This window comes from Pseudomonas sp. USHLN015 (assembly GCF_037153275.1).
Classification (GTDB): Bacteria; Pseudomonadota; Gammaproteobacteria; order Pseudomonadales; family Pseudomonadaceae; genus Metapseudomonas; species Metapseudomonas tohonis.
Genome location: NZ_JBBCKP010000003.1, coordinates 111,200 through 167,126, shown reverse-complemented (window position 1 = coordinate 167,126; position 55,927 = coordinate 111,200). Strand labels below are relative to the sequence as shown.

Here is a 55,927-nt window from a genome sequence, read left to right as displayed (position 1 = left end):
GAACTTCGAGCGCTTGTCGAAGAAGGCGCTGTCGTACTCGTCCGCCTCCACCACGAAAAACGGCGTGCCACCCAGGCGCGCGGAGATGCCGAAGTTCTGCGGCACCCCGCCGATAAGGAAGCCCGGGCTCATGCCCGCATGCTCCAACACCCAGGCCAGCATGCTGGTGGTGGTGGTCTTGCCGTGGGTGCCGGCCACCGCCATCACCCAGCGGCCCTGCAGCACATGGTCCGCCAGCCATTGCGGGCCGGAAACATAGGGCAACCCCTTGTTCAGCACATGCTCCACCGCCGGGTTGCCCCGCGACAGCGCGTTGCCCACCACCACCAGGTCCGGCGCCGGGTCCAGGTGCGCGGGGTCGTAGCCCTGCATCAGCTCGATGCCCTGGGCCTCCAGCTGGGTGCTCATGGGCGGGTAGACGTTGGCGTCGGAGCCGGTGACGCGATGGCCGAGTTCCTTGGCCAGCACCGCGAGCGAACCCATGAAGGTGCCGCAGATGCCGAGGATATGGATATGCATGGATGACCTCTGGAAACGGGCTGGGGGAGCCCGAAAAAAACTTGTCGCAGGTTAGCACAGCGGCCCCGCCCGGAGCCCGGCCCTGCGGCATATGTAGAGGGCCGGACGGCGGTTTCATTCCCCGGGGCGCACAGCGAATTCGAGGCGATGCCCTGCAAGCGCCCCCCTTGTTCAGGCGGGAGCCATGACCTCGTCAAGACCCAGCACCTTCAGGTAGCCGGCGACACCGTCGTCGGTCGAATAACCCCGTGCGCTGGCCGCCGCCTGCTGCCTCAGGGCGTGGAAGCGCTCGGGCTCGGCCAGCGCCGCCAGGGCCTTCTCGGCAATCCGCTCGGTAGCGAAGAAATCCACCAGAAGGCCGCTGCGCCCATCCTCGATCACCTCGCGCACAGGCGCCGTGTCCGAGCCGATGACCAGGCAGCCGCTGGCCATGGCCTCCAGCAGGGACCAGGACAGGACGAAGGGGTAGGTCAGGTAGATGTGCGCGGCGGAAACCTGCAGCACCCGCTTGTAAGTGGCATAGGGCACCTTGCCGAGGAAGTGCACCCGCTGCAGGTCGACCGGGTTCTCCGCCAGCAGCTTGCTGCGCCAGTTGGCGGCGCCCTTGGGGCGGCTGCCGTAGCTGACCTCATCGCCCCCGACCACCACCACCTGGCAGGTCGGGTGCGCCGCGAGGATGCGCGGCAAGGCCCGCATGAAGCTGTGAAAGCCCCGGTAGGGCTCGAGGTTGCGCGCCACATAAGTGAGGATCGGCTGCCCGGCCTTCAGCACCCGGCCGTCGGGCAGTTGCAGGCTCGCCTCGGGATCGGCGCCCAGCCCGGCGATATCGATGCCCTCGTGGATCACCCGCATTCCCTCGCGGTAAGCCGCAGGGTGAACGCTGCGCTGCCAGCGCGTCGGCGTTATGGCGAGGTCGCAGTTCTCCAGGTTGAGCAGATGCAGCGCATTGCGGCTGCGGATGCTCGCGGCGCCGTTGGTGTCGAGCGGAAACTCCGGGTCGAAGCCGGCATCGGCGCCGCGGGCCAGGTAGTAGTACTCGCAGAAATGGACCAGCCGCGCCGACGGGAAAGCCTCCTTCACATACAGGCTCTCTCCCCAGCCGGGATGGGCCACCACCACATCCGGCCGGTAGCCCTTGCCCTTCAGGTCCAGCAGCAGGCGCAGCACCTGCTGGCCATGCAGCACGCCATCCTCGAAGGTGCGCACATAAGGGTGCGTCTGCGCACTCGCCTTGCGGTGCGGCTTGTAGCGCAACAACCGCACACCCGGCAGGCCAGGCGCCTGCTCACGACCGATGGCCAGAACCTCGACATCGTCCCGCTTCGCCAGGTGAGCCGCGAGATGACGGAACTGGCCAGGGAAATTCTGGTGAATGAACAGCACGCGCATCCCGCCGCAACTCCTTTTGCAGGTCTTCCATGGCTGTCACTCCTCGGGTTTGCCCAGGCGAGAAGCGGCAGAAAATCACTACGCCACAAGCGAAGGATGAACCGGGAGAGGGGAGCAAGGAAAGCGGGCCGCGTGATGCGGCTCACGAATGGGGGAGCGATAGCCTGAGTAAGGAATCAGGACGTAGCCCCCTTGATCCCCACCACCTCCAAAAACGCCCCAATCACCCGCCTCGCCCCCTGCTCCTTCAAGCACACCAGCGTCTCGGTCATGCGTGGTTCGAAGTCGAGGATCGGCAGCACGTGCACGCCGCGGCTGGAGCCGAGTTCGGCGGCGGAGACGATGCCGACGCCGAGGCCGGCGACGACCATCTCGAACACCGCTTCGCGGCCTTCCACTTCGATGGCGGTGCGGGTTTCGAGGTGCAGGCGGTGCATCTCGTCTTCCAGCATCTGCCGGGTCATGGAGCCCTGTTCGCGCAGCACCAGCGGCGTCTGGTGCAGGTCAAGGAGGTGGATGGATTCGCGCTGTGCCCAGGGATGGGCGTCGGCGACGAAGGCCACCAGCGGGCCGCTGCTGAGCACATGGGCGATCAGGCGGTCGTCGTCCACCGGGCGGCCGAGCACGGCGAAGTCGGCCTGGTAGTCGAACAGCCGGCGCAGGGATTCGTCGGTGTTGCCGGTCACCAGGCTGACGCGGATGCCCGGGTAGCGCTCGCAGAAGCGCGCGATGTAGGGCAGCAGGTGCATGGGCGCGTCCACTGCCAGGGTCAGGCTGCCGCTCTGCAGGGCGCGGGAGCTGGTGAGCAGTTCCTCGGCCTCGCGCTCGGCGGCGAACAGCCGCTGGGTGATGGCCAGCAGGCGCTCGCCCAGTTCGGTGAGCTGCACCGAGCGCTTGTTGCGGTTGAAAAGCAGCACGCCGAAGCGTTCCTCCAGCTTGCGCACCTGGTCGGAAACCGCCGGCTGGCTGAGGCATAGCTGCTCCGCCGCGCGGGTGAAGTTGCCGTGCACCGCCACGGCGTGGAAGGCCTTGAGCTGCGCCTGGGAAACCGACATCGCCCCTCCGATAAATAAGCTCTGCTTGTCAGTGAAATACCATAAATCGATTTCAGTTATTAACCATGAATTGGTCTGATCGACGCCAGCCCCGCCCACCCGCATCTGCTGGAGACGATCATGAGCCACGCCGAATTCCCCGCATCGCATACGCCCCTCGCCGCGCCGGTACAGGGCGAGCCCTACCTGCTGACCCCCGGCCCGCTGACCACCTCGCGCACAACCAAGGAGGCCATGCTGCGCGACTGGGGCTCGTGGGACGCCGACTTCAACCGCGTCACCGCCGAGATCCGCCAGCAGCTGCTGGCCATGGCCGGGGTGGCCGACGACAGCTACGCTTGCGTGCCCCTGCAGGGCAGCGGAACCTTCTCGGTAGAAGCGGCCCTGGCCACCGCCATCCCCCGCGACGGCAAGGCGCTGATCCTGATGAACGGCGCCTACGGCCAGCGCGCCGCCAAGACCCTGGACTACCTGGGCCGCGCCCATGTCGCGCTGGACAAGGGCGACTACCTGCCGCCGCAGCCGGACGAGGTCGATGCGCTGCTGCGCGCCCATCCCGAGGTGACCACCGTGTTCCTGGTCCATTGCGAGACCAGCTCCGGCATCCTCAACCCCCTGCGTGAGCTGGCGGCCGTGGTGAAGGCCCATGGCAAGCGCCTGATCGTCGACGCCATGAGCTCCTTCGGCGCAGTGCCGCTGACAGTGGACGAGGTGCCGTTCGATGTCCTGGTGTCCTCGGCCAACAAATGCATCGAGGGCATCCCCGGTTTCGGCTTCGTGATCATCCGCCGCGGCCTGCTGGAGGAGTCCGCCGGCCGCGCCCACTCCCTGAGCCTCGACCTGCTGGAGCAGTGGCGCTACATGGAGCGCACCGGCCAGTGGCGCTTCACCCCACCCACCCACAGCGTGGTGGCCTTCCACGCGGCGCTGGAACAGCACGCGGCCGAGGGCGGCGTGCAGGGCCGCCTGGCGCGCTACACGCGCAACCGCGACGTGCTGGTTGCCGGTATGCGCGAGCTGGGCTTCGAGACGCTGCTGGAGGACCGCTGGCTGTCGCCCATCATCACCACCTTCTTCAGCCCCGAGCACCCGGCCTTCGAGTTCAAGCGCTTCTACGACGAGCTCAAGGCCCGCCAGTTCGTCATCTACCCCGGCAAGCTGACCCAGGCCGAGAGCTTCCGCATCGGCTGCATCGGCCAGATCGACGAGCCCATCGTCCGCCAGCTGCTGCGCGCCATCGCCGAGTCCCTCCAGGCGATGGGCGTGACCCTCGAGAAAACGGCGGCCTGACCCGCCCCCTTGGGCCGCCCGCCTACCCGAGCGGGCGGCCTCTTTTTCCGCGTCAGCCGGCCACGCCGGCGAGGAGCCCGCCCACCCGAGACGATCAGCACCATGCCTGACGCACGGCCTCTGCCCTTCTGACCAGGCCAGGCGTTTAGACAGCCAGGAAGTACCAAGAACAACAACAGCCTCCCTCACGCACTGTCGCCAACCCACAGGGGTCAGAACCATGAACAACGCTGCAGGTGTCTTCCAGCACGGGTGGAAATCCATCCACCGCTGGCGTGTACAGATCTTCCTCATCACCTGGCTGGCCTATGCCGCCTTCTACTTCACCCGCAAGGCCTTCTCGGTGGCCAAGCTGGGCATCGGCGAAGACGTCGATTTCGAGCTCGACAAGTCGGCGATGGCCAACCTCGATGCGCTCTATCTCACCGCCTACGCCATCGGCCAGTTCACCTGGGGCATCTTCGCCGACCGCTTCGGCCCCCGCGTGATCGTCTTCGGCGGCCTGCTGGTCTCCGCGCTCGCCGCGCTGGCCATGGGCACCTTCGCCACCCTGCCGATCTTCGCCACCTGCATGGTGATCCAGGGCCTGGCGCAGTCCACCGGCTGGAGCGGGCTGTGCAAGAACATCGGCTGCTTCTTCGCCACCCGCGAGCGCGGCCGGGTGCTGGGCTACTGGAGCACCTGCTACGCCTTCGGCGGCCTGGTCTCCACGCCTTTCGCCGGCTGGTGGGCGTACCAGGTGTTCGGCGACTGGCGCGCGGCCTTCGTCTCCAGCGCGGCGGTGGTGCTGGTGGTGGCGGTGCTGTTCTGGCTGCTGCAGCGCAACCGCCCCGAGGACGTCGGGCTGGAGCCGGTCGAGGTGGAAGTGAAGACCTCGCGCGAGCTGAAGATCGAGCGCGACAGCCACTGGGTCTCGCTGCGCAAGATCATGGGCAACCGCACGGTGCTGGTCCTCGGCCTCGCCTACTTCCTGCTCAAGCCGGCGCGCTACGCGATCCTGCTGTGGGGCCCGATGATGGTCTACGAGCGCATGCCCGCCGTGGGCAAGGTCGCCTCGGCCATCGTGCCCACCGCCTTCGAGGTGGCCGGGCTGGTAGGGCCGATCCTCATCGGCATCGCCTCCGACCGCTGGTTCGGCGCGCGGCGCATGCCCGCCTGCGTCATCAGCCTGGTGGCGCTGACCCTGTGCCTGGGGCTGTTCGTGCCCGCGATGCAGAGCGGCAGCCTGTACCTGGTGGTCGGCCTGCTGTTCATGATGGGCCTGACCCTCTACGGCCCCGACTCGATGATCAGCAGCTCCGCCGCCATCGACTTCGGCACCACCGAAGCGGCCGGCACCGCCGCCGGCTTCGTCAACGGCTGTGGCTCGGTCGGCGCCATCCTCGGCGGCCTGCTGCCGGGCTACTTCGACACCACCACCGTGTTCATCGGCTTCACCGTCGCGGCCCTGCTCGCCAGCCTGATGCTGGTGCCGTTCTGGAACAGCCGGCCCAAGACCCTGAAGGTCCTCGACGGGCTCATCCCCTCCCCCACCCATGGCGGCCAGCCCGTCGGCACCCGCACCTGACTTCACCCCAAGGAGACACCCATGAACTACCAGCACCCCACCCAACTGCAAGCCGCCATCCTCGACTGGGCCGGCACCGTGGTCGACTTCGGCTCCTTCGCGCCGACGCAGATCTTCGTCGAGGCCTTCGCCGAGTTCGGCGTCGCCGTCAGCCTGGAGGAAGCCCGGGGCCCGATGGGCATGGGCAAGTGGGACCACATCCGCACCCTGTGCGACATCCCCGCCATCGCCGAGCGCTACCGCGCCGCCTTCGGCCGCCTGCCCACGGACGAGGACGTCACCGCGATCTACGAGCGCTTCATGCCCCTGCAGATCGAGAAGATCGCCCTGCACTCGGCGCTGATCCCCGGCGCCCTGGAGGCCATCGCCAGCCTGTGTGGCAAGGGGCTTAGGATCGGCTCCTGCTCCGGCTACCCGGCAGCGGTGATGGCCAAGGTGGTGGAGCTGGCGGAGAAGAACGGCTACGTCGCCGACCATGTGGTGGCCACGGACGAAGTACCCAACGGCCGCCCGCACCCGGCCCAGGCGCTGGCCAACGTCATCGCCCTGGGCATCAGCGACGTGGCCGCCTGCGTGAAGGTGGACGACACCTGGCCGGGCATCCTCGAAGGCCGCAGCGCCGGCATGTGGACCGTCGCCCTGACCTGCTCCGGCAACGCCCTGGGCCTGACCTGGGAACAGTTCAAGGCGCTGCCTGCCGGCAAGCTGGACCAGGAACGCGCGCGCATCGCCCAGCAGTTCGAAGGCGCCCGTCCGCACTACCTCATCGACACCATCGCCGACCTGCCGAAGGTGATCGACGACATCAACGCGCGGCTCAAGCGTGGGGAGATGCCCCAGGGCGCATGACGAAACCCGAGGGGCACCCTGTAGGTCTGTAGGGGCGACTTCAGTCGCCAAGCAGCCCGCAGGGCTGCCCCGGCTCGGTGCCACAGACAGCGTCGCCTGGTGGATGAAAAGAGCGCCATCCACCCTGCGCCCGGTCGGATCGCGCAATGAACGAACCCGCCAATCGGCGGGTTCTTCATGTACGGCGGGCGACTGAAGTCGCCCCTACAGGCTGCGCGTCTCGATCGAGTGCTTGCGCAGCTTGCGGTACAGGGTGTTGCGGCTGATGCCGAGTTGCTCCGCCGTGCGGGTCATGTGCCAGCGCTGGCTTTCCAGGGCGGCGAGCAAGGCGCTGCGCTCGGCATCTTCCAGCGGGTGCGCCATGCATTCGGCGAGTGGGGCGGGCTCGGCGGCACGGCGCAGCTCGGCAGGCAGGTCGCCGAGGCGGATGCGGCCGTCCTCGCACAGTGCCGCCAGGGTGCGCAGCACATTGCGCAGCTGGCGCACGTTGCCCGGCCAGGCGTAGTCGAGCAGCGCCTGGCGCGCGTCCTGTTCCAGGCGGATGGCCTGGCCGCGCGCTTCCTCGTCCAGCAGGTGGTCGAGCAGCTCGGGGCGGTCGCTGCGCTCGCGCAGGGGCGGCAGGTCGATCACCAGGCCATTGAGGCGGTAATAGAGGTCTTCGCGGAAGCTGCCATCGGCCACGCGAGCCCCCAGTTCACGGTGGGTGGCGCTGATGATGCGCACGTCCACGGCCTGGGCCTCGCCGCCGATGGGCACCACCTGGCGCTCCTCCAGCACGCGCAAAAGGCGGGTCTGCAAGGCCAGGGGCATGTCGCCGATTTCATCGAGGAACAGGGTGCCGCCGTCGGCCTGCTGCAGCTTGCCGCGCATGCCTTCCTTGCGCGCGCCGGTGAAGCTGCCGCCGCGATAGCCGAAAAGCTCGCTCTCGATCAGGGATTCCGGGATGGCCGCGCAGTTGAGCGCGACGAAAGGCCGTTCGGCGCGGGAGCTGGCCAGGTGCACGGCCTTGGCAAAGGCCTCCTTGCCGGAGCCGGTCTCGCCGTTGACCAGCAACGGCACGTCGCGCTCGTACACCTTGAGTGCGCGACGGAAGTCGGCGGCCAGTAACGGGTCGCCCAGGCACAGGCCGGGCACGGCGGGTTTCGCCCGGGGCGGCACCACCTGCGGCAGCACGCGGGGCTGGCCACGCAGCACGGCATGCAGCGCGCGGCCATTGCGTGCACGCAGCGGCCAACTGGCGGCGGGCTGCGGCTGGGCACGGCCGAGCAGGTCGTCCAGGCGGCAGTCGAAGAAGGCTTCCATGCTCTGCCCCAGCAGGCGCTCGCGGGAGCTGTCGAGCAGGTTGATGGCGCTCTGGTTCACCGCACGGATGCGCCCTTCACCGTCGAAGGCCATCAACCCCTCGCTGAACAGGCCGACGTACTCGGCCTGCAAATGGAAGCGCAGCAGCCATTCACCCTCGAAGCGGCGCAGGAAGTAGCAGCTCTCGATCATCTTCGCCGAGAGGTTGACCAGCGCCATGGTGTGGAACTGGCTCTGCCGCGAGACGGCGTGGCGCGCGGACGACACGTCGAGCACCGCCAGCAGGTCGCCCTGCGGGTCGAACACCGGGCTGGCGGAACAGGTGAGGCCGGTGTGGCGGCTGCGGAAGTGCTCGTCCTGGTGGATGGTCAGCGCCTGGCGCTCGATCACGCAGGTGCCGATGCCGTTGGTGCCCTCGCGGGCCTCGCTCCAGTCGGCGCCCAGCCAGAGGCCGGCACGCTCGAAGGCCTGGCGTTCGGCAGCGGCGGTCACGCAGTTGAGGATCACGCCCCGGGCGTCGGTGAGCAGCACCGCATGGCCGGCACCGGAGAGCTGGTGGTAGAGGCTGCTCATCTCGCCACTGGCGATTTCCAGCACCTGCTGCATGCCTTCGCGGCATTCGAGCATGCGCGCATGCTCCAGCACGGTCGGCGCCATGGGCAGGGCCGGGTCGAGGTGGTAGTCCTCCAGGCAACGCAGCCAGGAGCGAGCGATGGAAGGATCGGCGGCAGGCCCGCTGGACTGGGCCTTGCCTTGCGCCACGGTCAGCACTTGCCGAGCGTGGCGGCTCAGGTGGTCGTGCATTCTTGTCGTTCTCCATTGCGGGCTTGCGGGAGGCAGCCCGTGCCCTGGTGGGCACCCGCATCGCCGCAGCATCCACCAGCGCAGGCGGCTTTGCAATCGCCGGATGACCCACCGGTCAATGGCTGTACCGGATGCGTGACAGACTGTCACCCGCCCAGTACCAGGCATGCGACAGCGCCCTTCGGCCAGCCGTTCCCCACGACACCCGGAGCCTTGTCCCACGCGGCTTCCACCGGCCTGGCCCGGCCCTTGCTCTATGCTGATCAAAGCGCTTCGGCGCCAACTCCCCAATAAGCACAAGAGCCAGGAGATAGACCATGCGTTACGCCCAACCCGGAACCCCCGGCGCCATCGTTTCCTTCAAGGCCCGCTACGGCAACTACATCGGTGGCGAGTTCGTCCCGCCGGTCAACGGCCAGTACTTCACCAACACCTCGCCGGTGAACGGCCAGCCCATCGCCGAATTCCCCCGCTCCGACGCCGCCGACATCGACAAGGCCCTCGACGCCGCCCACGCCGCCGCCGACGCCTGGGGCAAGACCTCCGTGCAGGAGCGCTCGCTGATCCTGCTGAAGATCGCCGACCGCATCGAAGCCAACCTGGAACTGCTCGCCGTCACCGAGACCTGGGACAACGGCAAGGCCGTACGCGAGACGCTGAACGCCGACATCCCCCTGGCCGCCGACCACTTCCGCTACTTCGCCGGCTGCATCCGCGCCCAGGAAGGCGGCGCCGCCGAGATCAACGAGAACACCGTCGCCTACCACATCCACGAGCCGCTGGGCGTGGTAGGCCAGATCATCCCGTGGAACTTCCCGCTGCTGATGGCCGCCTGGAAGCTCGCCCCGGCCCTGGCCGCCGGCAACTGCGTGGTGCTCAAGCCGGCGGAACAGACCCCTCTGGGCATCAGCGTGCTGCTGGAGCTGATCGGCGACCTGCTGCCGCCCGGCGTGCTCAACGTGGTGCAGGGCTTCGGCAAGGAAGCGGGCGAGGCACTGGCCACCAGCAAGCGCATCGCCAAGATCGCCTTCACCGGCTCCACCCCGGTGGGCTCGCACATCCTCAAGTGCGCCGCCGCCAACATCATCCCCTCCACCGTGGAGCTGGGCGGCAAGAGCCCGAACATCTACTTCGAAGACATCATGCAGGCCGAGCCGGCCTTCATCGAGAAGGCCGCCGAAGGCCTGGTGCTGGCCTTCTTCAACCAGGGCGAGGTGTGCACCTGCCCGTCCCGCGCCCTGGTGCAGGAATCCATCTACCCGGCGTTCATGGCCGAGGTGATGAAGAAGGTGAAGGCCATCAAGCGTGGCGACCCGCTGGACACCGACACCATGGTCGGCGCCCAGGCCTCCGAGCAGCAGTACGACAAGATCCTCAGCTACCTGGACATCGCCCAGCAGGAAGGCGCGGAAGTGCTCACCGGCGGCGGTGTCGAGAAGCTCGAAGGCAACCTGGCGACCGGCTACTACATCCAGCCGACCCTGCTGAAGGGCCACAACAAGATGCGCGTGTTCCAGGAGGAGATCTTCGGCCCGGTGGTCGGCGTCACCACCTTCAAGGACGAGGCGGAAGCCCTGGCGATCGCCAACGACACCGAGTTCGGCCTGGGCGCCGGCCTGTGGACCCGCGACATCAACCGCGCCTACCGCATGGGCCGTGGCATCAAGGCCGGCCGCGTGTGGACCAACTGCTACCACCTGTACCCGGCCCACGCCGCCTTCGGTGGCTACAAGAAATCCGGCGTCGGCCGCGAGACCCACAAGATGATGCTCGACCACTACCAGCAGACCAAGAACCTGCTGGTGAGCTACGACATCAACCCCCTGGGCTTCTTCTGAGGAAAACTCTCCTGGCCAGCTGCGCAGCTCGCATGGCCAGGAGAGGCCCCTTGTAGAACCGGGAGCGGGCGCCAGTCAGGCGGTGCCCGCTCCGCTCCACCCTTGCTCCATCCGACTACAACAACAAGAAACGGTGAACTCCATGTGCATCACGCCTCGCTGCTGCCCGCAGTCGGTGGTCCGTGCCCGCTCGGGCCATGCGCCGCCTCCCGCCGCTCCGTTCCGTCGCCCCATTTCCCTCAAGGCAACCTTCGGAGACGCGCATGACAACCACTAACCAACTCAAGCCCACCCTCGGCACCCTGCACCTCTGGGGCATCGCCGTCGGCCTGGTGATTTCCGGCGAGTATTTCGGCTGGAGCTACGGCTGGGGCGCCGCCGGCACCCTCGGCTTCCTGGTCACCACGCTGCTGGTGGCGACCATGTACACCTGCTTCATCTTCAGTTTCACCGAGCTGACCACCGCCATCCCCCACGCCGGTGGCCCCTTCGCCTACAGCAGCCGAGCCTTCGGTGAGCGCGGCGGCCTGATCGCCGGCATCGCCACGCTGATCGAATTCGTCTTCGCCCCGCCGGCCATCGCCATGGCCATCGGCGCCTACCTCAACGTGCAGTTCCCCGAACTCGATCCCAAGCACGCGGCGGTCGGTGCCTACTTCGTGTTCATGACCCTGAACATCCTCGGCGTCAGCATCGCCGCCACTTTCGAGCTGGTGGTCACCGTGCTCGCCGTGGCCGAGCTGCTGGTGTTCATGGGCGTGGTGGCACCGGGCTTCAGCTTCAGCAACTTCGTGCTCAACGGCTGGGCCGGCTCGGACACCTTCAGCAGCGCCTCGATCTCCGGCATCTTCGCCGCCATCCCCTTCGCCATCTGGTTCTTCCTCGCCATCGAGGGCGCGGCCATGGCCGCCGAGGAAGCCAAGGACCCGAAACGCACCATCCCGCGCGCCTACGTGGCCGGCATCCTCACCCTGGTGTTCCTCGCCATCGGCGTGATGATCATGGCCGGCGGCGTCGGCGACTGGCGCCAGCTGTCGGGGATCAACGACCCGCTGCCCCAGGCGATGAAAGCGGTCGTCGGCGAGAACTCCGGCTGGATGCACATGCTGGTGTGGATCGGCCTGTTCGGCCTGGTGGCCAGCTTCCACGGCATCATCCTCGGCTACTCGCGGCAGTTCTTCGCCCTCGCCCGAGCCGGCTACCTGCCGCGCGGCCTGGCCAAGCTGTCGCGCTTCCAGACCCCGCACCGCGCCATCATCGCCGGCGGCGTGATCGGCATCGCCGCCATCTACAGCGACGGCCTGATCAACCTGCAGGGCATGAGCCTGACCGCCGCGATGATCACCATGAGCGTGTTCGGCGCCATCGTCATGTACATCATCAGCATGCTCGCGCTGTTCAAGCTGCGCGCCAGCGAACCGAACCTGGAGCGCACCTTCCGCGCGCCAGGCTACCCGATAGTCCCGGCCATCGCCCTGGTGCTGGCGGTGGTGTGCCTGGTGGCCATGGCCTGGTTCAACACCCTGATCGGGCTGATCTTCCTGGCGATCATGGCGGTGGGCTTCGTCTGGTTCCAGTTCACCGCCCACCACCGCGCCAGCGCCCCCGCCGACGCGATGCTGACCCGCATCTGAGCCCCCAGGCCGGCCCCGCCGCAATGGCGGGGCCGGCACAGACAGGACGATCGACATGGCAGTTTTTTCCCATAGCGTCGGCGGCCAGACCTGGCGCTTCGACAGCCTCAAGGAGGTCATGGCCAAGGCCAGCCCGGCACGCTCCGGCGACTTCCTCGCCGGGGTCGCCGCCCGCAGCGACGGCGAGCGCGTAGCCGCCCAGATGGCCCTGGCCGACATCCCGCTCAAGCACTTCCTCGACGAAGCGCTGATCCCCTACGAAGACGACGAAGTCACCCGCCTGATCATCGACGGCCACGACCGCGCCGCCTTCGACCCGGTCAGCCACCTCACGGTCGGCGGGCTGCGCGACTGGCTGCTGGGCGATATGGCCGACGAGACCTCACTGCGCGCCCTGGCGCCCGGGCTGACGCCGGAGATGGCCGCCGCGGTGTCGAAGATCATGCGCGTGCAGGACCTGGTGCTGGTGGCGCAGAAGATCCGCGTCGTCACCCGCTTCCGCAACACCATGGGCCTGCGCGGGCGCATGTCCACGCGGCTGCAGCCCAACCACCCCACCGACGAGCCCGCCGGCATCGCCGCGAGCATCCTCGACGGCCTGCTCTACGGCAATGGCGACGCCATGCTCGGCATCAACCCGGCCACCGACAGCCTGTCGTCCATCTGCGCGATGCTGGAGATGCTCGACGCCATCATCCAGCGCTACGAAATCCCCACCCAGGCCTGCGTGCTCACCCACGTCACCACCTCGATCGAAGCCATCAACCGTGGTGTACCGCTGGACCTGGTGTTCCAGTCCATCGCCGGCACCGAGGCGGCCAACGCCAGCTTCGGCATCAGCCTGGAGATCCTCCGCGAAGGCCACGAGGCCGGGCTCTCGCTGAAACGCGGCAGCCTGGGCAACAACCTCATGTACTTCGAGACCGGCCAGGGCAGCGCGCTCTCGGCCAACGCCCACCATGGCGTCGACCAGCAGACCTGCGAGACCCGCGCCTACGCCGTGGCACGCCACTTCGACCCCTTCCTGGTCAATACCGTGGTCGGCTTCATCGGCCCCGAATACCTCTACAACGGCAAGCAGATCATCCGCGCCGGGCTGGAGGACCACTTCTGCGGCAAGCTCCTCGGCGTGCCCATGGGTTGCGACATCTGCTACACCAACCACGCCGAAGCCGACCAGGACGACATGGACATGCTGCTGACCCTGCTCGGCGTCGCCGGCATCAACTTCATCATGGGCATCCCCGGCTCCGACGACGTGATGCTCAACTACCAGACCACCTCCTTCCACGACGCCCTCTACGCCCGCCAGAGCCTGGGCCTGCGCCCGGCCCCCGAATTCGAGGCCTGGCTGGAACGCATGGGCATCGCCCACCAGCGGGACGGCCGCGTGCGCCTGGGCGAGCAACTGCCGCCCGCCTTCCGCCAGGCCCTGGCGCAGCTCGGCTGAGGAGCCCTCGATGACCGACGACAAGCGCCCCGCCCTCGACAACCCCTGGCGCGAACTGCGCCGCCTCACCCCCGCGCGCATCGCCCTCGGCCGCGCCGGCACCAGCCTGCCCACCGAGGCCCAGCTGGACTTCCAGTTCGCCCACGCCCAGGCCCGCGACGCCGTGCACCTGCCCTTCGACCGCGCCGCCCTGGCCGCCGAGCTGACCGAGCGCGGCCGCGACAGCCTGCTGCTGCAAAGCGCAGCGGCCGACCGCCACACCTACCTGCAACGCCCGGACCTGGGCCGGCGCCTGGACGACGACTCGGCCCAGCGCCTGCGCCAGCACGCCGAAGCCAACCCCGGTGGCTACGACCTGGCGCTGGTGATCGCCGACGGCCTGTCGTCCCTCGCCGTGCAACGCCATGCCCTGCCCTTCCTCCAGCGCTTCGAGGAACAGGCGGCGGAAGACGGCTGGCGCACAGCCCCCATCGCCCTGGTGGAACAGGGTCGCGTGGCGGTGGCGGACGAAGTGGCCCAACTGCTCGAGGCGAAGATGGTGGTGATCCTCATCGGCGAACGCCCCGGCCTCAGCTCCCCCGACAGCCTCGGCCTGTACTTCACCTGGGCACCCCGCGTCGGCCTCACCGACGCCAGCCGCAACTGCATCTCCAACGTGCGCCTGGAAGGCCTCTCCTACGGCCTGGCCGCCCACCGCCTCCTCTACCTGATGCGCGAGGCCAGCCGCCGCCAGCTCTCCGGGGTCAACCTCAAGGACGACTCCCAGGTGCCGCTGCTCGACGGTGCCGAGCAACCCGTGCGGGGGAATTTCCTGCTGGGCGGGTAAGGCAAACTCACAGTCCCATGGAGCGAACCGATACGCTATTCCGGCACCGCGAAAATGGCGTCCACTTCTATTCCCACTTCAGGCGAGAACAGCCCCGCCACTTGCACCAGGGTGCTCGCGGGATTGAAACCGCCATAACGACGGTGCAACACATCTCGCAGGGCGGCGATCTCGTCCATGGACGTCACGTAGACCACCACCTTGATCAGGTCCCTCATCCCGATTCCTTCGGCGCGGGTCACTCGTTCCAACTGGTCGAAGATAGCCTCGGCCTGCTCCGCCAGCGGCCGCCCCTGAGCCGAGGTGCCGAATGCGGTGAGCCCGGAAAGGTAAAGCGTACGGTCGTGTCTCACCGACACGGAATAGGGGCCCGCAGGAGGTGGCAGGGTTGCGTAGTTGGTTCTCGTCGGCATCTCGATAGGCTCTCGGTTTGGGTTGACTCGATAACCGCATCGCACGCAACGGGCGGCTCGCCCTGCCTGCGAGCACTGGAGATCGATGGGTATTGGCTCATGGCGCAGGAGCAGCGGCCCGGGGGTCGCCGCCCTGTGCACCGGATTCGGCCCCCCGCTCAGAAGCGGCTGCCGTCGTCACTGACCCTCTGCTCGGCCAGCCAGTCGTCGTGCAACCATTTTTCGGTCTTCCTCTTGCCGGGGAATGTGATCCACACGATGTCACGCTCGAAGACCATCGGTTTTTCATCACTCCCGACGATGACCCAGAACCAGCGACCGTCTGCCAGATTGCGGGCCTTCACCTTCATTCCGGTGAGCGTGATGCTTTCCTCGCGCCCCCCGCGAACGACCCTGATGGTCTCGTCGTGAGGATCGATCCAACTGATCTTCATTCTGGCAAGGAGGTCGGGAGCGGCATGCTGCAGGAAGTCGCGCGCCACCTGCTCAGAGCGCTCGCGAGAGGGCAGTGTCTTTCCAGCGAGATCCAGGGAGATATTTGCAAACCCCTTCAGCACGCCGGCCTTCGACACGACCGTGCTGAAGTGCTCGCCTCCCAACCCGGCATTGCGGCCATCGCTGCGTTGATACCGGGTCAGCACCGCCAGTTCATCGTCCAGAACGACCTCGCGGGCGAAGGCGTAGGAATGGGAAGAAGGAATGGGGGCTGAGTCTGTCTTGGGGGCCACGATATCCATCTCCTCGTGTGCATGAGCGAAAGCGGAAGAAGCGCTGGCTGCCATACAAAGGGAAAGCGCAAGGGCGCCGGGCCAGCGGGTCCATCGTTTCATGGTCGAGCTCCTTTCATTTTCTGTTCAGGTTTCCTGGAACCTGTCCCTGACGGGGACATGAAGCACAACGAACGGCCCTCCTCTGCCTGTGTGTTCGGATGTTTGAAACCCAGGGCCATAGCCGAACTGGATGGCTGCGGCTGTGCACTGCCTGCACGACTGCACGCCCGCTACCGAGCGGCGTGCCCCTTACCGGTGGCGCTGTAGGCCGCCACGGCGGCCAGGCACGCCGCCAGCACGAGAAACAAGGTCGTGTCACCCAAAGCCCCACCCAGGCGGGCAACCCAGGGCCCGAGGCTCGCCCCCAGGAAGAGGACGAAGGTATAGAGCGCGACCGCAAGCCCACGAGCAGATGCAGGGGCCCGTATCGAAGTGAAGGCGATCAGGCTGGGGACGCTGATGCCGACGCCAGCGACGAATATCACGCTGGCAGCCAGTAGCCAGAGCAATCCCTGGTCACCCGACATCGCCACCAGGAAAAGCCCCAGAGCCGCGACCGCCAACCCCGAGCTGGCGACGCGTTGCGCGCCCCATCGCTGAATGGCAGCGGCCACGGCCAGGGGCGCGAAGAGTCCGGGTAAGGCAATCGCCCGTGCGGCCAACGGATCGAGCGCCGAACCCTGGCTTTCATGGAGCCGGCTGTCCAATCCGACATAGAAGGCCACGAACGTCATGAGCAGCAGGAGAGCCGGTACATAAACGCGACGCAAGAATGGATCGGCGAGCAGTCGGAAGACAGGGCGATAGGTTGCAAGAAGTGGCATGAGCGCTCCCTCGTCCTGGGCGCCCTTGGGGGCTACCAGGATCATCGCGGCAGTGATCAGGTAGATGGCGATCAGCGGAATCATTGCCTTGCCGAACCCCCAGGCGCCTGCAACCACGCCCCCATACAACTGCCCCAGCAGCCCGGCGATGAGGAATCCCGTGCTCAGCCACGCGACGCCCCACGTCCGCTGCCGGGCGTCGCCACGTTCGGACACATAGGCGATGGCGACCGGGGGGAAGGAAGCCGCGACGAACCCCTGAAGTGAACGCATGGCAATGAACGCCTCAGGAGACGAGACGGCGCTCATGCCGATGGAAACGATCGAAAGCGCAACGAGACCAAGCGCCAGCACGAGGCGCCGTCCAAACCTGTCGGAGAGCGGCCCGAACACCAGGAAGCCGGTCGCGTAGCACAGGCTGAACGCAATCAGGGACAACTCCAGGAGTTCCGTTGGTAATCCATAGTCCTCAGCCAGGCGGGCCATGATCGGTATGGGGATGTAGAGCTGAGATACCACCGCGACGGCGCAAAGCGTCATATGGACGAGCAGCAGCGTGGCGTGGCCTGGGTGAGGATTCGAATTCATGTGCATGGCTACAGATCTCTTCGATGCAGTGATTCGGGAGGCAAGGGGACCCTGGCCGTACCTCGTCGAAGTACGGGGGATTTTCTGTAGCAAGCTACATAACTGGATGAAGGAAACGGGTCAGCCGGACCCGTTTCGATAGGCGAGTGCCGCCAACGCAGGGCCCACCTTCACCATGAGCTTGGCCAGGCTGGCACGCTCCTTCTCGGTGAACGCGCTCATCAGTCCGGCTACCCACTCGTAATGCCGGGGAAGGACCCTCGCCAAGGCGGCTTCGCCCTCGGGTGTCAGGCGAACGATCCACAAGCGGCCATCCTGGGGATCTTCGTGTTTGCTGCACATCCCATTGGCCTCCATCTTCGCGACAGCGCGGGTCATGGTCTGCGAGGCAACGGAGACACCTTCGGCGAGCGCGCCGACCGTCAGCCCTTCCGGGTTGCGCTTGAGCAGCAGCAACACGAAGAAGTTCGTCTGCGACAGGCCGTGCCTGGCCAGGTTCTCATCGAATGCCGACAGCATCTGGTTGGTGGCCGAGGCCCAGGTCAGCCAGGTGTGCAGCCCTTCGACATCCGGATTCCCATACTCGTCGGCAAATCGGGCCAGCGTGTCCCGGGATGGAAGGTCCTTGAGTTCGAACATGATTTCTGTGTCCTGCTTTGTAGCTTGCTACATACCTTGGGAGCCGACTCTCGCAACGTCAACCCACCGACAGGGGGGCCGGATCGAGTACAGCCACTGCGCGACACCTCGCCTGCCGGTGCCAGGAACACCGCCGAGACAGGCAGCCGGTTCCTGGCTGCGAAATACCTGCCCCTACCGCCGAAAGTCCCGGACTAGAAACCCGGACAGACGTTCCAGACCTCATCGGGCCCGTTGTTCTTTCGGCTCCGGGCATGGCCTGGGGGAGACCCCGGCTCGTCCCCTGCCCAGCCCGGGAACGCAGCTCTTCTCACCCGCCATCGAACCCTGGCCTACAGGGCTGGAGTCGCTTTCCAAGGGCCAGAAGCGGCGTCGAAGTTCCAATCCCGCAGGCGCTGGTCGGGCAGGCCGATCTTTTTCCCGCCGTGCGGGTCGAAAGACGGACATTGGACACGCCCCGACCGTTCGCCACTGGACAAGCGCCGCGGCCCAGCCATGCTGTCTGCTCGTCCCGCAGCCATTCGACAGGACTCTTCATGACCGACCTTTCCGCCTTCCCCATCACCCACAAGTGGCCCGCCCAGCATCCCGACCGCCTGCAGCTCTACTCGCTGCCCACGCCCAACGGGGTGAAGGTGTCGATCATGCTCGAGGAGATCGGCCTGCCCTACGAGGCGCACAAGGTCAGCTTCGATACCAATGACCAGCTGTCCCCCGAATTCCTCTCCCTAAACCCGAACAACAAGATCCCCGCGATCCTCGACCCGGACGGTCCCGGCGGCCAGCCGCTGGCGCTGTTCGAGTCCGGCGCCATCCTGCTCTACCTGGCGGAGAAGAGCGGCCGCCTGATCCCCGACGACGCCGCCGGGCGCTACGAGGCGATCCAGTGGCTGATGTTCCAGATGGGCGGGATCGGCCCGATGTTCGGCCAGCTCGGCTTCTTCAACAAATTCGCCGGCAGGGACTACGAGGACAAGCGCCCGCGCGACCGTTACGTCGCCGAGTCCAGGCGCCTGCTGGCGGTGCTCGACCGACGGCTGCAGGGGCGCGACTGGCTCCTGGACGACTACGGCATCGCCGACATCGCCACCTTCCCCTGGATACGCAACCTGGTCGGTTTCTACGAAGCGGGCGAGTTGGTCGGCTTCGATGACTTCTCCAACGTGAATCGCGCGCTGCAAGCCTTCCTCGCGCGTCCTGCGGTAGCACGCGGCCTGAAGATTCCGGGATGAGCGCCAGGCAGGAGCCGGACGGCCCATCGCAGGCTGGCCGGATGGATTTACACTGCCTAGCATCAGCAGGTTGCCAGCCCGAGCAGGTGTGCATGGACCCCGTCTCCCCCAATCCCAACGAAGACCTGAGCGCACGTGGCTACGAGCTGCTGGTCAAGGCAGTGATCGACTACGCCATCTACATGGTTTCCGTCGAGGGCCGCATCGTCAGCTGGAATGCCGGGGCGGAGAGGATCAAGGGCTACAGCGCCGAACAGGCCATCGGCCAGCACCTGTCGATGTTCTTCACCGAGGAAGACCGCGCCGCCGGCCGCCCGGCCCACCTGCTGGCCACTGCGCTGGCCACCGGTCGCGCCCAGGACGAGGGCTGGCGGGTGCGTCGTGACGGCACACGCTTCTGGGCCCTGGCGGTGATGGACGTGGTCCACGACGAGGAAGGCCGGGTCATCGGCCTGGCCAAGATCACCCGCGACATGACCGAACGCCACGACTCCGAACTGCAACTTCAGGAGCTGCGCGCCCAGTTGTTCCAGGCGCAGAAGCTCGAAGCCCTGGGCCAGCTCACCGGCGGCATGGCCCACGACTTCAACAACCTGCTCACGGTCATCATCGGCGCCTCGGCGCTGGCTGCCCGCACCCAGGACCCCAAGCGCCTCAAGGAACTCCTGGGCAGCATCCACGAGGCCGGCCTGCGCGGCAGCCACCTGACCCAGCACCTGCTCTCATTCGCTCGTCGCCGTGACCAGCAGCAACAGCTCGTGGAATTGGAAAACACCCTGCATTCGGCGCAGATGTTCTTCACCCAGGCGCTGCCCAAGGGCATGAGCCTGGAGTTGCAACTGTGCCCACCGCTGCACCCGATCATGGTGGACCCGAGCCAGCTGGAAATGGCCCTGCTCAATCTCATCTTCAATGCCCGCGACGCCATGCAGGAGAGCGGCACCATCGTACTGCGCGCCGAGAACCGCCGACTGCAGGGGGAGTGGGAGAACCTGCATGGCGACTTCGTCCTGCTCACGGTTCGTGACGACGGCGTCGGCATCGCACCCGAGGTGCTGCCGCGCATCTTCGAGCCCTTCTTCACCACCAAGGGCCTGGGCAAGGGCACCGGTCTGGGACTTAGCCAGGCCTATGGCTTCGTCCGCCAACAGGGTGGCACCATCCGGGTGGACAGCACGCCCGGACTGGGCACCAGCGTGACCCTGTACCTGCCTGCGCGCCCACGCCAATCCCGCTGAAAAGCAGGCGCAGCGCACAGGAACTAGTTCAAGGCGCACGACTCTATCGCTGACCGGAGCCCGGCAGCGTAGAATCGCCGGGATTCAGGCCGACCCCGAGATCCGGACGCAGTACGCAACGCCGGCGGAGCGGGCTCCAGATCAGGTGCAGTCGGCCCTTTCCAGCTAACTTCCAAATGAGGCAGGCCAGAACTTGGAACAGCTAAAACGCCTTCAGAGCGGCATCGAAGGGTTGGATGCCCTGTTGAAGGGTGGCTTGGTTGCCGGTGCGTCCTACATCGTCCAGGGCCGTCCCGGATCGGGAAAGACCATCCTCGCCAACCAGATCGCCTTCAACCACGTGCGCGACGGCGGGCGGGTGCTGGTCGCCACCCTGCTGGCCGAAACCCATGAACGGCTCTTCCAGTTCCTCTCTACCCTGAGCTTCTTCGACGCCTCGCAGATCGGTGCGCAGATCCAGTTCGTCAGCGCCTTCGACACCCTGGAGAACGAAGGCCTGGATGAGGTGGTAAAGCTGCTGCGCCGCGAGATCAGCCGGCAGAAGGCCACCGTGCTGATCGTCGACGGCCTGCTCAACGCCCGCTCCAAGGCGGATACGCCGCTGGACACCAAGAAGTTCATCGGTGAGCTGCAGGGCCACGCAGCGTTCGCCGGCTGCACAGTGCTTTTCCTCACCAGCGCCCGCCTCGACGACGGCAGCCCCGAGCACACCATGGTCGACGGCGTGATCGAACTGGGTGAAGAGCTGTTCGGCGCACGCTCCGTACGGCGCATCCAGTTGCGCAAGACGCGCGGCAGCGGCGCGCTCTCCGGCCTGCATGAATGCGAGATCACAGACGACGGCCTGGTCGTCTACCCGCGCCTGGAAACCCTGTACAGCCGCCCTTCGCGCGCCGACAACGCGGAACTGCACCGTGTGTCCAGCGGCATCAACGGCCTCGATGCGCTGATCGACGGCGGCCTGCCACGCTCCTCGGCCACCCTGGTGATGGGCCCAGCCGGCGTCGGCAAGACCAGCCTCGGCGTCAGCTTCCTCGCCCAGTCCACCCCCGAGGAACCGGGCCTGCACTTCGGCTTCTATGAGTCGCCCGAGCGCCTGCGCCTCAAGGCACGCTGCATTGGAGTCGACCTCAAGGCCCTGGAGGAAAGCGGCGCCTTGCACCTGATGTGGCAACCCACTACCGAAGGGCTGCTCGATGGCCTTGGCGCACGCCTGATCAAGGCGGTGACAGAAAAAAGCATCAAGCGCGTGCACATCGACAGCCTCGGCGGGATGGCGCGCGTCGCCACCAACCAGGCGCGCCTGGTGGAATTCTTCAGCGCCCTGATGAACGAGTTGCGCGCGCTGGACGTCACCGTTTTCGCCACCTGGGAAATGCGCGACCTGTATAGCGCCGACATCAACGCCCCGGCGCCGGAGCTGTCGAGCATCGTCGACAACCTGGTGCTGATGCGCTTCGTGGAAATGAACTCTGAACTGAAACGGCTGCTGTCGATTCTGAAAATGAGGGACAGTCGCTACGACCCATCGTTGCTGGAAGTCCTAATCCATGACCACGGCATCGCACTCGACAAGGCTTTCAAGAACGCGACCGCCGTCATGTCCGGGGTCGCGACCCCAAATGCCGGCATCTGAAACCCGCCCATCGGTCAGCGCTTAATGACAACGATCCTGGTAGTCGATGACGAGTATCTGATTGCGGACATCCTGGCCTTCGCCCTGGAGGACGAGGGCTACATGGTCGTCAAGGCCGGCAACGGCCGCCGTGGCCTCGAGGTTCTCGATCGCGAGCGCCCCGCCCTGGTCATCACCGATTTCATGATGCCGATCATGGATGGTCTCGAGTTCGCCAAGGCGATCCGCGCCCGCGCACAATCGTCCGACCTGCCGATCATCCTCATGAGCGGCGCCCAGGGCAGCATTGGCCGTGACCGGGGAGATCTCTTCGCCGCCGTCTTCGACAAACCCTTCGACATCAACGCCGTGATCGCGATGGTCGCGCAACTGATCGGCCCCAGCGACGGCCAGGCCGACTGACACCCATCTGTCTCATCGACCGGCGCCACATCAGCGGCCCATTGCACGCATCGCCCACCTCCCGGAAACTGCCGCTTTTCAGCCCCTGCGGAGACCGCCGTGTCCACCCAAGAACTCGCCAACGACCCCACCTGGGTCCAGATCTGCCAGGCCGCCGCGCTCGACCCGCAGCGTCGCTTCGCTTCCCGCCAGGCCGTGCTGACCAGCCCCGTCGCGCTCGAAGCCACCCTCTACCGCGGCGACGAAGATGACCCCGACGCCGAGGAAGAAGACCTGGGCGATGCCCGCGTGCTGATCACCGGCACCTTCCAGCCACCCGCCCAATGGAGCGCCGAGGAGCGTGCCGACTACTACGACGGCAGCGACCCCGAGGAATTCTTCAGCGCCCTGATCGAATGCATCGCCGCCCCCGCCAGCCGCGCCTACTTCACCGCCGAAGCCGGCGACCAGGTGGCCGTCAGCACAGCCGGAGGCGCCATCCAGATGTACTACCTCTACGAAATCTTCGAGGACGAAGACGGCCACCACGCCGTGCTGATCCGCGACACCGAAGCCTTCATCTGAGGCTTCCGGGGGCTCCCTGCGCGAATGCATGCGTGCCCACAAGGCCATGTGGGCACGACGCGCCTGATGGAGGTCGCATTACCTCCAGAAGGCGGAGCCAGGCCCCACTCGCTCTTGGCTGAAGCCGCGCATCGCCTCCAGGGCATTCGCAGCCGTTGAAGCCCGGGCGGTGCTCGCCCCACCCCTTCCCAAACGCCCGTCCCAGAGCCTTCCTGGCTCGCCTTGCAGAACTGCAAAGCCACCTTGCAGGGCTGTCCGTTCCGCTGGCGGCGGTTCACGGCAATCATGGCGTCGTGCTTTCGAACAACCCCGAACAACCGACACGACACCCATTAGAGAATCCCGAGGACACCGCCATGAAACTGCAGACCAACCTGATCGCCGCCACCCTCGCCCTGTCCATCGGCAGCGCCTTCGCCGCCGGCAGCCCCGGCGTGGAACACACCACCCAGGCCTTCCTCGAAGCCCTCGAAGCCGGCAACGGCAAGCCCCTGGAAACCCTGGCGCCGAAGGATGCCCGCGCCGTGCTGGTGGGCGCCCAGGCCGGCGTCAAGGTCGACCTCTCCGGCACCCGCATCGAGAAGAAGAGCATCGAGATCGACGGCCAGCCCCTGGAGCTGACCCTCGTCCGCCCCGAAGGCGCCAAGGGCGACCTGCCGGTGTTCATGTTCTTCCACGGCGGCGGCTGGGTGCTGGGCGACTACCCGACCCACGAACGCCTGATTCATGACCTGGTGGTGAACTCCGGCGCGGTCGCCGTCTACGTGAACTACACCCCCTCGCCGGAGGCCAAATACCCCACCGCCATCAACCAGGCCTACGCCGCCACTAAATGGGTGGCCGAGCACGGCAAGGACATCGGCGTCGACAGCTCGCGCCTGGCCGTGGCCGGCAACAGCGTCGGCGGCAACATGGCGGCGGTGGTGGCGCTGATGGCCAAGGAACAGGGCACCCCGAAACTGCGCGCCCAGGTGTTGCTGTGGCCGGTGACCGACGCCAACTTCGAGACGGCCTCCTACAACCAGTTCGCCCAGGGGCACTTCCTCACCAAGCCGATGATGCAGTGGTTCTGGGACAGCTACACCACCGACCCGAAGCAGCGCGCCGAGATCCATGCCTCGCCCCTGCGCGCCACCACCGAGCAACTGAAAGGCCTGCCGCCGACCCTGATCCAGACCGCCGAGTTCGACGTGCTGCGTGACGAAGGCGAAGCCTACGCCCGCAAGCTGGACGCCGCCGGCGTCGAGGTCACCGCCGTGCGCTACAACGGCATGATCCACGACTACGGCCTGCTCAACGTGGTCAACCAGGTCCCGGCGGTGCGCTCGGCCATGCTCCAGGCCGGCGCCGAGCTGAAGAAACACCTGCAGTGACCCCACCCGCCTGCGCCCCGGCCGCCCTGTGCTGCCGGGGCGCTCGCGCATGCAGCAGGAGACCGCCATGACCCCCGCCATCGCCCAGCCGGACGCCGCCCTGCTGGCTCCCGACAACCACCTGCTGGTGCTGCTCGACCACCAGGCGCAGCCCGCCCTGGCCACCCGCTCCATCGACGCCATCACCCTGCGCGACAACCTCGCCCTGCTGGCCAAGGCCGCCTGGCAGTTCGAGGTGCCGACGCTGCTGAGCAGCCTCGACGCGCCGGCCTTCGCCGGTGAGCTGCTGGAAGAGCTCACCGCGGTGTTCCCCGAGCAGCCGGTGCTCCGCCGCCGCACCTTCAACGCCTGGGAAGACGCCCTCTTCATCGAGCGGGTCAACGCCAGCGGCCAACGTCGCCTGGTACTGGCCGGGCTATGGACATCGGTGAGTATCACCGCCACCGCGCTCTCCGCGCTGGGACAGGGCTTCGCGGTGTATCTGGTGGTGGACGCCGGCGGCGATGTATCGCCCCAGGCACAGGAGATGGCCTTGCAGCGCCTGCTGCAACGGGGCGTGCAGCCGCTCACCAGCCTGCAGTACCTGCTGGAGTTGCAACGCGACTGGTCACGCACGGACAGCGCCTCGCGGGTGCTGGACATCGCCCGCACCCACGCCGGCCCCCTGGGGCTGTGATGACGTAGCCCGGGCTTCAGCCCGGGGAAATGGCATCGCCCCGCAAGCGCGCCGCATCCCGCTCGAAGCATTCCGTCAGCCAGCGCGACACCGCCTGGTAGCGGCCGATGCGCCCGGCATCACGATGGCTCAGCAACCACACCTCGCGATGCAACTCGGGCCCCACCCCCAGGCGACGCAAGCCATGGCGCTCGCCCAGCAGGCAGGGCAGCAGCGCCAGCCCCATGCCGGTGGCGCAGGCCTGCACCAGGGTGCTGACGCTGCTCACCCGCAGCGGGCAGCGCAACGATGGCGAAAGGTTGCCCAGCCACTTCATCTCCGGCATGCCGTCCAGCTCCTCGCCATAAGCCAGCCAGGGCTGCTCGCACCATTGCTCGCGGGTCAGGCCCACATGGCACTCGGCGCCGTACACGGCGAAGCCCAGGTCCCCGACCTTGCGCATCACCAGCGCGGCATCGTCCTGGGGGCGCGCCAGGCGCAGGGCGAAATCCGCCTCGCGGCGGGTGAAGGACAGCGACTGGTTGGCCACCAGCAGCTGCAACTGCAGCTCCGGGTAGGTGCTGGCCAGGGCCGGCATGTGCTCCACCAGCCAGTGGCTGAACAGAAAGTCGATGGAGGTCAGGCGCACTGCCCCGCCCACTTCGCTGGCCTCGCTGCGGGTGTCCAGCAGCATGCTCTGCACATCCCCCAGCACCCGCTCGGCATAGGCCAGGAACACCTGCCCCGCCTCGGTGGCGTGGTAGCGCGTGGTGTCGCGGATGAACAGCCGGGTCTGCAGGCTCTGCTCCGCCGCCGCCAGGCGCCGGCTCATGGTGGAAGGGTCGATGCCGAGGGACCGCCCGGCCGCACTCATGCTGCCGTGGCGAGCCAGCGCCAGCAGCAGGGGGATGTCGTTCCAGTCGAAGTTCACGGGGGCTCCAGAGGTGGCCGCGGATGGCCGGCCGCCCACGATAGCAAGCCTCCCCCGGCGTACCGCAAGGGGCGTGGTTGTACCGGTGTGACAAGATTTTCAACGACAGTCCGGGGAGCTCCGATCGCGAATGAATTCGCTCCCACGAGGGCGCCATGCCCGTGCACGAGCATGACCGTTGTGTAGGGTGGATGACGCTCTTTTCATCCACCAATGGGGTGTTGACTGACCCCGCCGCCAAGCACTTCGCGAGCCCGTAGCCCGGACTTCAGTCCGGGACTCCGATCGCGAATGAATTCGCGCCCGCAAGAGAGGCGGCGCTGCGCACCGCTTGGCGACTGAAGTCGCCCCTACAAAAGCCCCACACCCATGCGCGAGCATGAGCGCCGCCAGGCGCTTCGCGAGCAGAGCTCGCTCCTACAGGTTCAGCGGTTCAGCGGCCGCGCCCGGCCAGCACGGCAGTGGCGCCCTGGGCCCTGCGGCAGTACCAGATGACGCGACTGACGCCACGGGTGATGGCGACGTAGGCCAGGCGCAGGCTCTCGTCGCGCATGGCCTGGTCGTAGCTGTTGCGGAAGAAACCGCAGCGCGCATAGAGGGCATTGCGCAGCGGGTGCGCCTCGGTGGGCAGGCAGTCGTCGACGATCACCGCCACCTCCGCCTGCAGGCCCTTGGCGCGGTGGATGCTGTAGGCCTTCACCGGCAGCGCCGGGTCGAGCTGCGCCTGGATGCTGCGCAGCACCTCGTTGCGCCGGCCGAGCAGGAGCACGGCGGTACGCTCGCCGCTGCCCCGCTCCTCGACATGCCGGCACTGGGCCTGGATGTCGGCGATCAGGTCCGCCAGGCCGGCGGCCAGCTCGAAACCCTGCACCAGGCGCACGCCATCGTCCGGCTGGGCGAGCTTCACCGCACGACTGGTCTTCTCCTGCTTGAAGGCGACGCCGCCGAGCACCGCCTCGCCATCGCGCACCACCGCATCGATGGAGCGGTAGTTGGTTTCCAGCAGCAGCACCTTGCTCTTCTTCGCCTTGCCCTTGCCGGGGAAGTGTCGATCGAAGTCCATGAACAGTTCCGGGGAGCTGCCACGCCAGCCGTAGATGGACTGCCAGTCGTCGCCGATGGCCATCAGGCTCGGTGCCCGGCGCGAGCGCGCCAGCTGGCGGTGCACGGCCTGCAGCCACTGGACGATCTGCGGGGAGATGTCCTGGAACTCGTCGATCAGCAGGTGCGTCAGCGGCTCCAGCAGCGCGGCATCGACGCTGCCGGCCTCCAGGCGGCGAGTGAGTTCGGCGAAGGCGTCGTTGAAAGTCATCAGGCCACGCTCGCGCAGCAGCGCCTGGAAGCGCGCCCAGAAGGGTTGCAGGGCCTCGATGAAGAGCCGCTCCTGGGGCGGGCAGTTGAGCTTTTCCGGCTGCAGCGCCTCGAGGCGCAGGCCGATGCTTTCGATGAACCCGGCCTGGCCATGGAAGGCCTCGGGCAGCGGCAGCGCGGTCAGTTCGCCGGCCAGGCGCAGCGGGTCGCGGGGCGCCGTGCCGATGGTGCTGCCCTCCTCTTCCACGGGCTCCGGCAGCCCGAGCAGGCGATGCACCCGCTGGCGGAAGGAGGCATCGGCGGCGTAGCAGTCCTGGTAGGCCTCCTCCAGCAGGCGTTGCTGGGCCGGGCGCAGGCGGCCGGCGGCCAGGGGGTTGTCCGGTTCGGCACTGGGGTCGCGGTCGTCCAGCTGTTCGAACCAGGCGGGGTTGCCCAGGGCGGCCTTGGCCAGTACCCCCATGGCCGAGTGGAAGGTGCGCACGCATTGGCGTGCCTGGGCGGCGTCGAGGGGGAAATCCCAGAAGCCGAGCACCCGCTGCAACTGGTCGCGCAACTGCGCGCAGGAGGCGTTGGTGAAGGAGATGACGGTGAGCCTGCCAGGCTCGATGCCCAGGTGGCAGAGCATGAACACCACGCGCAGCACCAGGGTGGTGGACTTGCCGGAGCCGGCACCGGCGAAGATGCGGGTGACCGGCGCGCGGCCGAGGATCATCGCCCACTGTTCGTCCGAGGGCGCGGCAACCACGCCGGCGGCCACCGCCTCGGTGACCTTCTCGCGCATGGCCTCGGCCGCGCCGGCGCTCTGCCGCAGGATGCCGCCATAGATGCCGTTGTCGGGCGCTTGCGCGGTTGCCGCGACGGCCCCGCCCGGCTCCTTTGGCGCGGACTTCTTGCCGCTCGCACGACCCTTGGGGGTGCTGGTGGCGCCCTTGCGGCTGCGCCCGCGAGGCTTCTTCTGCGCCTGGGCGGCCATGGCCTGCGCGGCCTCGCGCTCTTCGCGCAGGTAGGCGGTGGTACGGGGGAAATAACGCGCCAGCGCTCCGGAGAGCAGCGACTTGTAGCGCTTGACGGCAGAGAACATCCGAATGGTCCGGGGAAAGCGAATAACGGGGCGCGATGATAAGGGCTTTGCCACCGCGGCGTCAGTTGCTGGCCCCTGGCCAACCGGCGGCAAGGCCTTGCCCCACGACGGCAAGGCGGCGCCGTGCCCACATCGGGACGCCGGGCTGGAAGCCCTCTGCAACGGGGCTTCTGCGTTTATGGCCCGATCCCTGCACCTAAGCCGCGCATCCTCTGCATCCAGGGAAAGGCCATGACCATCATCTCCAACAGCTCGCCGCTGGCCACCTACGTCGCCAGTGCCACCAAGCCGTCGACCGCCGGCACCAGCGGCTCCACGTCCGGCACCGAGGACAAGACACCGCAGAAGCCCGCCGACCCCATCGCCGAACTGCGCCAGTTCGCCGCCAACCTGGTGGCCCAGGGGCGCGGCGGGTTGATGAACGCCATGGCCGGCAACACCAGCAACGTGCTGAGCAACGCCAGCGCGGCGACCCGGGCCGGCCTCAACGGCGGCAACGGCGCGCAGATGCAGTTGCCGGACGTCTCGACCCTGGACCGCGACGACGCCGCCAAGATGCTGACCCAGGTGCAGAAGCTGCTCGACAAGGGCCTCGAAGGCGCCTTCTCCTTCGTCGGCGTGAATGGCGACAAGCAGACCAGCTCGCTGGAGACCTACCGCGACTGGCTGCAGGCCAAGGGCGGCATCAGCATCTACGCCTGAGCCTCAGCGCAGGGCCTCGCCCAGCAACGCCAGGTAGCGCGGGTGCAGGGAGATGTCGTTGTGGCCCGCGCCGGCCAGCACCTCCAGCCGCGCCATGCCAGGGGCGAAGGCCGCCGCCAGGCGCTCGCTGCTATCACGCGGGATCACCTGGTCGTCGCCAGCCAGCATCAGCAGCGTCGGCACCCGCAGCGCGCCGGCGACATCCGCCGAGCGGTAGCGATCCTTCAGCAGCCAGCGCACCGGTGCCCAGGGGAAGCGCCCGGCGGCGACGTTCTCGATGCTGTCGTAGGGCGTGATCAGCACCAGCCGGCTCACCGGCCGCTGGCTGGCCAGCTGCACGGCGACCCCGGAAGCCAGGCTGCGCCCCACTACCGCCACGCGCGGATGCTCGGCGTGGATATGGTCGAACAGCCGCTGCGCGTCATGCAGGATCAGCGCCTCGCCGGGCTCGCCGGAACTGCCGCCGTAACCGGGGTAGTGCATGAGGTAGAGCGCGTGGTCGGGGAAAGCCCCGGCCAGTTGCTCCAGATTCATCGACACGTCCTCGGCGTTGCCGCCGAAATACAGCAGCGCGTCGGCACCCGGGCGCGGGCGCACGGTGACCACCAGGCGCCCCTCGGCCACCGGCAGCTCCAGGGTGCTTTCCGGCGCCTGCACGGCACGGGGCTGGGGGAAGTAGAGCAACGCCCGCTGGAACACGAAGAGCGCGGCGCAAAGCGCCAGGTAGAGCAGGACGGCAACGAGGGTGGTCCAGAGCAGGGCGCGCGGCATGGCTGATTTCCCGTGGAAGGAAGGCCCCCGCGCCGGGCGCGGGGGCGCTCAGCCTATCAGAAGCTGAAGTCCACCTTGGTCCACAGGGTTCGGCCGGGCTCCTTGATCGCATCGGGCTCGGCGGGGAAGCCGAAGCCGGCGTCGCCCGCGAGGTTGAGGTGCTCGGCATAGGCCTTGTCGAAGAGGTTGTCGACCCCGGCGCTGAGCTTGATGTCGCGGCTCAGGCGGTAGGCACCGTTGAGGGAGAAGACCGCGAAGCCGCCGCTCTTGCCGAAGTCCTGCCCCACCACGTTGCCCTGGCCTTCGGCCACGCGGTTCTGCGCGGCGGCCACGCGCCACAGGGCGCCGGCACTCCAGTCATCACGCTCGTAGGTCAGGCCCAGGCGAGCCTCCAGCGGCGGCATCTGCGGCAGCGCGCGGCCGTCGGAGCTGTTCTTGCCCCAGGCGTAGGCCAGGGTGGCGTCGGTCTTCCAGTTGCCATCCAGGCGGTAGGCCGCGCCCAGTTCGCCGCCCATGATGCGCGCGTCGATGTTCTCGGCCCGCGAGGTGTCGCCCATCATCCCCGGGGTGTAGGTGAAGAGGATGTAGTCGCGCACCTGGCCGACGTAGCCGGACGCCCAGGCCTCCAGGTCGCCCTCGCTGTACTGCACGCCGAAGTCGAGCTGGGTGGTCTTCTCCGGCTTCACGCCATCGAAGGCATTGCGCGATCCGGTCGGGCCCTGGTTGGGCGAGTACAGCTCCCAGTAGTCGGGGAAGCGCTGCACGTGGCCGAGGCCGGCATAGACGGTGGTGGCGCTGTCCAGGTCGTGCTCGTAACGCGCGAAGCCGCTGGGCAGGGTGTCGGCGCGGGTCTCGCCGAAGGTCGGGTTGGCCATGCCCATCATGCCCAGGGTGCGGCGGTAGTCCTTGGCGTCGGAGCGATCGAGGCGCGCCCCGGCCACCAGGCGGTCGCCCTCTTCCACGTACCAGGTCAGCTCGCCGAAGGCGCCGTAGCTGTGCATCAGCGCGTCACGGGTACGGGGGAACTGGTCGGCGTCGGTGAAGGTGCCGGTCATCATCGAGTAGCGCGAGGCGCGCTTGCGGTGTTCGCTGCGCATGGCGTCGAGGCCGGCCACCAGTTCCACGTCGGTCCATTTGAAGGTGGCGGCCAGGCGCGCGCCGAGGGTGCGGCGGTCCACCTGCGAGGCCATCGGCATGGGCATCGAGCTGGTGGGGTCGGGGTTGCGCAGGCGGAAGTTGTCCATCACGTGGTCGGCGTAGTTGTAGTAGACCTGCGCCTCCAGCTTGTCGAGCACACCGCCCAGGTTGCTGCGCTCGAAGCGCAGGCCGAGGCTTTCCCGCAGGAACTGGCTGCCGTCCATGCCGCGCCCGGCGTAGCGGGACTCGCCGTTGCCACGGCCGGCGGAGAGCTCGATGAGGGTGTCGGCGTCCGGGGTCCAGCCGATGGCCACATCGCCGTTCCACTTGTCCCAGCGCGAGGGCACGGTGTCGCCGTTGCCGTCCTCGTAGTCGTCGGACTGGGAGTGGTTGCCGGTGGCGCGCAGGTAGCCGGTCTCGTTGCCCACGGCGCCATCCAGCACGCGGTCGAAGCGGCCATTGGAGCCGGCCAGCAGGCTGGCATGGAGGCGGCTGCCGAGTTCGCCGAAGCGCTCAGGCTCGCGCTCGAAGAGCACGGTGCCGGCGGAGGCGCCGGGGCCCCAGAGCACGGTCTGCGGGCCCTTGATCACGGTGAGCTTGTCGAAGGTCTCGGGGGAGATGTAGGAGCTCGGCGCGTCCATCCGCCCCGGGCAGGCGCCGAGCATCAGGCCGCCGTTAGTGCGCAGGTTGAGGCGCGAGCCGAACATCCCGCGCAGCACCGGGTCGCCGTTGGTGCCGCCGTTGCGGATGGCGGCGAAGCCGGGAATGGTCTTCAGGTAGTCGGTGCCGTCGCTGGCGGGCACCGGCTGGCGGGCCTGTTTCGGGTCGGTGACGATGGTCAGCGGCGAGCTCTGCTGCACGGCGGTGATGACGGTCGCGCTGACCTCGATCACGTCGGAGGCGGGCACGACGGGTGCCACGGGCGGCTCGTGCTCGTGTTCGTGGGCGACGGCGCCCGCGGCGAAGGCGAGGCCGGCGGCCAGGGCGAAGGCGTGGCGCCAGCGCAGGCGGGCGGCATCGGGCTGGAAGGCGAAACGGGTGGTGCGGTTGGCAGGCAGGTGCATCGTGTTCATTCCATGATCTGAAATCGGTGGCCACGTCGCGGTCGGCGCGACGGGCAAGTCGGGTCGGCGGCGTCACCAGGACGGCCGCAGGCTCAGGCGTGTGAATTCAGATGCAGGGAGAGGCGCGGGGGTTGGCCGAGGGCCAGCAATGGCGGGGCGGCGTGCGCGGCCGGCTTTCCCGTGCCGGGCGCGGGGCGCTGCGGCGGCGCTGGAGCCAGAACAGGCCGAGGAAGAACAGGATGCCGAGGGTGACGGCGTTGCCCATCGGGCAGTTGAAGCCGGCGCTGGAGAGCTGCGCGGGCGAGCCGGGCTGGTCACCGTCGATGGATGGACCGTCGCTGCCGGTGGCCGAGCAGAAGGCACCGCCGAGGCCGCTGAGTTCGAGGCCCATCGCCTGGCCGTGATGAATCCCGCAGGCGAGCAGGTTGAACAGGACGCAGGCGTACAGCATCCAGGCGATCAACGAGCGGTCGTGGCGGGTGGTTTTCATGGGCGGCGACTCTAGCACCGAAAATTCTCGACGAGAAAGCCGGTCCTTGTGGTGGATTGCCGCAGGCCGCAGGGCGCATCGACGTCAGACTGAACCCCGGGATGGCCTTGCGAATCACTTGGCGGCGGAGCGGGCAGTCCCGGTAGAGTCGCAGCACCGAATCGCGCCGAGAACCTTCATGTCCCGCCTCTACGATGCACGCGGCAACCGCTATGTCGTCACCACGCCCGATGCGCTGCGCCGCCTGGGCATCGCCATCCCGCAGGAAGCCGCCGACGCGGCGCAGGCCCGCGAGAAATGGAGCGCCACGGCCATCGAGGCCCTGTGCGGCTGGCCCGACGGCATGCGTCCGGAAGGCGCCAAGGGCCATCGCTCGGACGGGCTGCTGGTCGGCCCCTTCGGCAACGCCTCGCCCTGGGACCTGCTCATCGTCAACACCGACGGCAGCCTGACCGAACGCAGCGGCAACGGCATGACCCTCTTCGCCCAGGCCCTGCTCGACGACGGCCACGTCGCGCCCGGCCAGGCCTTCGTCCTGCATGTACACCACGACAAGCCCGGCGGCGGCTCGCCGGTGGTCACGCCGATCGAGCCCGCCGAGCGCGACGGGCGCCCGGGATTCTGGTTGCAGATGGGCGCACCGGGATTCGGTCCCGAGGCAGTGGGGGCCGGTGGCGAACACCTGGCCGCCGCCGATTTCCACGGCCGCCCCCTGAACCGCGTCGACGCCCTGGCGCAGGTGAACGCCGGGTGGTGCCGCAGCCAGTTCGTGCGCATCGGCAATCCCCACTGCGTGACCCTGCTGGACGAGCCCGCCGCGCTGCCGGCCATGCCCTGGCTACGCGCCGCCGACACCCACGCGGCGCTGGAGCGCATCGCCTATGCCGCGCCCCTCGGCGCAGGCGATCCCTGCCCCGCCGGGGTCAACCTGCAATGGGCGGCGCGGGCGGCGGATGGCGCCCTCGAGGCCCGGGTGTTCGAGCGCGGCGAAGGGGCGACCGAGTCTTCCGGCAGCAGCGCCTGCGCGGTGGCCTGCGCCGCCTGGAAGGCCGGGCTGGTGGCGGCCGGCGAGGTGCGCGTGCGCATGCCCGGCGGCACCGCGCCGCTGCGCCTGGAGCAGCAGGGCGACGCCCTGGTGGGCGTCTGGCTGTTCGGCGTGGGCGCGCGCCTGGAGGGTTGAGGCAGGGCTCAGTTCGGCGCCGTGGCCTTGAGCCCGGCCAGCACCAGCTTCTGGTAGAGCTGCTCGCGCAGGCCGCTGGGCGCGTGCAGGTCCATGCGCTGCAAGTGGCGGGTGTAGTCCGCAGGCTCCGGCAGGTCGAACAGGGTGGCCATGCCCAGTTCGAGGATTTCGCTGAGCTTGAGCTTGCTCTTCAACCAGCGCAGGGCCCGCAACAGGTCCTGTTCCTCAGGGGTGAAATCACAGCCCAGCGGGTATTCGGCGAACAACCTTGGATGCTCGGCCTGCAGCGCAAGCAGGCGCCAGGGCGTGTTCTGCCGGTAGCGGGGGTCGAGGACGAAATCGGCGGGCAACTTGCCGGCCTTCTGCGCCTCGGCGATCAGGCCGTCCTGAAAGCGCGAATCGGCGATGCGCAGCAGCGCTCCGATCACCTCGGCGTCGTTCTTGCCGCGCAGGTCGGCGATGCCGTACTCGGTCACCACCAGGTCGCGCAGGTGCCGGGGAATGGTGGCGTGGCCGTACTCCCAGACGATGTTGGAGCTGGCCTCGCCGCCGGACTCGCGCCAGCTGCGCAGCATCAGGATCGAGCGTGCGCCGTCCAGCTCGTGGGCCTGGGCGACGAAGTCGTACTGCCCGCCGACGCCACTGAGCACGCGGCCATCCTCCAGCTGGTCGGCAGCGCTGGCGCCCAGCAGGGTGATGGTGAAGCAACTGTTGACGAAGCGCGCATCGCGACGCTGCAGGCGCTTGAGCTCCTCGTCGCCATGCAGGCGGTTGACGTAGCTGATGGCGGTCATGGCGATGCGTGACAGCGGCCCTTCGCCCAGCTCGCGCAGGCGCTGGTAGAAGGCCTCGGGGCCGAGGAAGAAACCGCCGTGGATCAGCACACCGCCCCGCGCCTGGCCGAGCTGCTCGACCAGGGCGGCGCGGGTGGCGGCGTCGTCGAGCGTGGCGCTGAGCCGGCGACCATCGGCCAGCAGCAGGTGGTCGCCGTCCAGGCGCACGCCCTCATCGAGCAGGCCGTGGCGCTGCAGCCAGGCGAGGCCATCGGCGTCTAGCACGCGCGGCAGTTCATCGAACAACGCGTCGAGGTCGGTCGGCGTGCCCTGGGGGTCCAGTGCGCCGGCGTTGGCCAGGCGCTGCAGGCGCACATCGGGGTACACGGGGCGGCGCAGCACCCCGGCCTCCAGCAGCACCAGCAGGCCCAGCAGGAACATCTCGCTGTTGGCGTAGAGCCCCTGGGCGAACGGCGCCAGGCCGCCTTCGCGCTCCACCAGGCCGCCCCAGCGCTGCGGGACTTCGAGGGCATCGAGCACGGCGCGGTAACCGGCGTTGTCGCCCTGGCGCGCCACCAGCGCGGCGGCCAGGCCGTCGGCCATGGCGCCGATGCCCACCTGCAGCGTGCCGCCGTCGCGCACCAGGGCGCTGGCGTGCAGGCCGATGGCGTGGTCCTGCAGGCTCACCGGCAGGTTGGGGGTGGAAAACAGGGTGCTGCGCTCGGGTGCCTCCAGCACCAGGTCGAACTCGCCGGCGTCGAGCTCGGCGTCGCCCGGCATATAAGGAAGCGCCTCGTGCACCTGGGCGATGGCGAGGATGGTCTCGCCCGCCGCGCGACGACGGCGCAGGCGCGGCAGCAGGTCGAGGGTGATGTCGGGGTTGCAGCTCAGGCTGAAGCGCCCGGGGCTCTGCGGCCGCGCGGCGACCATCTGCGCCACCAGGTTCAGGCCCTTGCGGTCCAGGTCACGGGCCACCTGGCTGTAGTTGAGGCTGACGTAGCTCTGCTGGGCCTGGGGATTGTCCAGCTGGCTGGCCGGCTGCAGGTAGAACTCCTCGACGCGGATGTGCGCCGGCAGCTCGCCGCAGCGCAGGTCGCTGAGGTAGTCGAGCTCGATGTAGTCGCCATAGAGGCGACGCAGGAAGGGGCCGGAGAAACGCTGCTCCAGTTCGCTGGCCGGCTGCGGCTTGGCCAGGGACAGCGCGGTGTAGATGATCAGCTGGCGCTCCGGCAGCGTCTTGATGCGCTGGTAGAGCGCGTTGACGAAGCGGTTGGGCTTGCCCAGCCCCAGGGGGATGCCGAGGCGGATGGGCCCCTCGATCCGGCGCAGCACTTCATCCACGGCCTGTTCCAGCGAGCAGTTGGGCACCTGTCCTCTCCCTTGGGCATCGACGATGCAGGCTTGGACCGGCCCGGCCGCGCTTTTGCTCAACCCATGACGCGGTGTGATTCAAACGCTCGCTTGGATTGCGCTTTCCAGGATTTTTCAGGCAGCATCGACCGGGTACTGGCATAGCACCTGCATTCCTACCAGCCCCAACCACCAACGCCGAGGCCTACCCATGCGCATCGTCCAAGCCACCCTGGAGCACCTGGACCTGCTGAACCCGCTGTTCGTCAAATACCGCGAGTTCTACGGCGAACTGCCCTTCCCCGACTCCTCGCGCAAGTTCCTCGAGAAGCGCCTGAGCCGCAAGGAATCGATCATCTACCTGGCCCTGGCCGACGATGACGACACCAAGATCCTGGGCTTCTGCCAGCTCTACCCGAGCTTCTCCTCCCTGTCGCTGAAGCGCGTGTGGATCCTCAACGACATCTATGTCGCCGAGGACGCCCGTCGCCAGCTGGTAGCCGACCGCCTGCTGCAGACCGCGAAGAAGATGGCCAAGGAAACCAACGCCGTGCGCATGCGCGTCTCCACCAGCGCGGGCAACGAAGTGGCGAAGAAGGTCTACGAGTCCATCGGCTTCCGCGAGGACAGCGAGTTCGTCAACTACATCCTGCCGATCCACGAAGACTGATCCACCCGCCCGGGGCGCCGGTCAGGCGCCCAGGCCCAGCCACAGGCCGATGACCAGCGGCACCGCCAGCAGCCCGGCCAGGGCCAGGCGCCGGTGCCGTGGCCAGGCCCCTTCGACGGGCCGCGCACGCGCCAGCTGCAGGGGCCGCTCCAGGGCCATCTGGAACTCCGACAACGCCTCGAAACGGGCCCGCGCCTGGGGCGCCAGCGCCCGTGCCAGCACACCATCCCAGCCCGTCGGCAACTGCGCGTTGAAACTCGCCAGCGGCACGTAGCGGCTCGCCTGCCCGCCTTCGGGGCGCGCCACCTCGGGCCACTGCCCGCTGAGCAGCCAGTAGCACAGCGCGGCGAGGGCGAACTGGTCCGCCGTGCCATCCACCGCACGCCCGTGGCGCAGCTCGGGTGCCAGGGGCACGGCCTGGGCCGGCGCCGCCTGGCGCGCGACACCGGGGAGGATGGCCGCGTACTCGGGCAACAGCAGCAGGCGTCCCGCGTCGCTGACCAGGATCTGCCGCGGGCTCAGCCACAATCCTTGCATGCCCCGGCGCTGCAGGGCACGCACCGCCTCGATCAGCTGCCCCAGCAGGGCCATCAGGCTCTCTCCATCCAGGGGCCCGTGGGCCGCCATCCAGTCGGCGAGGCTGCGCATGCCGCGCGGCAACGGGGCGAACAGCAGGAAGGCGTGGCGCCGTGGGCGATGGGGCGAGATCACCTGGGGCAGGCTCGCCACCGGGCTGCGCCGCAGCACCCACTCGCGTTGCCAGAAGGCCTCGTCGGCGTCGCGCTCGGCCAGCCAGAGAAGCGCCTCCCGGCCCTCCTCGTCGAGCGCCTGGAACAGCCGCCCCGGCGGGCCGAAGGGACAGGCGGCCTGGAGCGTCCAGCCATCCACCTCGCCACCCGGCTCGGCGTGCCCGACCTTCGGCCAACTGCCCCCGGGCGCAGGGGGCGGCAGGCAATCGGCGGCGCCGGGCAGTAGCAGCGCCGCAGCCCCCGGGGCGCCTAGCAGGGGCTCCAGCAGGGCACCGAGGCCACCGGGAGCCAGGCTCATGCAGCCTTCGCGCAGGCGCTGCAGGTCGGCCACTTCCAGCAGCGGCTGGGGCGCCAGCAGCAACGGCTCGTGGGCGACCAGCGGCAGGCTGTGCTGCACCACCGCCAGCTCCGCCTGGGCACCGAGCACGCCTTCGCGCCCCACCAGGCCGTGCAGGCCGTCCCTGTGCAGGCGCAGCAGGCCGATGGCGCCGGCCTGGAGAAAGTGTGCCTGGCCATCCTGCAGCAACAACAGGCCGGCACTCAGCTCGGGGGCCGCCTCGCCCGCACTCCGGCGCTTGAACAGCTGCAGGTTGAGTGCCGCCAGCACCTGCCGCGCGGCCTGGGTCTCGCTCCAGCCGTCGGGCGTGCAGGCGTAGTCGGCGAACAGCGCATCGAGGTGATGCTCGAGCGTGCGCACCACATCGGGGCAGCGCCGTGCCCAGAGCAGGATCACCAGTAGCAGCGGCGAGCGCCCCTGACGACCGGCGACCCAGGTGGCCCGTGCGCGGGCGGCCTGCCCGGGCAGGTCCAGCCCATGGCCCTGGGCCAGGCTGATGGCGGGATGTTCCAGCAGTTGCAATGCCACGGCGCGCGCCTCCATCGGAAAACAATGGAAACAGTTGCAGCCTTTGTGCCGGAAAAGCCGACGACGGATGCTCGCCGCGCCCACCTGGCTTGCCCCTATAATGCCGCTCGCCCGGCCTCCGAGCCGCCGCCGCAGAACCGACAAGGCGCCCCATGGATTTCAATCTGATCGACCTGATCCTCCACCTCGACGAATACCTGAACCTGTTGGTCAGCAACTACGGAACCTGGATCTACGCCATCCTCTTCCTGGTCATCTTCTGTGAGACGGGCCTGGTGGTCATGCCCTTCCTGCCCGGCGACTCCCTGCTGTTCATCGCCGGCGCGGTGTGCGCCAACGGCGCCATGGACCCGGTCCTGCTGGGCGCCCTGCTGATGCTCGCGGCGATCCTCGGCGACAGCACCAACTACCTGATCGGGCGGACCACCGGCGAGCGGCTGTTCAACAAGCCGAACTCGAAGATCTTCCGCCGCGACTACCTGCAGCGCACCCACGAGTTCTACGACCGCCATGGCGGCAAGACCGTGACCCTGGCGCGCTTCCTGCCCATCGTGCGCACCTTCGCGCCCTTCGTCGCCGGCGTCGGCCGCATGCCCTACGCACGCTTCTTCGCCTTCAGTGCCTTCGGCACCGTGCTCTGGGTCGGCGGCCTGGTGACCCTCGGCTACTTCTTCGGCAACGTGCCCTTCATCAAGCAGAACCTGTCGGTGGGCGTGGTCGCCATCATCCTGCTGTCGCTGCTGCCCATGTTCATCAGCGTGCTGCACCGCCATCTGCGCCCGGCCGCCGCTCGCGACAACGCCGAGCGCCCGAGCTGAGCCCATGTGGTCCCTGCGCAACTGGCGCCGGCGCCGCACCCTGGCGCGCAACCCGGTCGACGACGCGCTCTGGGCCGAAGTCCGCCAGGCGCTGCCGATCCTCGACGGCATCACGGCCGAAGAAGACCGGCGCCTGCGCGAGCGCAGCGTGCTGTTCCTCCACGACAAGCACCTGACCCTGCTGGGCGGCGTGCAACTCGAGCCCCGCGACCGCCTCGTCCTCGCCGCCCAGGCCCAGCTGCCGCTGCTGCACCTGGCGGAGCTGGGCTGGTACCAGGGCTTCCACGAGCTGGTGATCTACCCCGACGACTTCCTCAGCCCCCAGCGCCACCGCGACAACGCCGGCGTCGTCCATGAGTGGGACGCCGAGCACAGCGGCGAGGCCTGGCATCGCGGCCCGGTGGTGCTGGCCTGGCCCGGCGTGCAGGCCAGCGGCGGCTGGGAGGGCTACAACCTGGTGATCCACGAGCTGGCCCACAAGCTGGACATGCTCAATGGCGACGCCAACGGCCTGCCGCCCCTGCACCGCGACATGCGCCAGTCGGACTGGGCCGAGGCCATGCAGGCCGCCTACGACCAGATGAACGCGGCCCTCGACGAAGACGAGGACGCCGAACTGCCCATCGACCCCTACGCGGCGGAAGACCCGGCCGAGTTCTTCGCCGTCACCAGCGAGTACTTCTTCAGCGCCCCCGACCTGCTGCAGGCCGCCTATCCCGCCGTCTACACGCAGCTCGCGGCCTTCTACCGGCAGGACCCGGGCGCGCGCCTGGCCCGCCTGATCGCCGAACACCCGGAGTATCGGGACACGACCAACGGATGAGCACGACGGCGTGGCGCCGCCCAATGAATGTGCATATAATCCGCCCACTTTTTTTGGCCCATTCCAGGGAGTCGACCATGAGCTACAGCAAGATCCCGGCTGGCAAAGACCTGCCGAACGACATCTACGTCGCGATCGAAATCCCGGCCAACCATGCGCCGATCAAATACGAAATCGACAAGGACAGCGACTGCCTGTTCGTCGACCGCTTCATGGCCACCCCGATGTTCTACCCGGCCAACTACGGCTACATCCCCAACACCCTGGCTGACGACGGCGACCCGCTGGACGTGCTGGTCGTGACCCCGTATCCCGTCGCCCCCGGCGCCGTGATCCGCGCCCGTCCGGTCGGCGTCCTGCACATGACCGACGAAGCCGGCGGCGACGCCAAGCTGATCGCCGTCCCCCATGACAAGCTGTCCCAGCTGTACGTGGACATCAAGGAATACACCGACCTGCCGGCCCTGCTGCTGGAACAGATCAAGCACTTCTTCGAGAACTACAAGGATCTCGAGAAGGGCAAGTGGGTCAAGGTCGAAGGCTGGGGCAACGCCGAAGCTGCCCGCGCCGAGATCACTAAAGCGGTTGCTGCTTACCAGAAGTGACTTGCGCAGGTTCTCTGCGGCAATGGCTGGTTACGGCCCGCGTCTTTCGAGAACCCTTCCACGGTAACTCCGTGGTAAAGACGATGTAAGAGAAAGCCCGGAGCAACTCCGGGCTTTCTCATTTCTCGCCCCTATGAATCTCTCTAAACCGTTTCCCAAGCCGCCGGGCCACAGCCCTGGCGTTGCAGGCCAGAAACCTGTGAGCCTGACATGGAACAGGCCGCCCTCCTCCTCTAGCCACGCCAAGTAGACTCGCGAGTGTCATGGACATTTACGCAGCTCACTAGGTGGCTTGATATGGACAGTGAAGAAAAGGCGATCCGGGATAACGCCATCGCCTTCGCCAAGGCGAACAAGAAGCAGATCACCCGACGCCTGACCAACCCTGAGATCTATCCCCCAGAAGACGACCCCGTTTCAGTATTCATGGCCGGTTCACCCGGAGCTGGGAAAACGGAAGCCTCGATAGCACTGGTCAACCTATTCGCCGACACCCCCATCCTTCGCATCGACCCCGATGAACTTCGAAGTGAATTCCAGGACTATGTCGGAGGCAATGCATGGTTGTTTCAGGCAGCTGTCTCGATCCTGGTCGATAGGATTCTGGATGCCGCACTGGAGCAGAAGCAGTCGATGCTGCTCGACGGAACGCTGGCGAATGAGGAGCTAGCGATCAAGAACATCAGCCGGGCGCTGAAGAGAAATCGCTTCGTTCAGATTCTCTACGTTTACCAAGACCCCATGCTTGCCTGGCAGTTCGTCCAGGCCAGGGAAGCAACGGAGGGGCGAAGAATACGGCCAGAGCACTTCATCAGTCAGTTTTTCGCAGCGCGTGACGTGGTAAACGCCGTTAAGCTAAAGTTCGGCAAGGAAATACGCGTCGATTTGCTAATGAAAAATAACGATAACTCAAGCCGGCTATACAAGGCTGGGGTAGAAAAAATCGACTACCACATCCCGCAACGACATACGAAGGCGATGCTCGAAGAGATGCTGGGGATCAACCATGGAGCACATGATGGGCGAGACTAAAACCGCAGCGGACAAAGCCAAGAAATCAACGAATGCATTCTCGGAATTCATCCGAAATGCCAAGTCAGACGAAAAGAAACGCGTCTATGCGACGGTGCTTTCAGAAGCGTCCAAGCAGCAGAATGAAGTGATTGCAGCTGCAAAGGCCAAGGCTCTTTGAGTGCCACGCAATGCCAGCAGCCCCGCCCTGTGCGGGGCTTTTGCATCATGACTGATCGGTTCTCCACGGGCCGAAACGCTGCCATCCCCTCTTGAAAGGCGTGACCAGGCGGCAAGTTTAGTCAACCAACCCCACGTCGAATCATTTGCTCCAGGGCAAGCAGGGAACTGGCGGCAGTAGTGCAGACTTGCTAAGATTCGCCCTCGCTCAAGTGCTAACCCCTTGATGCCTAAACGTTTCTAAAGGTGGTTGGGATTTACCAGAAGTAAACCCTGACACCCCCCTGAAAGCCGGCCACAAGCCGGCTTTTTTATTGCCTGGAAGAATCCCCGGACGCGCTTTCCTATAGCCAAACATTGAACCGTCGCTCCTCGAACACCAAGGGCTCACCGTGTTCGATCAACAACCGGATGCTCGGCCCGAGCAGGTCCTGCCGCCCATCCAGCGGGGTGGCGGGCAGATGCCCGAAGCGCTTCTGGTTGGCGCTGACCTGTTCGAGGATCTGCCGGTCCTGGCGCAGGATCACGCCGAACAGGCGGCGCAGCACCAGGCGCTTGAGCGCGGCGGGCAGCCAGCCGCGCGCCGTGGCGATGCGGGCGAACAGGCGCAGCCGACCATTGCCGACAGGCACGAGCCAGGCGCTGACCAAGAGGTTGAGCCCCCCCTTGCGGTCGCGGTATTCGATCTCCGCCAGACCCGGCAGGCGGAAGCGCCCCATGCTGATGCCGCGCTCGCCTTCGAACAGCCGCGAGATCAGCCCGGATTGCTTGCCCTCTTCGCTGTAGAGGGCCTCGACGCCATCGGCCAGCGCGCGGACCCGTGCCTTGATGCGCTGCCGTTGCCGGTCATGGCGGATCCAGCCGGCATGGACGAAGTGGGTGTGGAAGCCATCGAGGAAGTTCTCCGCCGCCTCCAGCAGCGAACACTCCACCTCGTCGGTGATCCAGAAGGTGTCGAGCGCCTGCCGCTGCTCGGCCGGCCCTGCGGGTGGAATGGCAGGCGCACCGCCCGGAGGGGAGACCCAGACCAGCCCGTGGGCTTCGCAACTGGGCAGGCGATCGATCAGCGGTCTATCGCAACGCTCGAGCTCGGTGCCGGGCACCCGGGTGCAGCGCCCGTCGGCGGCGAAGCGCCAGCCGTGGTAGGGGCATTCGATCTGGCCGTCACGGACCCTGCCGGCGCTCAGCGGGGCGAAGCGGTGCGGGCAGCGATCCGGCAGGGCGGCCGGCGTACCGTCCTCCGCGCGGAACAGCACCAGTGGCAGGTCGTGCAGCTGGCCGGCCAGGGGCCGTTCACCGAGGTCGCGGCTGAGCGCCACCGGCCACCATCGAACGGGTGTATTCATAGCTTCAGCTTCTTCATCAGGGGCACGGCGATGCCATGCAGCAGCCGGCTGAGCAGCGTCCACACCAGGCGCCGGGGCCAGCTCAGGTGGGCGACATGGATCAGGCTGTATTCGATCTCCGGCTGCCCGCCCCGCAGCCGCTTGAAGAGCGCGGCACCCGAGCTGAAGTTCAAGACCACCCTGCGCTCGACGGCCTCCTGCAGGCACAGGCGCGTCAGTTGCCGATAGAGCCCGGCGCGCTGGGGCAATGCGGTGTCGTAGCCGACGATCGGGGCGCTGATCAGCGTCGCGTTGGCGAACCAGCCCAGCGCACCGTCGATACGCCCCTCGGGGTTGCGCAGGGCTCGCAGTTCAAGCCATCCCTCGTCGCGCCCGCGCTTCAGCCACTGGGCGCTGTAGTGCGGGTTGAGCCGGCAGTACTTGTCCAGGTAGAGCAAGTTGTAGAGGTGCTCGATCCGCTGGAGATCGCCGTCGTCCAGCTGGCTGCCCGGCACCACTTCGTAGGGGCTGCGCCGCAGCAGCGTGGCATCCATCCGGGTGTTGTGGTGCCTGAGGAACGGCGCCTGCGCTCCTGCACGCCCGTCGAACAGATAGACCTGCCGGCTGGGGATGCTGAGGTAGCCGAGGGACTCCAGGCACAGGCGCATTTCCCGGTTGCTGAAGTCATTGAGCGAGCGGAAGCCGAACCCGCTGTCGGGGAAGGTTTCCCTGAGCAGGGCGGTGATCGCGGGCAGCTCGGCCGTCCCCCACTCGGCCGGGTAGAGATTCGTCGACAGCAGCCAGTTGTTGACCTGCACCAGCCTGTCGACCCTGGCCACGCGCAGCAGCAGGTCGACGCCCAGGGTCAGCAGTTGCAGCGGCCAGGTCAGCCAGGGCTTGCCGAGGCGCCTGATCTCCTCGCGGGCATAGCCGCTGTAGGCGGTGCGCGGGGACACCACATAGCAATTGCCATCCGGCTCGCCGCCGTCGGTGATGCTGACGGGGAACTGCTGGGTGCCCGTGTCGAGCAAGGCCAGCTCCGCACTGACATTGCCGATCAGGGTCATGCCGGCGCAGGCCTTCACGTACTTCCTGGCAAGGCTCTCGCCGGCAGCGGACTCGCCCGCTAGCTGTGCGGCGCTCAGCAACCTCATCGCGGCGCCTCGCCCAGCGGCTGGCCGTTCCATTCGATGTCCGCCGTGGAGGCGGCCAGCAGGCCGCAGCGCCGGGTCAGGGCGCGGACGATGATTTCCGACAGCCCCAGCAACTGCGTGACCAGCGGCCCGTAGTCGCCCTGCTGGACCACCACATCGCGAGCGGCGCCGTAGTCACGCCAGAACGGTGCACTGAACGCCCGCTGCGGCGCCGCCAGCAGCAGCACCGCCAGGGCCACCATGCGCGGCGCGGGGGTGGCTTGCAGCAGGTGCTCGGGCGCAGCCTCCAGGCTGGCCACCAGCTGCCGCCGCTGGTCGTCGAACAGGTGCACGCCGCTGGTTGCCCGGGGGTTGCACTCCAGCACATGGAAGCGCCCGGCCCGGTCCTCGATGAAGTCGAAGCCCACCTGGCCGGAGTACCCGGTTTCACGGCCGAAGCGTTCGAGGAACTCACGGATCGGTGGCGGCAGCTCGGGCTGGAAGTAGATCCCCGAGCCCCGGCCCACCCGGTAGCGCGGGTGATAGCAGCCGTGGGCACGCAGCTCGCCGTCCACCAGCAGGCTGAAGCTGCAGAGCTCGCGCCCCTCGATGAAGCGCTGCGCCACCCAGGGCGCCGACGCACTGGGCTGGACCTTGCCCAGTCGCTCGGCGCTGGGGCGGATCAGGGTCTGCGAGGCGAAGCGCGAATAGGCCGGCTTGAACACCCAGCGCGCCGCATCGGCGCTGAACGCCTGGAGTGCCTGGCCATCGGCCAACAGGTGGGTTTCGGGCGCACTCACCGACCAGCCCTGGGTCATGGCCGCGAAGCGCCCCTTGTGATGCAGGCGATGCAACAGGGCGAAGTCGCTGGTCAGCACCCGGCACAACGGCGCCAGCCGCTCCAGGCCATGGGACAGGTAGAACACCTCCTCGCAGGTCGGCAGCAGCAGGTCGATGCGTTGCGCCTGGATCACCTCCGCAAGCGCCTCGACCCAGGCCGCCGGGTCCTGCCGGGGCTCCGGCAGGCGCACGAAATGCCGCGCCGAACGGCTGAAGCGGCTGAGCGGCAGGCCCAGCGAGTCGGCCACGCTGACGGTCCAGCCGGCCTCGTCGAAGGCACGCGCCCATTCCAGGCAGGCCGGCGCGCGGGCGCCGAGAATCAGTACGTGCATGGCAGGCCCTCGGGCATCTCCAGGAGTTTCAGTCGGCGGCGCTTGGCCTCGGGTGGCGCCGGTTGCCAGTGCCCGAAACTCAGTGCCGGTGGTCGCACGCCCTGCTCGGCACACAGCGCATGAAGGCTGTCGCCGAGCGCCACGCAGGCGCCGTCGTGGTCGCCGGCGGCGCGCAGGTTGACCTGCCACGCCAGCCCACGCTGATGGATTTCGTACTCCTGCAGCGTCGCCCCGTGCATCAGCAGGGCGCGGCGCAGCACATCGGGGTAGAGCGCGAGCAGCTGGCGGCCTGCCAGGTCGGGCAGCCAGAGGATGTCGTCGGCGCGGCCTTCGATGGCGGCGATGGCCCGCTCGACGCGCCCGCACGCACAAGGCGCCGCTGCAACCCGCAGCACATCGTTGAGGCGGTAGCGCACGATCAACTGCGTGCGCCGGGAGAAGTCGGTGATGATCGGCTGGAACCGCGTGCGCCCGGCGTCCAGCCACTCCGGCTCGATGTGCAGGTGGCACTCGTTCAGGTGCAGGGTGCCGCGCTCGCAGGTGAAACCGAGAAAGCCTTCGCTGGCCTGGTAGATCTGCTGCGGCGCCACGCCGAACGTCGCACGCACGGCGTCGGCGTCCTCCGCTTCGAGCACCTCGGCAACCGAGAGGATATGGCTCGGGCGAATGCCCAGGCGGCCGGCCCGGGCCGCCTCGGCGAGCCCGCGCAGCACGGTGGCGGGGGCCACCAGCACATCGGGGGCGTGGGCATCGAGGCGTGCCAGCGATGCATCCAGCCCCAGGGTCAGGTCATAGAAGCCGAAGTCGATCCGGCGGCTGGAAAGCGTGGTGTACAGGCGGCTGTTGGCGCGCAGGAAGAAGGCGATCCGCAGGGGCGGCTGCCAGGGCTTGAGCAGGCGCGGCAGCAGGTGCCGGGGCAGGGTCTGCGCCAGCAGGATGCCGGCCCAGCGCTGGCGCTCCTCGCTGCTGACCAGGAACACCCCCTGGTTGCCCGAGGTGCCGCTCGACAGGCCGACGGTGATATCGCCCAGGGTCGGGCTGAAGTCCCGCGAGGCCTCGGCCTGCCGGGCGACCGGCAGCACCTGCTCCAGGGTCAGGCCCCGGGTATTGAAGCCGGCGAAATCCCCCATCAGCGTCGCCTTGTCCATCAGCGGCAGGCTGGCAAGGTCGGTGACCGCCTGCCCCTTGAAGCGCCCGGCCCGGGGCAGCACGTGCCGCAGGAAGTGCTTCAGTTGCCGGGCCTGCCAGGCCTCGAGGCGCTCGCGCCGGGTGAAGCGCAGGCGGTAGCGGCTGTGGATGAAACTCGCGACGCTGCGCAAGGCGCCGATGATGCGCTCAGCGCTCATCCTCGAACGCCTCCCAGGCCTGGGTGCAATGGGACGGCAGCACGGCGACGGCGGGCTCGTTGCGGATCAGCGCGCCCAGGCCTGCGTAGGTCTGGCAGTATTGCCGGGCGTCATGCCCGGCGAACCACAGGGCCGGTGGCGCCGGCAGCCGCCCGGCGCGGCAGGCGGGCACCGACCAGCAGGCGTCCGCCACCAGGAACACCGGGCGGCCCTGGGCATCGGGGATGAACAGGCCGAGCTGGCCCTCGCTGTGCCCCGGCAGCGGCACGCCCACCAGGCTGCCATCGCCCAGCAGGTCGAAGCCCCGGTCGAAGGGTTTCATCCAGTCCGGCAGCGCGCACGGCCGGCAATCATCGGCCAGGCGCACGCGGGCACCGAAGTCATCGGGCAGCAGCGCCGGCAGGTGGCCGCCCAGGGTCGCGCGCCAGCGCCGGCCACGCAGGCTCTCGATGTGCCGGCGGTCGGCGTCCAGGGCGATGAACGAGGCCTTGGGGAAGTCCCGCAGGCCGGCGACATGGTCGCTGTGGAAGTGCGAAACGATCACCGTGCGGATGTCGTCCGGGGTGATGCCCAGGGCCTTCAACTGCGCGTGCAAGTGTTCCTGCACCGGCAGCTCCACGGGCACCGCCTCGCGGAACAGGCGCTCGGGCAGTGCCTGGGTGGCCTTGAAGAAGTGCTCGGAATAACCGGTGTCATACAGCAGCCAGCCCTCGTCGGGATGGCGGATCAACCCGCACAGCGCCGGGAATTCGGTTTTCGCCCAGCGCCCGCCGCGATCGGCCATGCACTCCAGATGCCGACACCAACCGGCGCGCAGGATGTTGAGGCTGACGGTGCGGCTCATGGGCGTGCTCCTTGTTGCGCCAGCCACCACTGCGCGTGCTGGCGGATGCCTTCGTCCTGGGTGATCACCGGGCGATAGCCCAGTTCGTCATGGAGGGCTCGCAGGTCCAGGGTCTGGCTGAAGGCGAGCACACCGGCGCCATAGCGGGTGATCAGCGGTTCGCCACTGCCGCGCAGGCGCGCGCCGGCTTCCAGGCCCCGGGCGATGAGGTCCACCAGGGGCCAGGGCAGCCGGCGGGTGCGCAGCTCCAGCTGGAAGGCGGCGGCGACCTTGTGCAGCAGGTCCTCGAAGGCCAGCGGCGTGCCGTTGCTGACGTTGTAGGTGCACAGGGCCCTGGGCAGCGGCTGGTTGAGACCCAGCCAGACCGCCTGGACCAGGTTGTCGACGCAGGTCAGGTCCAGTTGTGCCCGACCGCCGCGCATCAGCGGGATCGGCCCGCGCTGCATGACCCTCAGCAGGCGCGGCATCAGCGTTCCGTCCCAGGGGCCGAACACCGCACGGGGCCGCATCATCACCGCTTCGGGCAGCCCGGCCTCGCGCACCCGCGCTTCGGCCAGGGCCTTGCTGCGGGCGTATTCGTTGACCGGCGCTGGCAATGGATCGCTCTCCCGCACCCCGAGGCGATCACGGAAGGCGAAGTACAGGCTGGGCGTGGAGATGTGCACCAGGCGCTTCACGCCGTTGGCCTCGCAGGCCTGCAGCACCTCCTCGGTGGACGCCACGTTGGCATCCGCGAACGCCCGGACCGAGCCCCAGGGCGAGGACAGCGCCGCGCAATGGACGATGGCCGTGCAGCCCTGGCTGGCCTCCCGCAGGGTGGCGGCGGCCGACGGCGAGCCGTGCTCCACCGGCACCCAGCGCAAGGGCCCGGGGCCGTGGTGGATGACCTCGGCCGCCGCTGCGGCGTTGCGGCCGCTGAAGACCACCTCGCAGCCTTCGGCCGCCAGGCGCCAGGCGATGTGCCGGCCGACGAAGCCGCTGCCTCCGGTAACCAGGATCTTCATCTAGTACTCCAGGACCATGCCGCCGAGGGAGAGGCCCGCGCCGGTGCCGATCAGGAGCAGGCGCTGCCCGCGCTGGATGCGGCCGTCGCGGATGGCGATATCCAGCGCCGTGGGCAGCGAGGCGGCGACCTGGTTGCCGTGCATGGCGAAGATGTCGATGACCTTGTCGCGCTTGAATCCCAGGCGCCGGGCCGCGTGCTGCATGGCGCGGTGGCTGGCCTGGTGGGGGATGACCCAGTCGATCTGCGCCTGGCTCAGCCCGGCCTGGTCGAGCAACTCGTCCTTCAGGGCCGGCAGGTGCTTGGCCGCGAGGCGGAACACGCCCTTGCCCTGCATCGCGAAGCTGGTCAGCGGCTCGAAGGGCACCTCGATGCGGCGCGGGTGATAGCGCGAGCCGCCGCCGGGTATCTCGCACAGGTGCGCACCTTCGGAATAGGTGCGCAGGCTGGAGGCAATGATCTTCGGCCCGCCGTCGCCGAGGCCCAGCACCACCGCGGCGGCACCGTCGCCGAAGATCCCGCACACCTCCACCTGCTGCCAGTCCAGCCCGCAGGAGGCGATGTCCGAGCACACCAGCAGGATGCGTCGATAGCGGCCGGCAACGAGGGGCCACGACAGGGTGTCCAGGGCGGCGAGAAAGCCCAGGCAACTGGCGTTGACATCCAGCGCCGGGATGCCCGACGGCCCCAACCCCAGTTCGAGGTGCAGCAGTGCGGCATTGCTCGGCATGCCCTGGTCCATGGTGCCGCTGGCGCAGGCGACCAGATCCACCTGGTGCGGCTCCAGGCCGGCCGCGGCCAGGGCGCGGCGAGCAGCCAGGGCACCGAGGCTGGCGGCGGTCTCCCGGGGGCCCGCGACATGGCGCTGGATGACGCCGCTGATGCGCGCCACGCTGCCGGCGCGCAGGCCCAGCCGGGTATCCAGCTCCGCGCTGGTGACTATGCGCCCGGGCACGGCGTGGCCGGAGCCAAGGATGGACACAGGCCTGGCGGGCAGGCGCAGGGACGATGAAATCTGCATTCAAGTTCCGTTTGGATGAGTCGGGCATGCCGGCGATGCGGTGCCACCGCAGCAACAGCGCGGCGTCGGCCGGGCCCTGGCGAAAACCGGCCGAGCATACGGCAACGCCCCCAGGCGGACAATTTCACCGGGGCGGGCTGAAGGCCTCGCCCCCGGAGCCCGGGCGGATTGTTACGCCATCCGGAAAAGCCCTTCTTCGGCGCCCCGCTTTTTCGCCGGAACGCCCTGGTTTCTCATAGTGGCCATGAACCACCCGATGAGGAGAACCCCATGAAAGCCCTTGCCTGCGGCGCCACGGCGCTGCTGTTCGTGACCCTCGCCAGCGCCGCGCATGCCGAGGGAGCGGCCCGGGCCGAGCCCTTCGTCTATGGCATGCACCTGGACGTGGCCAAGGTCGTGTCCATCGACGAGCCCCACCCGCTGACCTGCGAGTTGGTGGAAGCGAAGATGACCTACGTCGACTCCCAGGGCCGGACGCGCGCCGTGAGCTACATCAAGCAATCCGACGCCTGCTCCAACAGCTGATCCGCGCAGCACCCGGCAAGCCCCAGGCCTTTGCCTCGGAGCTGCCCGCTGCGTAAGCTCGGCGCTTTTGCGCAGTCGCCATGACCCTCGCCGATATCCTCCTGCTGCTGCTCGCCGGCTTCGCTGCCGGCGGCATGAACGCCCTCGCCGGCGGCGGCACCTTCTTCTCCTTCCCCGCCCTGCTGGCCGCCGGCCTGCCTCCCGTGACCGCCAACGCGACCAACGCCGTGGCCCTGTGGCCGGCCAGCCTGGCGGCGAGCTGGGCGGCGCGGGACCAGTTGCGCCCCCTGGGACGCTGGCTGCTGCCGCTGGTGGCGATCTCGCTGATCGGCGGCCTGGGTGGCGGGCTGCTCCTGCTGGCCGGTGGCGACGAGGTGTTCCGCCGGCTGATCCCCTGGCTGCTGCTGGCCGCTACCCTGCTGTTCGCCGCCAGCCCCTGGCTGAGCCGGCGGGTCAACCGCCAACGCGAGGCCGGCGCCCTGCCGCGCCACGGCCCGGCCGGCGGCATCGCCCACGCGCTGGTGGCGGTCTATGGCGGCTACTTCGGTGCGGGCATGGGCATCCTGCAGCTGGCGGCCTTCTCCATCGAGGGGCACCCGCTGCTGCGCGCCAATGCGCTGAAGAACCTGCTCTCCAGCACCATCTACAGCGTCGCGGTGGTCACCTTCGTCGCCGCGGGCCGGGTCAGCTGGGCCGAACTGGCGGTGCTGCTCGGCGCCGCCAGTTGCGGTGGCTACGCCGGCGGCGCGCTGGCCAGGCGCCTGCCGAGCCGCTGGTTGCGCTGGCTGGTGATCGCGGTGGGGGCGGGGATGACGGCTTACTACTTCGTCACGGCGTAGGGCGGGCCATCCTTGCAGCTGGAGCGTGATGCGCACATCGATGCAGATGCTGGCGAAGAGGGTGGAGCGACGGCCAAACGCCCCTTCCAGGAAGTCGAGGGGCTCGCCGGAAACACCGTGCGGCGGTGCGCACGGCACACCCTACGGCACGAGCCAGTCCTGTCAGGCTATAGGTTCGGATCGCCACAGCGGATTTCACCTCCTCTCGAGGCGACGGAAACACCCCGGAAACCACCGTGCTCATTTGCCCGCAAGGGCGCGGCTCTGCTAGTGTCCGCCCGTTCCGAACTGCCCCCGAGAAGCCCGCCATGGCCCGCAAGAAAGCCACCCCTGATTTCGAACAGTCCCTCGCCGACCTGCAAGCGTTGGTCGAGCGCCTGGAAAGCGGCGAGCTGTCGCTGGAAGACTCGCTCAGCGCCTTCGAACAGGGCATCCGCCTGACCCGCGAATGCCAGGGGGCGCTGAGCCAGGCGGAGCAGAAGGTGCAGATCCTCCTGGAGCGCGATGGCGAGCTGGAAGAGGCCCCCTTCGAAGCGGACGAGCAGGCATGATCGCGGCCTACCAGTCCCGCTGCCAGGCGCGCGTCGACGCCGCCCTGGAAACCCTGTTCGACGCGCCCCGCCCCGAACTGCAACGCCTTTATGAAGCCATGCGCTACAGCGTCACCAACGGTGGCAAGCGCGTGCGTCCGCTGCTGGTCTACGCGGCCTGCGAGGCACTGGCCGGCGAGATCGACCGGGCCGACGGCGCCGCCTGCGCGGTGGAGCTGATCCACGCCTACTCCCTGGTCCACGACGACCTGCCGGCCATGGACGACGACGACCTGCGCCGGGGCAAGCCCACCACCCACAAGGCCTTCGACGAAGCCTGCGCCATCCTCGCCGGCGACGGCCTGCAGACCCTGGCCTTCGAAGTGCTGGCGGACCGACGCCACAACCCGCAGAGCGCCGATACGCGCCTGGCCATGGTCGGCACCCTGGCCCGCGCCGCCGGCCCCGCCGGCATGGTCGGCGGCCAGGCCATCGACCTCGGCTCGGTGGGCCTGAAGCTCGACCAGCAGGCCCTGGAAGTGATGCACCGGCACAAGACCGGCGCCCTGATCGAAGCCAGCGTGCGCCTCGGCGCCCTGGCCAGCGGCAAAGCCGACGACGCCTCGCTCAAGTCCCTGCAGACCTACGCCCAGGCCATCGGCCTGGCCTTCCAGGTGCAGGACGACATCCTCGACGTCGAGAGCGACACCGCCACCCTCGGCAAGACCCAGGGCAAGGACCAGGCCAGCGACAAGCCCACCTACCCGGCCCTGCTCGGCCTCGACGACGCCAAGGCCTACGCCCTGGAACTGCGCGACATCGCCCTGCACGCCCTGCGCCCCTTCGGCGAGGCCGCCGAGCCCCTGCGCGACCTGGCCCGCTACATCGTCGAACGGCGTAGCTGAAACGCCCCTGGCCCCGGCCACGCCGGGGCCTGCCCGCCGGGCGTCCTACCCAAGCTTCAGCAACGCCCTACCCGCCTCCGCTGTTAACGTCGTCCTGGCCCTGCCCGACCTTGGTCAACCAGCCTGGAGGCCCCCATGAAGGCGATCGACATCCACACGGCTCTCGACAGTATCCGCAGCGGGCGGATCATGACGCTGGAGCCGCAAACCCAGCCGCTCACCCAGCTGATGCCCTTCCAGCCCGGCGCCAGCGCCATCCACCTGGGGCGCCTCACCGGCGAATCGCCCTGGGAACGCCACCCGGACGGCGACAAGCTGCTGCAGGTGCTCGAGGGCGAACTGGACATCACCCTGCTGGCCGCCATCGGCGTGCTGCAGGAAACCGTCCGCGCCGGTTCCATCCTGGTGGTGCCGCGTGGCCTCTGGCACCGCCTCAACGGGCGCGAGGCCGCAGTCCTGGCGGTGATGCCCCGGCACGGCGAGAGCAGCGCGCACCCGCCGGCCCTGGCCAGCCAGCCGGCCTGAAGAAGGGGGCCCACCGGCCCCGGTAAAGCAGCGAGACATGCGCCGCCGATGAGTCGCTCATCGGCGGCGTTTCATTCAGGCCGCCTGGGCCAGCGCCTGGGGCGCCGGTTCGCGGCGCGCCTTGAGCAGGCCGAGGCGCACCAGCAGCCAGGGCATCAGCGCGGCGACGAAGCCGCCCATCACCAACCCGCGGAACGCCTGCCAGGCCTGGCCATCGAGGGAGAAGGCGAAGCCGATGCGCTTGAGCGCCCATTGCAGGCCGATGAACGCCAGCGCGCCGAGCGTCGCCGCCAGCACCCGCCGCCACACCGCGACCTCCATGGAGAAGTCCAGGTGGCGATAGCCGTACAACACGGCGACCATCAGCCCCGCCAACAGCGGCACGTAGCTCGGCGGCTCGCCACGCCAGGTGAAGTACGCCAGCGCGGTGGCACCGATGATCAGCATCAGCAGCACCAGCGCCGGCACCTCGCGCCAGCCCTGCCAGCGCTGCGCCAGGGCGAAGCAGCCGAGGGTCGCGGCGCCCAGCAGCGAGCCGCCGATCAGGTCCTCGATGTCGTGGGCACCCAGGTACAGGCGGCTGAAGAGGATGCCCGCCACCAGGGTGCAGGCCAGCGCCCAGAACCACAGGCGACGGACTTCGAGGGCCAGCCAGAACCAGATCACCACCGAAATCTGCGCGTGCCCGCTGGGCAGGCCGAAGCTCTCGCCCACCTCGTGGTCCATGCGCAGGGCGATGTCCGGGCGCGGGTCCTGCCAGTAGTCCTTGAGCCAGGCATTGAGCAGCGCGGTGATCGCCACCAGCACCAGCAGGCGGAAGAACACCGCGCGGTGCCAGGCCCAGTAGCCCAGGGGCAGGAAGAAGAGGATGAATTTCTCGTACCCGAGCAGGGTGAAGAAGCGCATCAGCGGCGTCAGCGCGTCGCTGCGCAGGGGCAGCACCCAATCCAGGCTGTGCAGCAATTCGTTCATGGTCGTCCTTGGGGGCGGAGGAAGGCGCCACAGATACTTGAGGGCGTGGCGGCCGGCAAGGTCCGATCAGGACAAAAGTCCTCACTTCCCGCGCAAGCTCCATCAGCCACCCTGAGAAAGGGGTATTCGGCAGGGCGAACATCGGTCCTGCGCCGAACGGGACTGTCTAGGATGAAGGCCATCCTGCGGCACAACGACAAGACCAAGAAGAACCCACTGGAAGAGCTGCTGTGAACCGACCCATCACCCGCCTGCTAATCGCCAACCGTGGCGAGATCGCCATCCGCATCGCCCGAGCCGCCGCCGAGCTGGATATCCCCAGCGTCGCGGTGTACGCCGAGGACGACACCGCCTCCCTGCACCTGCGCAAGGCCGACCAGGCCGTGGCGCTCAAGGGCCGGGGCGCGGCCGCCTACCTGGACATGCAGCAGTTGCTCGACGCCGCCCTGGCCAGCGGCTGCGACGCCGTGCACCCGGGCTACGGCTTCCTCAGCGAGAACGCCGCCTTCGCACGCCTCTGCGACGAGGTCGGCGTGCGCTTCATCGGCCCCGCGCCGGAGGCCCTGGACACCTTCGGCGACAAGGCCCGCGCCCGCGAGCTGGCCGAACGCTGCGGCGTGCCCCTGGCCGCCGGCAGCAACCGCGCCACCACCCTGGAGGAGGCCCGCGCCTTCCTCGAAAGCGGCCCCATCATGCTCAAGGCCCTGGCCGGGGGCGGCGGCCGGGGCATGCGCCCGGTGCGCGATGCCGCCGAGCTGGAAGAGGCCTACGCGCGCTGCCAATCGGAGGCGCGCACCGCCTTCGGCAACGACGCGCTCTACGTCGAGCGGCTGATCGAGCAGGCCCGGCACATCGAGGTGCAGGTGGTCGGTGACGGCGAGGCGGTCAGCCACCTGTGGGAACGCGATTGCAGCCTGCAGCGGCGCAACCAGAAGGTCATCGAAATCGCCCCCGCTCCGGAGCTCGACCCGGCGCTGCGCCAGCGCATCCTAGACGCCGCCCTGACCCTGGCAGCCGAGGCCCGCTATCGCGGCATCGGCACCTTCGAATTCCTCGTCGACGATGCGCGCGGCGACTTCGTGTTCATGGAGGCCAACCCGCGCATCCAGGTGGAGCACTGCATCACCGAAGCGGTCACCGGCATCGACCTGGTGCAGGTGCAGCTGCGCATCGCCGCCGGCGCCACCCTCGCCGAGCTGGGCCTGGCGCAACCGGCCGCGCCCCGGGGCTTCGCCGTGCAGCTGCGGATCAACCTGGAAACCATGCAGGCCGACGGCAGCGCGCGCCCGGCCGGCGGCGTCATCAGCGCCTACGAGCCGCCCAGTGGCGCCGGCATCCGCGTCGACGGCTACGGCTACGCCGGCTACGCCACCAGCCCCAGCTACGACTCGCTGCTGGCCAAGGTCATCGTCCAGGGCGAGGACTTCCCCGCCGCCCTGCGCCGCGCCTACCGCGCCCTCTGCGAATTCCGCCTGGAGGGCGTGGCGAGCAACATCCACTTCCTGCAGAACCTGCTGCGCCGCCCGGAGCTGGCGGACAACCGCGTCAGCACCCGCTTCATCGAACAGCACATCGCCGCGCTGCTGGCCCCGCAACAGGCCGCCCACCCGCACCTGTTCGTCAGCGGCGCCGGCGGCCAGGCCGCGCACGCCGCCGTGGCCGACGTGCCGGCCGGCTGCATCGCCCTGAACGCCCCCAGCCAGGGCGTGCTGGTCAGCCTGGAGGTGGCCGAGGGCGACGCCGTCGCCGTCGGCCAGGCAGTGGCGGTGCTGGAGGCGATGAAGATGGAATTCGTGGTCAAGGCCAGCCACAGCGGCATCGTCCGCGCGCTGCCCGTGGCCCCTGGCGATGCCCTGTTCGAAGGCGCCGCGCTGCTCTACCTGGAGCCGGCGGAGGTGAGCGGCGATGCCGTGGCCAGCGAGGAAAGCCACGACCTGGCGCACATCCGCGCCGACCTCGCCGAGGTGCTGGAGCGCCACGCCATCACCCGCGACGAACGCCGCCCCGACGCCGTGGCGCGCCGCCGCAAGACCGGCCAGCGCACCACCCGCGAGAACCTCGACGACCTGCTCGACGCCGGCAGCTTCATCGAATACGGCGCCCTGGCCCTGGCCGCCCAGCGCCGTCGCCGCACCCTGGACGAGCTGATCCAGCAGAGCCCGGCCGATGGCCTGGTGGCGGGGCTCGGCACCGTCAACGCCGAACACTTCGGCAGCGAGGCCGCGCGCTGCATGGCCATCTCCTACGACTACACCGTGTTCGCCGGCACCCAGGGCGTGATGAACCACAAGAAGACCGACCGCATGCTCGGCCTCGCCGAACAGTGGCGCCTGCCGCTGGTGCTGTTCGCCGAAGGCGGTGGCGGCCGGCCGGGGGATACCGACTTCGTCGGCGTGGCCGGGCTGGACTGCCACACCTT

Annotated in this window: 51 protein-coding genes (2 of these 51 cut by a window edge); 28 read left to right on the top strand and 23 right to left on the bottom strand. The window is 68.3% G+C overall.

The features are described from left to right. The 3 genes from mpl to WFQ67_RS06935 all read right to left on the bottom strand — a co-directional run. On the bottom strand, positions 1-519 hold the 5' portion of the coding sequence (gene mpl / locus WFQ67_RS06945; protein ID WP_337056468.1) for a UDP-N-acetylmuramate:L-alanyl-gamma-D-glutamyl-meso-diaminopimelate ligase. 834 nt of this gene lie to the left of the window's left edge; 519 of the gene's 1,353 nt are visible here — the first part of the coding sequence; its start codon is at positions 517-519; its stop codon lies beyond the left edge, outside the window. 171 nt (positions 520-690) lie between these two features. Continuing rightward, positions 691-1,908 carry a glycosyltransferase family 4 protein gene (locus tag WFQ67_RS06940; protein ID WP_337056467.1) on the bottom strand — a complete coding sequence of 406 codons (1,218 nt, stop codon included), beginning with the start codon at positions 1,906-1,908 and terminating at the stop codon, positions 691-693. 176 nt (positions 1,909-2,084) lie between these two features. After that, positions 2,085-2,963, bottom strand: a complete 879-nt coding sequence (locus tag WFQ67_RS06935) for a LysR substrate-binding domain-containing protein (protein ID WP_337056466.1) — start codon at positions 2,961-2,963, stop codon at positions 2,085-2,087. Between the two features lie 120 nt (positions 2,964-3,083). On the opposite strand from WFQ67_RS06935, the gene WFQ67_RS06930 reads away from it, so the two are divergent. The 3 genes from WFQ67_RS06930 (at position 3,084) to phnX (ending at position 6,669) form a co-directional block, all read left to right on the top strand. Then, positions 3,084-4,253 carry a 2-aminoethylphosphonate--pyruvate transaminase gene (locus tag WFQ67_RS06930; RefSeq protein WP_337056465.1) on the top strand — a complete coding sequence of 390 codons (1,170 nt, stop codon included), beginning with the start codon at positions 3,084-3,086 and terminating at the stop codon, positions 4,251-4,253. 220 nt (positions 4,254-4,473) lie between these two features. Further along, positions 4,474-5,820 carry an MFS transporter gene (locus WFQ67_RS06925; RefSeq protein WP_337056464.1) on the top strand — a complete coding sequence of 449 codons (1,347 nt, stop codon included), beginning with the start codon at positions 4,474-4,476 and terminating at the stop codon, positions 5,818-5,820. A 21-nt stretch (positions 5,821-5,841) separates the two neighbouring features. Beyond that, positions 5,842-6,669, top strand: a complete 828-nt coding sequence (gene phnX, locus WFQ67_RS06920) for a phosphonoacetaldehyde hydrolase (protein ID WP_337056463.1) — start codon at positions 5,842-5,844, stop codon at positions 6,667-6,669. Between the two features lie 204 nt (positions 6,670-6,873). Here phnX and WFQ67_RS06915 read toward each other — a convergent pair whose 3' ends face one another. Continuing rightward, positions 6,874-8,775: a sigma-54-dependent Fis family transcriptional regulator gene (locus WFQ67_RS06915; protein ID WP_337056462.1), complete on the bottom strand. Its 1,902-nt coding sequence runs from the start codon at positions 8,773-8,775 to the stop codon at positions 6,874-6,876. 317 nt (positions 8,776-9,092) lie between these two features. On the opposite strand from WFQ67_RS06915, the gene exaC reads away from it, so the two are divergent. The 4 genes from exaC (at position 9,093) to eutC (ending at position 14,523) form a co-directional block, all read left to right on the top strand. After that, positions 9,093-10,613 (top strand): acetaldehyde dehydrogenase ExaC, encoded by a 1,521-nt coding sequence (gene exaC, locus WFQ67_RS06910; protein WP_337056461.1) that lies wholly within the window; start codon positions 9,093-9,095, stop codon positions 10,611-10,613. Positions 10,614-10,876: 263 nt separating this feature from the next. Next, the gene (gene eat / locus WFQ67_RS06905) at positions 10,877-12,247 is read left to right on the top strand and encodes an ethanolamine permease (RefSeq protein WP_337056460.1); all 1,371 of its coding nucleotides are present in this window, start codon (positions 10,877-10,879) and stop codon (positions 12,245-12,247) included. 55 nt (positions 12,248-12,302) lie between these two features. Further along, positions 12,303-13,697 carry an ethanolamine ammonia-lyase subunit EutB gene (locus tag WFQ67_RS06900; protein ID WP_337056459.1) on the top strand — a complete coding sequence of 465 codons (1,395 nt, stop codon included), beginning with the start codon at positions 12,303-12,305 and terminating at the stop codon, positions 13,695-13,697. 10 nt (positions 13,698-13,707) lie between these two features. Then, a complete protein-coding gene (gene eutC, locus WFQ67_RS06895) occupies positions 13,708-14,523 on the top strand; it encodes an ethanolamine ammonia-lyase subunit EutC (RefSeq protein ID WP_337056458.1) in 816 nt (271 codons plus the stop codon). Between the two features lie 35 nt (positions 14,524-14,558). Here eutC and WFQ67_RS06890 read toward each other — a convergent pair whose 3' ends face one another. From WFQ67_RS06890 to WFQ67_RS06875, 4 genes are all read right to left on the bottom strand, one after another. Beyond that, the gene (locus WFQ67_RS06890) at positions 14,559-14,936 is read right to left on the bottom strand and encodes a RidA family protein (protein ID WP_337056457.1); all 378 of its coding nucleotides are present in this window, start codon (positions 14,934-14,936) and stop codon (positions 14,559-14,561) included. Between the two features lie 158 nt (positions 14,937-15,094). Next, positions 15,095-15,766 carry a hypothetical protein gene (locus WFQ67_RS06885; protein ID WP_337056456.1) on the bottom strand — a complete coding sequence of 224 codons (672 nt, stop codon included), beginning with the start codon at positions 15,764-15,766 and terminating at the stop codon, positions 15,095-15,097. A gap of 170 nt (positions 15,767-15,936) precedes the next feature. Further along, a complete protein-coding gene (locus WFQ67_RS06880; RefSeq protein WP_337056455.1) occupies positions 15,937-17,124 on the bottom strand; it encodes an MFS transporter in 1,188 nt (395 codons plus the stop codon). Positions 17,125-17,238: 114 nt separating this feature from the next. Further along, a complete protein-coding gene (locus WFQ67_RS06875; RefSeq protein ID WP_337056454.1) occupies positions 17,239-17,757 on the bottom strand; it encodes a MarR family winged helix-turn-helix transcriptional regulator in 519 nt (172 codons plus the stop codon). A gap of 536 nt (positions 17,758-18,293) precedes the next feature. Between WFQ67_RS06875 and WFQ67_RS06870 the strand changes: the two genes are divergently transcribed. From WFQ67_RS06870 to WFQ67_RS06840, 7 genes are all read left to right on the top strand, one after another. Further along, complete coding sequence (locus tag WFQ67_RS06870) at positions 18,294-18,989, top strand: glutathione S-transferase N-terminal domain-containing protein (protein WP_173180382.1); 696 nt, start codon at positions 18,294-18,296, stop codon at positions 18,987-18,989. A gap of 92 nt (positions 18,990-19,081) precedes the next feature. Next, complete coding sequence (locus WFQ67_RS06865) at positions 19,082-20,227, top strand: two-component system sensor histidine kinase NtrB (protein WP_337056453.1); 1,146 nt, start codon at positions 19,082-19,084, stop codon at positions 20,225-20,227. A gap of 193 nt (positions 20,228-20,420) precedes the next feature. After that, positions 20,421-21,863: an ATPase domain-containing protein gene (locus tag WFQ67_RS06860; protein ID WP_337056452.1), complete on the top strand. Its 1,443-nt coding sequence runs from the start codon at positions 20,421-20,423 to the stop codon at positions 21,861-21,863. A 24-nt stretch (positions 21,864-21,887) separates the two neighbouring features. After that, entirely contained in the window at positions 21,888-22,265 is a 378-nt protein-coding gene (locus WFQ67_RS06855) for a response regulator (protein ID WP_213628334.1), read from the top strand. Between the two features lie 141 nt (positions 22,266-22,406). Beyond that, the gene (locus WFQ67_RS06850; protein WP_337056622.1) at positions 22,407-22,829 is read left to right on the top strand and encodes a hypothetical protein; all 423 of its coding nucleotides are present in this window, start codon (positions 22,407-22,409) and stop codon (positions 22,827-22,829) included. A gap of 356 nt (positions 22,830-23,185) precedes the next feature. Next, a complete protein-coding gene (locus WFQ67_RS06845; RefSeq protein WP_337056451.1) occupies positions 23,186-24,202 on the top strand; it encodes an alpha/beta hydrolase in 1,017 nt (338 codons plus the stop codon). A gap of 67 nt (positions 24,203-24,269) precedes the next feature. Then, entirely contained in the window at positions 24,270-24,878 is a 609-nt protein-coding gene (locus tag WFQ67_RS06840; RefSeq protein ID WP_213628332.1) for an isochorismatase family protein, read from the top strand. A 16-nt stretch (positions 24,879-24,894) separates the two neighbouring features. On the opposite strand, the gene WFQ67_RS06835 is transcribed toward WFQ67_RS06840, so the two are convergent. Beyond that, positions 24,895-25,788, bottom strand: a complete 894-nt coding sequence (locus WFQ67_RS06835) for a LysR family transcriptional regulator (RefSeq protein ID WP_213628331.1) — start codon at positions 25,786-25,788, stop codon at positions 24,895-24,897. Between the two features lie 433 nt (positions 25,789-26,221). Further along, positions 26,222-28,180: a UvrD-helicase domain-containing protein gene (locus tag WFQ67_RS06830; RefSeq protein WP_337056450.1), complete on the bottom strand. Its 1,959-nt coding sequence runs from the start codon at positions 28,178-28,180 to the stop codon at positions 26,222-26,224. Between the two features lie 231 nt (positions 28,181-28,411). On the opposite strand from WFQ67_RS06830, the gene WFQ67_RS06825 reads away from it, so the two are divergent. Then, positions 28,412-28,882 (top strand): hypothetical protein, encoded by a 471-nt coding sequence (locus WFQ67_RS06825; RefSeq protein WP_337056449.1) that lies wholly within the window; start codon positions 28,412-28,414, stop codon positions 28,880-28,882. Between the two features lie 3 nt (positions 28,883-28,885). Here the strand turns inward: WFQ67_RS06825 and WFQ67_RS06820 are convergent, their stop codons facing one another. From WFQ67_RS06820 to WFQ67_RS06810, 3 genes are all read right to left on the bottom strand, one after another. Next, positions 28,886-29,653, bottom strand: a complete 768-nt coding sequence (locus tag WFQ67_RS06820) for an alpha/beta hydrolase (RefSeq protein WP_337056448.1) — start codon at positions 29,651-29,653, stop codon at positions 28,886-28,888. Positions 29,654-29,709: 56 nt separating this feature from the next. Then, positions 29,710-31,863 carry a TonB-dependent copper receptor gene (locus tag WFQ67_RS06815; protein WP_442969578.1) on the bottom strand — a complete coding sequence of 718 codons (2,154 nt, stop codon included), beginning with the start codon at positions 31,861-31,863 and terminating at the stop codon, positions 29,710-29,712. A gap of 97 nt (positions 31,864-31,960) precedes the next feature. After that, positions 31,961-32,344, bottom strand: a complete 384-nt coding sequence (locus WFQ67_RS06810; protein WP_337056446.1) for a DUF2946 domain-containing protein — start codon at positions 32,342-32,344, stop codon at positions 31,961-31,963. 178 nt (positions 32,345-32,522) lie between these two features. On the opposite strand from WFQ67_RS06810, the gene WFQ67_RS06805 reads away from it, so the two are divergent. Then, the gene (locus WFQ67_RS06805) at positions 32,523-33,524 is read left to right on the top strand and encodes a diaminopimelate epimerase (protein WP_337056445.1); all 1,002 of its coding nucleotides are present in this window, start codon (positions 32,523-32,525) and stop codon (positions 33,522-33,524) included. A gap of 8 nt (positions 33,525-33,532) precedes the next feature. Here the strand turns inward: WFQ67_RS06805 and WFQ67_RS06800 are convergent, their stop codons facing one another. Continuing rightward, positions 33,533-35,665, bottom strand: a complete 2,133-nt coding sequence (locus WFQ67_RS06800; protein WP_337056444.1) for an acetyl-CoA hydrolase/transferase C-terminal domain-containing protein — start codon at positions 35,663-35,665, stop codon at positions 33,533-33,535. 193 nt (positions 35,666-35,858) lie between these two features. On the opposite strand from WFQ67_RS06800, the gene WFQ67_RS06795 reads away from it, so the two are divergent. Beyond that, complete coding sequence (locus WFQ67_RS06795) at positions 35,859-36,317, top strand: GNAT family N-acetyltransferase (protein WP_111260722.1); 459 nt, start codon at positions 35,859-35,861, stop codon at positions 36,315-36,317. A gap of 21 nt (positions 36,318-36,338) precedes the next feature. Here the strand turns inward: WFQ67_RS06795 and WFQ67_RS06790 are convergent, their stop codons facing one another. Continuing rightward, on the bottom strand, positions 36,339-37,931 hold the full coding sequence (locus WFQ67_RS06790) for a protein kinase (protein WP_337056443.1): 1,593 nt from the start codon (positions 37,929-37,931) through the stop codon (positions 36,339-36,341). A gap of 152 nt (positions 37,932-38,083) precedes the next feature. On the opposite strand from WFQ67_RS06790, the gene WFQ67_RS06785 reads away from it, so the two are divergent. The 5 genes from WFQ67_RS06785 (at position 38,084) to WFQ67_RS06765 (ending at position 41,369) form a co-directional block, all read left to right on the top strand. Further along, a complete protein-coding gene (locus tag WFQ67_RS06785; protein ID WP_173180102.1) occupies positions 38,084-38,749 on the top strand; it encodes a DedA family protein in 666 nt (221 codons plus the stop codon). Positions 38,750-38,753: 4 nt separating this feature from the next. Next, positions 38,754-39,572, top strand: coding sequence for a zinc-dependent peptidase (locus WFQ67_RS06780; protein ID WP_213628322.1), 819 nt, complete (start codon positions 38,754-38,756; stop codon positions 39,570-39,572). 77 nt (positions 39,573-39,649) lie between these two features. Then, entirely contained in the window at positions 39,650-40,177 is a 528-nt protein-coding gene (gene ppa, locus WFQ67_RS06775) for an inorganic diphosphatase (RefSeq protein ID WP_173180098.1), read from the top strand. Positions 40,178-40,474: 297 nt separating this feature from the next. Next, positions 40,475-41,209 (top strand): zeta toxin family protein, encoded by a 735-nt coding sequence (locus WFQ67_RS06770; protein ID WP_337056442.1) that lies wholly within the window; start codon positions 40,475-40,477, stop codon positions 41,207-41,209. After that, positions 41,196-41,369, top strand: a complete 174-nt coding sequence (locus tag WFQ67_RS06765) for a hypothetical protein (protein WP_337056441.1) — start codon at positions 41,196-41,198, stop codon at positions 41,367-41,369. The genes WFQ67_RS06770 and WFQ67_RS06765 overlap by 14 nt, the downstream gene beginning before the upstream one ends. Positions 41,370-41,712: 343 nt before the next feature. Here the strand turns inward: WFQ67_RS06765 and WFQ67_RS06760 are convergent, their stop codons facing one another. The 7 genes from WFQ67_RS06760 to WFQ67_RS06730 are packed head-to-tail and all read right to left on the bottom strand — an operon-like array spanning position 41,713 to position 49,212. Next, on the bottom strand, positions 41,713-42,714 hold the full coding sequence (locus WFQ67_RS06760; protein ID WP_337056440.1) for a Rieske 2Fe-2S domain-containing protein: 1,002 nt from the start codon (positions 42,712-42,714) through the stop codon (positions 41,713-41,715). Next, a complete protein-coding gene (locus WFQ67_RS06755) occupies positions 42,711-43,847 on the bottom strand; it encodes a hypothetical protein (protein ID WP_337056439.1) in 1,137 nt (378 codons plus the stop codon). The genes WFQ67_RS06760 and WFQ67_RS06755 overlap by 4 nt, the downstream gene beginning before the upstream one ends. Continuing rightward, the gene (locus WFQ67_RS06750; protein WP_337056438.1) at positions 43,844-44,998 is read right to left on the bottom strand and encodes an ATP-grasp domain-containing protein; all 1,155 of its coding nucleotides are present in this window, start codon (positions 44,996-44,998) and stop codon (positions 43,844-43,846) included. Before WFQ67_RS06750 ends, WFQ67_RS06755 begins: the two co-directional genes overlap by 4 nt. After that, the gene (locus tag WFQ67_RS06745; RefSeq protein WP_337056437.1) at positions 44,986-46,344 is read right to left on the bottom strand and encodes a F390 synthetase-related protein; all 1,359 of its coding nucleotides are present in this window, start codon (positions 46,342-46,344) and stop codon (positions 44,986-44,988) included. The genes WFQ67_RS06750 and WFQ67_RS06745 overlap by 13 nt, the downstream gene beginning before the upstream one ends. Continuing rightward, positions 46,334-47,188 carry an MBL fold metallo-hydrolase gene (locus tag WFQ67_RS06740; protein WP_337056436.1) on the bottom strand — a complete coding sequence of 285 codons (855 nt, stop codon included), beginning with the start codon at positions 47,186-47,188 and terminating at the stop codon, positions 46,334-46,336. Before WFQ67_RS06740 ends, WFQ67_RS06745 begins: the two co-directional genes overlap by 11 nt. Further along, entirely contained in the window at positions 47,185-48,192 is a 1,008-nt protein-coding gene (locus WFQ67_RS06735; RefSeq protein WP_337056435.1) for an NAD-dependent epimerase/dehydratase family protein, read from the bottom strand. Before WFQ67_RS06735 ends, WFQ67_RS06740 begins: the two co-directional genes overlap by 4 nt. Beyond that, the gene (locus WFQ67_RS06730) at positions 48,193-49,212 is read right to left on the bottom strand and encodes a beta-ketoacyl-ACP synthase 3 (RefSeq protein WP_337056434.1); all 1,020 of its coding nucleotides are present in this window, start codon (positions 49,210-49,212) and stop codon (positions 48,193-48,195) included. Between the two features lie 270 nt (positions 49,213-49,482). Here WFQ67_RS06730 and WFQ67_RS06725 point away from each other — a divergent pair, with 270 nt between their 5' ends. From WFQ67_RS06725 to WFQ67_RS06705, 5 genes are all read left to right on the top strand, one after another. Beyond that, positions 49,483-49,737 (top strand): DUF2790 domain-containing protein, encoded by a 255-nt coding sequence (locus WFQ67_RS06725; RefSeq protein WP_213628269.1) that lies wholly within the window; start codon positions 49,483-49,485, stop codon positions 49,735-49,737. A gap of 80 nt (positions 49,738-49,817) precedes the next feature. After that, positions 49,818-50,576, top strand: coding sequence for a sulfite exporter TauE/SafE family protein (locus WFQ67_RS06720; RefSeq protein WP_173180095.1), 759 nt, complete (start codon positions 49,818-49,820; stop codon positions 50,574-50,576). A 308-nt stretch (positions 50,577-50,884) separates the two neighbouring features. Next, positions 50,885-51,127: an exodeoxyribonuclease VII small subunit gene (locus WFQ67_RS06715; RefSeq protein ID WP_173180093.1), complete on the top strand. Its 243-nt coding sequence runs from the start codon at positions 50,885-50,887 to the stop codon at positions 51,125-51,127. Continuing rightward, positions 51,124-52,011 (top strand): (2E,6E)-farnesyl diphosphate synthase, encoded by an 888-nt coding sequence (gene ispA / locus WFQ67_RS06710; protein WP_337056433.1) that lies wholly within the window; start codon positions 51,124-51,126, stop codon positions 52,009-52,011. Before WFQ67_RS06715 ends, ispA begins: the two co-directional genes overlap by 4 nt. Positions 52,012-52,146: 135 nt before the next feature. Continuing rightward, positions 52,147-52,536 carry a cupin domain-containing protein gene (locus WFQ67_RS06705; protein WP_173180079.1) on the top strand — a complete coding sequence of 130 codons (390 nt, stop codon included), beginning with the start codon at positions 52,147-52,149 and terminating at the stop codon, positions 52,534-52,536. 75 nt (positions 52,537-52,611) lie between these two features. Here WFQ67_RS06705 and WFQ67_RS06700 read toward each other — a convergent pair whose 3' ends face one another. Then, positions 52,612-53,508, bottom strand: a complete 897-nt coding sequence (locus WFQ67_RS06700; RefSeq protein WP_337056432.1) for a phosphatase PAP2 family protein — start codon at positions 53,506-53,508, stop codon at positions 52,612-52,614. Between the two features lie 230 nt (positions 53,509-53,738). Between WFQ67_RS06700 and WFQ67_RS06695 the strand changes: the two genes are divergently transcribed. Continuing rightward, positions 53,739-55,927 carry the 5' portion of a carboxyl transferase domain-containing protein gene (locus WFQ67_RS06695; protein WP_337056431.1) on the top strand. The gene runs 1,081 nt beyond the window's last position, so 2,189 of the gene's 3,270 nt are visible here — the first part of the coding sequence; its start codon is at positions 53,739-53,741; its stop codon lies off the right edge, out of view.

Bases quoted from the DNA above. Each gene is read 5' to 3' on its own strand.
- WFQ67_RS06940 (WP_337056467.1), bottom strand. From the start codon at position 1,908: ATGCGCGTGCTGTTCATTCACCAGAATTTCCCTGGCCAGTTCCGTCAT.
- WFQ67_RS06935 (WP_337056466.1), bottom strand. From the start codon at position 2,963: ATGTCGGTTTCCCAGGCGCAGCTCAAGGCCTTCCACGCCGTGGCGGTG.
- WFQ67_RS06930 (WP_337056465.1), top strand. From the start codon at position 3,084: ATGAGCCACGCCGAATTCCCCGCATCGCATACGCCCCTCGCCGCGCCG.
- WFQ67_RS06925 (WP_337056464.1), top strand. From the start codon at position 4,474: ATGAACAACGCTGCAGGTGTCTTCCAGCACGGGTGGAAATCCATCCAC.
- phnX (WP_337056463.1), top strand. From the start codon at position 5,842: ATGAACTACCAGCACCCCACCCAACTGCAAGCCGCCATCCTCGACTGG.
- WFQ67_RS06915 (WP_337056462.1), bottom strand. From the start codon at position 8,775: ATGCACGACCACCTGAGCCGCCACGCTCGGCAAGTGCTGACCGTGGCG.
- exaC (WP_337056461.1), top strand. From the start codon at position 9,093: ATGCGTTACGCCCAACCCGGAACCCCCGGCGCCATCGTTTCCTTCAAG.
- eat (WP_337056460.1), top strand. From the start codon at position 10,877: ATGACAACCACTAACCAACTCAAGCCCACCCTCGGCACCCTGCACCTC.
- WFQ67_RS06900 (WP_337056459.1), top strand. From the start codon at position 12,303: ATGGCAGTTTTTTCCCATAGCGTCGGCGGCCAGACCTGGCGCTTCGAC.
- eutC (WP_337056458.1), top strand. From the start codon at position 13,708: ATGACCGACGACAAGCGCCCCGCCCTCGACAACCCCTGGCGCGAACTG.
- WFQ67_RS06890 (WP_337056457.1), bottom strand. From the start codon at position 14,936: ATGCCGACGAGAACCAACTACGCAACCCTGCCACCTCCTGCGGGCCCC.
- WFQ67_RS06885 (WP_337056456.1), bottom strand. From the start codon at position 15,766: ATGAAACGATGGACCCGCTGGCCCGGCGCCCTTGCGCTTTCCCTTTGT.
- WFQ67_RS06880 (WP_337056455.1), bottom strand. From the start codon at position 17,124: ATGCACATGAATTCGAATCCTCACCCAGGCCACGCCACGCTGCTGCTC.
- WFQ67_RS06875 (WP_337056454.1), bottom strand. From the start codon at position 17,757: ATGTTCGAACTCAAGGACCTTCCATCCCGGGACACGCTGGCCCGATTT.
- WFQ67_RS06870 (WP_173180382.1), top strand. From the start codon at position 18,294: ATGACCGACCTTTCCGCCTTCCCCATCACCCACAAGTGGCCCGCCCAG.
- WFQ67_RS06865 (WP_337056453.1), top strand. From the start codon at position 19,082: ATGGACCCCGTCTCCCCCAATCCCAACGAAGACCTGAGCGCACGTGGC.
- WFQ67_RS06855 (WP_213628334.1), top strand. From the start codon at position 21,888: ATGACAACGATCCTGGTAGTCGATGACGAGTATCTGATTGCGGACATC.
- WFQ67_RS06845 (WP_337056451.1), top strand. From the start codon at position 23,186: ATGAAACTGCAGACCAACCTGATCGCCGCCACCCTCGCCCTGTCCATC.
- WFQ67_RS06840 (WP_213628332.1), top strand. From the start codon at position 24,270: ATGACCCCCGCCATCGCCCAGCCGGACGCCGCCCTGCTGGCTCCCGAC.
- WFQ67_RS06830 (WP_337056450.1), bottom strand. From the start codon at position 28,180: ATGTTCTCTGCCGTCAAGCGCTACAAGTCGCTGCTCTCCGGAGCGCTG.
- WFQ67_RS06825 (WP_337056449.1), top strand. From the start codon at position 28,412: ATGACCATCATCTCCAACAGCTCGCCGCTGGCCACCTACGTCGCCAGT.
- WFQ67_RS06820 (WP_337056448.1), bottom strand. From the start codon at position 29,653: ATGCCGCGCGCCCTGCTCTGGACCACCCTCGTTGCCGTCCTGCTCTAC.
- WFQ67_RS06815 (WP_442969578.1), bottom strand. From the start codon at position 31,863: ATGAACACGATGCACCTGCCTGCCAACCGCACCACCCGTTTCGCCTTC.
- WFQ67_RS06810 (WP_337056446.1), bottom strand. From the start codon at position 32,344: ATGAAAACCACCCGCCACGACCGCTCGTTGATCGCCTGGATGCTGTAC.
- WFQ67_RS06805 (WP_337056445.1), top strand. From the start codon at position 32,523: ATGTCCCGCCTCTACGATGCACGCGGCAACCGCTATGTCGTCACCACG.
- WFQ67_RS06795 (WP_111260722.1), top strand. From the start codon at position 35,859: ATGCGCATCGTCCAAGCCACCCTGGAGCACCTGGACCTGCTGAACCCG.
- WFQ67_RS06785 (WP_173180102.1), top strand. From the start codon at position 38,084: ATGGATTTCAATCTGATCGACCTGATCCTCCACCTCGACGAATACCTG.
- WFQ67_RS06780 (WP_213628322.1), top strand. From the start codon at position 38,754: ATGTGGTCCCTGCGCAACTGGCGCCGGCGCCGCACCCTGGCGCGCAAC.
- ppa (WP_173180098.1), top strand. From the start codon at position 39,650: ATGAGCTACAGCAAGATCCCGGCTGGCAAAGACCTGCCGAACGACATC.
- WFQ67_RS06770 (WP_337056442.1), top strand. From the start codon at position 40,475: ATGGACAGTGAAGAAAAGGCGATCCGGGATAACGCCATCGCCTTCGCC.
- WFQ67_RS06765 (WP_337056441.1), top strand. From the start codon at position 41,196: ATGGGCGAGACTAAAACCGCAGCGGACAAAGCCAAGAAATCAACGAAT.
- WFQ67_RS06760 (WP_337056440.1), bottom strand. From the start codon at position 42,714: ATGAATACACCCGTTCGATGGTGGCCGGTGGCGCTCAGCCGCGACCTC.
- WFQ67_RS06755 (WP_337056439.1), bottom strand. From the start codon at position 43,847: ATGAGGTTGCTGAGCGCCGCACAGCTAGCGGGCGAGTCCGCTGCCGGC.
- WFQ67_RS06750 (WP_337056438.1), bottom strand. From the start codon at position 44,998: ATGCACGTACTGATTCTCGGCGCCCGCGCGCCGGCCTGCCTGGAATGG.
- WFQ67_RS06745 (WP_337056437.1), bottom strand. From the start codon at position 46,344: ATGAGCGCTGAGCGCATCATCGGCGCCTTGCGCAGCGTCGCGAGTTTC.
- WFQ67_RS06740 (WP_337056436.1), bottom strand. From the start codon at position 47,188: ATGAGCCGCACCGTCAGCCTCAACATCCTGCGCGCCGGTTGGTGTCGG.
- WFQ67_RS06735 (WP_337056435.1), bottom strand. From the start codon at position 48,192: ATGAAGATCCTGGTTACCGGAGGCAGCGGCTTCGTCGGCCGGCACATC.
- WFQ67_RS06730 (WP_337056434.1), bottom strand. From the start codon at position 49,212: ATGCAGATTTCATCGTCCCTGCGCCTGCCCGCCAGGCCTGTGTCCATC.
- WFQ67_RS06725 (WP_213628269.1), top strand. From the start codon at position 49,483: ATGAAAGCCCTTGCCTGCGGCGCCACGGCGCTGCTGTTCGTGACCCTC.
- WFQ67_RS06720 (WP_173180095.1), top strand. From the start codon at position 49,818: ATGACCCTCGCCGATATCCTCCTGCTGCTGCTCGCCGGCTTCGCTGCC.
- WFQ67_RS06715 (WP_173180093.1), top strand. From the start codon at position 50,885: ATGGCCCGCAAGAAAGCCACCCCTGATTTCGAACAGTCCCTCGCCGAC.
- ispA (WP_337056433.1), top strand. From the start codon at position 51,124: ATGATCGCGGCCTACCAGTCCCGCTGCCAGGCGCGCGTCGACGCCGCC.
- WFQ67_RS06705 (WP_173180079.1), top strand. From the start codon at position 52,147: ATGAAGGCGATCGACATCCACACGGCTCTCGACAGTATCCGCAGCGGG.
- WFQ67_RS06700 (WP_337056432.1), bottom strand. From the start codon at position 53,508: ATGAACGAATTGCTGCACAGCCTGGATTGGGTGCTGCCCCTGCGCAGC.